The following is a 57,671-nucleotide window of genomic DNA, read 5'->3' as shown; positions in this document are numbered from 1 at the left end:
GCGGGGCTTCAGATTCTGCAGGACATCAAGAGTCATTTTGGTGTGCCGGTTATATCGGACGTTCATGAGCCTGCCCAGGCCGAACCGGCCGCTCAGGTTTGCGACATCATTCAGCTACCGGCATTTTTAAGTCGGCAAACGGATCTGGTGGTGGCCATGGCGAAAACCGGGGCGGTCATCAATATCAAGAAAGCCCAGTTCCTGGCGCCTCAGGAAATGCAGCACATCATTCGCAAATGTGAAGAGGCCGGTAACGGCAGGATAATCCTGTGTGAACGCGGCAGCAGCTTCGGCTACAACAACCTGGTGGTCGACATGTTGGGCTTTGGCATTATGAAAGCCTTTGGCCATCCGGTGTTTTTCGATGTTACTCACGCTTTGCAAATGCCCGGTGGACGGGCGGATTCAGCGGGCGGGCGCCGTGCGCAGGTTGCGGATCTGGCGCGGGCAGGCATGTCTCAGGGCATTGCCGGACTGTTTCTGGAGGCGCACCCGGATCCGGAGCAGGCGCGTTGTGATGGGCCCTGTGCGCTGCGACTAAGCCAGCTCGAACCGTTTCTCACGCAAGTAAAGGCAGTGGATGATCTGGTGAAAGGATTCGATCCCATTGATACCGCCTGACCAACGTCGGATCCCGGCCCATGGATTTGTTACGTTTCAAAATTGACTGCTTTGGAGACCCGTTTTTATGACTAAGATTGTCGATATTAAAGCGCGAGAAATATTGGACTCTCGCGGTAACCCAACCGTTGAAGCCGATGTCTTCCTCGAAAATGGCGTTATGGGCCGTGCGTGCGCACCGTCGGGCGCTTCAACAGGCTCCCGTGAAGCGCTTGAGCTGCGGGACCAGGACGCGTCTCGCTATCTCGGTAAAGGCGTGACCAAGGCGGTTGGAGCGATCAACGGCAGTATTCGGGACGCATTGCTGGGCAAAAATGCAGCGAACCAGCGCGAGCTTGACTCTGTCATGATTGATCTCGACGGCACCGAAAACAAAGCCAACCTCGGTGCTAATGCGATTCTTGCAGTCTCTTTGGCGTCGGCAAAAGCGGCCGCGTCAGCTTTGGGCAAGCCGCTGTATGAGCACATTGCCGAACTCAACGGCACGGCCGGCCAGTTTTCCATGCCGGTACCCATGATGAACATCCTGAATGGTGGCGAGCACGCCGACAACAACGTCGATATTCAGGAATTTATGATTCAGCCTGTGACCGCAACGTCCTTTGCTGAAGCGCTGCGAATTGGTGCGGAAATTTTCCACTGTCTGAAAAAGGTGCTGAAAGCCCAGGGCCTGAACACCGCCGTCGGCGACGAGGGTGGTTTCGCCCCGGACCTGCCCTCCAACGAGGCTGCGCTTGCCGTCATCAAGGAAGCGGTCGAGAAGGCCGGGTATGTCCTGGGTAAAGACATCACGTTGGCGCTTGATTGCGCGGCCTCCGAATTCTATAAAAATGGCCAGTACGATCTGGCGGGTGAAGGGAAGCAGTATTCCTCGGAAGGTTTTGCCGACTATCTGGCCGGCTTGTCCGAACGTTACCCGATTGTCTCGATTGAAGACGGGATGGACGAGAGTGACTGGGACGGCTGGGCGATTCTTACCGAAAAAATTGGCACCAAGGTGCAATTGGTGGGCGATGACCTTTTCGTAACCAATACAAAGATCCTCAAGCGCGGTATTGATGAGGGAGTGGCCAACTCCATTTTGATCAAGTTCAACCAAATCGGTAGCCTGAGCGAAACGCTGGATGCTATTAAAATGGCCCAGGACGCCGGTTATACGGCGGTTATTTCTCACCGTTCTGGTGAGACCGAAGACACCACCATAGCGGATCTGGCTGTCGCCACGTGCGCAGGCCAGATCAAAACCGGTTCCCTGTGCCGGTCGGATCGGGTGGCGAAATACAACCAGCTGCTTCGAATCGAAGAAGCGTTGGCGGGCAAAGCGGTCTATCGTGGTCTGGCGGAAATTAAGGGCCAGGGCTGACACGGATCGCCAAACGGTTGCTGGTGGGCTAAACTCCCGGGGATATCGCTGAGCTTGCTGCTTTGCGGTATCCTTTTTGGTTTATCGGGTACGCAAGGATAGGTTGGATGAAGTTGGTCTGGTCCGTTATGGTTGTTCTTATTCTCCTGCTGCAGGTACGTCTGTGGGTTGGGGAAGGCAGCTATGCGCAAGTCTGGAGCATGCACAAGACTCTGGGTGAACAACGCGACGAGAACGCGGTGCTGGCGGCCCGAAACGAGCGTTTATATGCCGAAGTCCGGAACTTGCGCAGTGGCCAGGACGCCATAGAAGAGCGCGCCCGAACGAACCTTGGCCTGATCCGCGAGGATGAAACGTTCTTCCTGGTGGTGAAGCCCTGAGTCAATTTTTTTCGTGATCCCATCATGACCGTACCCCGTTATTGGCTTGTCGTTCCTGCTGCCGGCAGTGGTCAGCGCATGCAAGCTGAATGTCCCAAGCAATACCTCCGTATTCACGATCGTTTTGTGATTGATATTGTATTGTCTCGTCTACTGAACTCAGCCACCTTTGAGGGCTGCATGGTCGCCTTGAGTGGCAGTGACCAGTGGTGGCCGTCGACCAACAGTTGTGCCGATTCCCGGGTTACCACCTGCAAGGGCGGGGCGGCGCGCTGTGATTCGGTTTTGGCAGCGCTACAAGCCTTGGGCCATGAGGCTCGCGATGAGGATTGGGTGCTGGTCCATGACGTGGCAAGGCCGTGTCTGGCGCACACGGATTTATCTGCACTCATGACCGGGCTGGCGCAACACCCCGTCGGTGGGCTGTTGGCCACGCCGGTCACTGATACCCTGAAGCAGGCTGGGCCGGAGCGCCAAGTGCTGGCGACCATTGATCGCCGTTTGCTTTGGCGCGCCCTGACACCACAAATGTTTCGTTTTGGCGCACTCAGGCAGGCGCTGATGTCGGCCGCCGGTGCCGGCCTATCAGTCACGGATGAGGCTTCAGCCATGGAACACATGGGGGCGGTTCCAATGCTGGTGGAAGGCCGGCCCGACAACATAAAGATCACACTGCCCGCCGATCTGGCACTGGCGGGCTTCATTCTGAGCCAATTGCCCGATCAACCCGTTCATTAATTGTTGAGGTAGTCGCATGCGTATAGGGCAAGGATTTGATGTCCACGCCTTCGGTGAGGGCGACCATATTGTCTTGGGTGGGGTGCGAATTCCACACCGGCAGGGCCTGAAAGCTCATTCCGATGGTGATGTGCTGCTGCATGCGCTTGCGGATGCGCTCCTCGGAGCGCTCGCGCTGGGTGATATCGGGCATTTTTTCCCGGACAACAGTCCTGAGTTCGCCGGGGCCAACAGCCGGCATTTACTCCGGGAAGTGGTCGAGAAGATTACCTCCGAAGGCTTCCGGGTGGTCAATGTAGACACCACCATCATTGCTCAGGCACCCAAAATGGCCCCCCACATCGAGCGCATGAAACTCAATATTGCCGAAGACTTACGTGTTGGCGCGGACCGTGTGGGCGTGAAAGCAACGACAACCGAAAAGCTTGGGTTTGCCGGACGCGGTGAAGGTATTGCCTGTCAGGCAATTTGCCTGCTTGAGCCGGCGGCCTCATGACAACGACTCAATGGCGGCTGGACTGGCCGGCGTCGCAGGGGCTCAGGCTGGCACACGCCGGATTAAAGGCGGCGCCGGAGGATTTTCAGGTCGATGAGATACTGGGATTTCCGGGTTTTCCTGAGCATGCAGAATCTGACGTTGGCCCGATGGAAGTCTCCGGCGAGGGTGAACATCTGTGTCTCAGGCTGGAAAAGCGTGGAGACAATACCGACTATGTTGCTCGGGCGTTGGCGCGAATGTCGGGGTGTCAACCCCACGATATTGGGCTCTGTGGGCTCAAGGATCGTCATGCCGTTACCCGTCAATGGTTCAGTGTGTATCGACCGGGCAAAATGGACGATGGCGCCTTCCTTGATGAGGTACGGCAGCACTGGACAGTGATTTCCGCCCACCGCTTCGCACGAAAACTCCGCCGCGGCGAACACCAGGCTAACCGGTTCTGCATCACACTGACCGATGTGGAAGGTGATCGTCTCGCCATCAATGCCGGCCTGGGTCGTATTCGCAGGGAGGGCTGTCCGAACTATTTTGGCGCTCAGCGCTTTGGTCATGACGGCAATAACCTCTTTCAGGCAGTCCGGATGAAGCCGGGGCGTCAGCGTGGCAAAAACAGTCGCGATGGCCTGTATTTTTCCGCGGCCCGCTCGTGGTTGTTCAATGAAGTACTGGCGGAACGGTTAGCGCTTGGGAACTGGTCGACGGCACTGGATGGCGAACCCTTGTCTGGCGAGGTTACGGGGCCAATGTGGGGCGACGGTGGCACCACCGCAACGGGTCAACAGGAGACGTTGGAGCGTTCGGTGGTGGAGCGCCATCCGGAGATGGCGGCCGTGTTCTCTCAAACCCGGATGAAGCCAGAGCGACGCTCGTTGGTGCTTCTACCCGTTGAGTTTGAGTGGCAGTGGGCGACACTGGACCGGCTAACCTTGTCATTTGAACTGCGGCCAGGGCAGTTCGCAACGACCGTATTGATGGACCTGTTTGAAACTGCAGACCAATCCAGGCCGTCCGGGCTCGCAGCTGAACAATAAAAAAGGCATATTAATCTTAAGTAACCTCTATCCGGTCTGTTGGGGTGAGGCAATAATAAAGAAGAAAGCCGGCTTTCATGAACGCTGGCAGGTTAGCGGAGAAACGTGTGCGTATTTTGTTATCAAATGATGATGGCGTTCATTCGCCGGGGCTAAAAGCCTTATACGAAGGCCTCCAGGGGCTGGGAGAGCTGAGTGTGGTGGCGCCTGACCGTGATCATAGCGGTGCGAGCAATTCCCTCACACTCAATCGTCCCTTGACGGTCGAAGATCACCCCAATGGGTTCCGGTCGGTTGACGGTACCCCCAGCGATTGTGTGCATCTGGCGGTGAATGGCTTGTATGAGCAAGGTTTTGACCGGGTGGTGTCAGGTATTAACACTCATGCCAACCTCGGGGATGACGTGATCTATTCCGGTACGGTCGCCGCCGCCACGGAAGGCCGCCATCTCGGGTTGCCGGCCATTGCGGTGTCGCTGGCCAATGAGGGTCGCTTTCACTATGAAACGGCTGCCCGCGTGGCGAGTATGCTCTTGCAGCACCAAGGGCCCGTTCCACTGGGCGCCCGGTGTATTCTCAATGTCAATGTGCCGGATGTCGCCTGGGACGAACTGGCCGGTTTTCGGATGACCCGCTTGGGGCATCGCGGCCGTGCCGAGGGCGCGGTGCCGATGACCTGTCCGAGAGGCAAGGCCCGCTTCTGGATTGGGGCTGCTGGGGAGGGCAGCGATGCCGGCGAAGGTACTGATTTTCATGCCGTACATCATCGCTACGTATCGATCACGCCGGTTCAGGTGGATATGACCCGTCATGAGGCACTGCCAGCTCTTCGTGAGTGGCTGGAGGGGCTGAACTGATGGTTGCAGAGCATCAGGGTATTGGCATGACATCCCGACGCACTCGGATGCGTCTGATTCAGCGCTTGCGCGAGTCCGGGATTTCGGACACTCACGTCCTGAATGCCATGGAAGAAATACCGCGTCATATATTTTTGGACGAAGCATTGTCGCACCGGGCGTATGAAGACACCGCGTTGCCGATCGGTTATAGCCAGACGCTTTCCCAACCCTATATCGTCGCCCGCATGACCGAAGTTTTGATGAGTCATCAGCCCGCCAGAGTGCTGGAGTTGGGCACAGGGTCGGGCTACCAGACGGCGATTCTGGCGAAATTATGCAAGGACGTTTACAGCGTTGAACGCATCAAAGCACTGCAAGACCGTGCCCGGGACCGGCTGCGGACGCTGGGGCTCAGGAACGTCATGCTGCGGCTTGCGGACAGAGGCATGGGATGGCCGGATAAGGGCCCATTCGATGGCATTATTGTCACCGCAGCGCCCAAAGAGTTGCCAGAGGAACTGATGATGCAGCTGGCCGAAGGCGGCGTGATGGTAATCCCAGTCGGTGAGGCGTCGCAAATGCTCACGCAGGTGGTTCGACGCGGAGAGGCGTTTGAGATAACCGACATCGAACCCGTTCGGTTTGTGCCTTTATTGGCGGGTGTCGTGCGATGAGTCACGGCGGCGCGGATAACGCCCCTGAGCCTGTTCGTCACCACCCTGTGGGGGTGTTGCTGAGGGGCATTGCGATGGGGGCGGCCGATATTGTGCCGGGCGTGTCGGGGGGCACGATTGCGTTTATCACCGGCATTTATTTTCGCTTGCTTGGCGCTATTGATTCGGTGCCATCGGCGTTTGCACGGGAGTTATGCCGAGGTCGCGTAAAGGCCTTTTGGCAAGCATCAGACGCCGGATTTTTGGTGACGCTGCTGGCGGGCGTTCTCCTCAGTGTGGTCACCCTGGCGTCAGTCATTAGCCATGCGCTAATTCAGTATCCGATTGTTTTATGGAGTTTCTTTTTTGGTTTGATTGTCGCATCCGTTTGGCATGTCGGTCGTGAGATACGGCAATTGCGGTTGCCGCTGCTGGCGCCATTGATCGTGGGTATTGCGGTGGCCTGGTGGATAACGACTTTGTCGTCCGGCCAGTTGTCGCCCTCGGTCCTGACAATATTTGGGGCCGGTGCGTTAGCGATCTGCGCGATGATACTGCCCGGCATCTCGGGGAGTTTCATATTGGTTCTCTTGGGCATGTACTCGTTTATTCTGGAGGCCATCAACGCTGCCGACCTGTCGACAATCGCGTTGTTTGGTGCGGGTTGTGTGACCGGGTTGTTATCCATTGCACGCCTGCTGACCTGGGCCATTCATCGGTTTCATGATGGCATGCTGGCCCTGTTGACGGGGTTTATGATCGGGGCGCTGAACAAGGTCTGGCCCTGGAAGCAAACGCTGGACTGGCGCCTCAACAGTGCGGGTGAGCAGGTGCCACTTGATCAAGTCAGTGTGAGCCCTAGCCAATATGCCGAGTTGACCGGAGCGGCACCGGAATTGCTGTTTGCCATATTGGCGGCGCTGCTGGGATTGGTGTTGGTGTTAGGCATTGAATGGGCGTCATCGTTGTTCGCAGCCAGGCAGCGGGTTTCTCAGAACTGAGTGAGTGCCACATCACACCTGAACTGCGACGCAGTGTTACTTTTTTGTCACGAATGATGTTCCTGGCGGTAACACTGATGGTGCAAAGGTAACTTGGAAATGCACACAAAATGTGCAATAAATTAGCAAGTTATCGTGACTATCTTAGAAAGCGCACCATTTTTAATATGAATTCGACATAAAAAAGGCGATACATATACCCGTGTTTTTGGTCAGCCAGGTGGATTTACAGGGTTTGCCCATGGCTCCGTTGTCGAAGGCGAGGGCCAAGTGTCCAATACGGCCATCGGGAATCACAAAGCGCCTTGGCCGGCTCAGTTTCGTTTTTCTTCTGATGTTGTTCGTCGCCGGCTGCAATACGACTGAAATTTTTCAGGATGACGGCTACAATCCACCCGTGTATTGGGGGCGCCATGTGGTCAAATCAGGCGAGACCCTGTACAGCATAGCCTGGCGGTACGGCCGTGATTACCGTGAACTTGGCAATGCCAATGGCATCAAGCCGCCCTATCAGGTAAAAGCAGGGCGGGTACTGCGTCTTGATCTGCGCGGCTCCGAACCGTCCGGTCGCTCCCCCTATGTTGCGTCGCAACCCTCCCAGCCCATTGCCAAGCCCACAAGAAAAGTAACGCCCGCTCGAGCCCCACGCGTAGAGAAAGCGCCGGTCCGAAGTCAGCCGCTACCCGAACAGCGTCAGACGGTATCCGGGATAGAGTGGCGCTGGCCTCACGTTGGCACCGTACTTGCAGGATTTTCGACATCGGGCAAAGTCAACAAGGGTGTTGATATTGCCGGGAATTCGGGTGATCCCATTCGAGCTGCCGCATCCGGTAATGTGGTGTATGCAGGGAATGGGTTGCTTGGTTACGGTAATCTGATCATAGTGAACCATAACGAGAATTTTCTGAGCGCTTACGCACACAATCGGAAAATTCTTGTGAATGAGGGGGAGAGTGTAAAAGCCGGTCAAACGATTGCAGAGCTTGGTAGCAGTGGGACGGATCGAAGCAAGCTACACTTTGAAATTCGACGGGATGGTAATCCTGTGGATCCGATGCCTTATCTGCCTCCGCGATAGGTTACCGGCACTGAAGCAATGAGTGACTTGGACAGCAAAACTAATAATAACAAGTCAGTCGTGAGACGACTGGCCCGAAAAACGTCCTGATAAAAGAAATTCGACATAAGAACCAGCAGGCGCTCACGATAATAAAAACCAGTGGGCTGAAAATAAAGGGTCATTGCAAGGCGGGGCTAGGAATATGTCAGCAGAAAATGAAGAGCTCATTATAGATCGTGTTTCAGACACCGAAGATTCAGACGATGACGTTGTAACGGCCGAAGCCGAGGAGAAGGACACTCCGGTTGCCGATGGTGGAGTGGAAAAACCCGAATTTCCCTCCCGTAGTGCCACCGGGCGCTATTTTGGCGCTCAAAAGCAGTTAGATGCCACTCAGCTTTACCTCAATGAAATTGGCTTCTCGCCACTCCTCACACCAGAAGAAGAAGTCTATTTTGCCCGCCTCGCCCGCAAGGGAGAGGATTCCGGCCGCAAACGCATGATTGAGAGTAACCTGCGGTTGGTGGTTAAAATTGCGCGCCGCTATGTTAACCGAGGGTTAACCCTGCTCGACCTGATTGAAGAGGGTAACCTGGGTCTGATTCGTGCGGTGGAAAAGTTCGATCCGGAACGTGGCTTCCGGTTCTCGACCTACGCTACCTGGTGGATCCGTCAGACTATTGAGCGGGCCATAATGAATCAGACCCGTACCATCCGGCTGCCGATTCATGTGGTCAAAGAATTAAATCTGTACTTGCGCGCAGCGCGGGAACTGACCCAGAAACTTGACCATGAACCGTCAGCGGAAGAGATTGCGCAGATGGTTGACAAGCCGGTCTCGGATGTAAAACGCATGCTTGGCTTGAACGAGCGGGTGGCATCGGTTGATACGCCGATCGGCGGCGGTGGTGAAAAATCTTTACTGGATACAGTGGCCGATGAAGCGGCGCAAGACCCTGCGGATCAGTTGCAGGATAACAATATGCGGAGCTGTATTGAAAACTGGATTGACCAGCTCAGTGACAAGCAGCAGGAAGTACTGTCCAGACGTTTTGGTTTGCGAGGGTACCAGACCAGTACGTTGGAAGAAGTCGGGCAGGAAATCGGCTTGACTCGCGAGCGAGTTCGTCAGATTCAAGTGGAAGCGTTACGCCGCCTGCGCGAGATTCTGGAGAAGGAAGGGCTGTCCGGAAGTATGCTTTTTAAATAATCCTGTCGCTCCTCAAAAAAACCGGTCAGTTTTGCTGACCGGTTTTTTTGTGCTTTGCCAAATGAGAACCAGGTTATATTGAGTGACTGAGTGGGCTGATAAAATCGGGTCGCTAACGTGGAACAAGGTGTCGACCGTTAGTGCAGTAAACACAACGTAATAATAACGAATCAAAAGGAATGGACGATGAACAAGGCCCTATCAACACTGTCAGCCTGCTTATTAACGGCAGCCCTCTGCGCACCTGCGTATGCTCTTACGATTGAAGGCGTCGATGTACCGGACACCCTGTCAGCCGATAGCTCAGAGCTGACGTTAAAAGGTGCGGGCACGCGCTCGAAATGGTTTATGGACCTGTATGTTGGCGGTTTGTATGTGTCCAACACCAGCGGTGACGCTCAGAAAATTATTGAAGCCGATGAGCCCCAGGCGATCACTCTGCACATTATCTCAGGCATGATCACCAGTGAGCGTATGGTCTCGGCGACCATGGAAGGCTTCGAAAACTCGACCGGCGGCAATACCGCGCCGATCAAAGCTGAAATTGACACTTTCATGAAGGTTTTCGAAGAAGAAATAAAAGAGGGTGACGTATTTGACCTGGTCTACGTCCCGGCTGCGGGCGTCAAGGTCATGAAAAATGGCAACAAACGAGGCCAGATTGCTGGCCTTGAGTTTAAAAAAGCGCTGTTCGGTATTTGGTTGTCGGAGCAGCCAGCCCAGAAGGATCTGAAAGAGAAAATGCTCGGCCAGCGTTAAGCCGGGTAAGGCTGCAGGTCTTGTCCGGCCTGCAGCCTTTACGTTGAATGCCGAGTTATTCCAGGTAGTCCCGTTTGTGCTTGAATTCACAAAGATCTTCAATGATACACGCCCCGCAGCGGGGCTTTCTGGCGGTGCAGGTGTATCGACCGTGCAAAATAAGCCAGTGATGGGCGTCCAGTAGAAATTCTTTGGGCACCAAACGCATCAGTCGCTTTTCCACTTCAAGTACATTCTTGCCGGGAGCAATGCCCGTGCGATTGGCGACTCGAAATATATGAGTGTCCACCGCCATCGCCGGTTGACCGAATGCGGTGTTCAACACCACATTAGCGGTCTTGCGCCCGACACCCGGCAAGGCTTCCAAAGCCTCCCGGGTATCCGGAACCTGGCTGCCATGATGTTCAATCAGCGCGCGACAGGTCTTGATGACATTTTCAGCCTTGCTGTTAAACAGGCCAATGGTCTTGATGTAGTCTTTCAGGCCGTCTACGCCCAACGCCAAAATGCTCTCTGGTGTGTTGGCGACTGGGTACAGCTTGGCGGTGGCTTTGTTGACGCCCACATCGGTGGCCTGAGCCGAGAGAATGACCGAAATCAGTAATTCAAATATCGAGTTGTAGGCCAGTTCTGTCGTTGGCGTTGGGTTCGCCGCGCGTAACCGTTCAAAAATTTCTATTCGTTTCTGTTTGTTCATGTCTTTACCGTCATTACGACACGTTTCCTGTTACCCGAACTCGTTTGGATCCAGTCGGCCCGGCTACGTCGGCGCGGGCCAGTTGCCGTGTTTTTATACGCTGGTCGATGCCATTCTTGATCGCAATGAGCAGGCCGAGCCCGACAAATGCGCCTGGCGGTAACACCATGAACAGCATGTCTGGATATTCCGCAATGGGCCTGACGACCCAGTCGGCGGCCGCAGGCCCCAGCAGCAGGTCCATGCCGGCGAACAGGGTGCCTTGGCCCAGCAGTTCGCGCATTGCCCCAAGCACCATCAGTACCAGCAAAAAACCAACGCCCATCATGATGCCGTCCAGAATGGCAGGTCCGGGAGCGTTCTTGGAGGCAAACGCATCGGCGCGGCCAAGGATGGCGCAATTGGTGACGATCAGCGGGATAAAAATACCGAGAATCTGGTACAGCTCGTAGGTGTAGGCTTGCATCAGCAATTCAGCGCAGGTGACATAGGAGGCAATAATCATCACAAAGGCGGGTAGCCGCACCGATTCCGACACGAAATTCCGGATCAGCGATACCGCCAGGTTGGAGCCCACCAGCACCATCAACGTAGCAAGCCCAAGGCCAATCGCATTCACCACCGTGCTGGTGACCGCCAACAAGGGGCAAAGTCCCAGTACCTGCACCAGGGCGGGATTATTGGTCCAAAGACCGTCCTTGATGATCTCAGCGTTCGTTTTTGTAGCCATTGCGTGAGGTCCGGTTATTGGTTGCTCGTATCAGACAGGAGCGTACCTTGATGGTTATCAAAATAGATCAGAGCTTTTTTGACGGCCTTGACCACCGCCCGAGGCGTAATGGTCGCTCCGGTAAATTGATCAAAGGCGCCGCCATTTTTGGCAACGGTCCATTGTTCGGGGGCGGGATCGCCCAATGAGCGGCCATCGAAAGTGCGCACCCAGCTGGATTTTCGGAGCTCGATTTTATCGCCAAGTCCGGGCGTCTCGCGATGGCTCGTCACTCGCACACCCAGTACCTGGGTGTCGTGCCCAATGCCCACTAACAAGCGAATGTTGCCAGAGTATCCGTCTGGGGCCATGACCGGCAGGATAACACCTACCGGTTGGTCATTCTGGCGAGCGACCCAGCCGTGGCCAATATCACCGGTGCCCAATAGTGGCGACGGTGGCAAGGTCACGGTATCAGAGAGCAGGTCATTGTCGTGTTGCCGCTCAGGAATGATGTCGAACAATGCTGCCGCTTCCGCTTTGCGGGTCTGTTCGGCGATTCGCTCGGCTGTTACCGCCTGAGTCACGGCAATGATGCCCGCAGTGATAATTGCAAACAGCCCCAGTCCCAGAGCGTTTCGAATGATTGAGCGTTTAATAGCCACCGTGATTACCCCGACGCCTTGGTTGCAATCCCGCGCCGGGCCTTGCGGTGGCCGTAGGTTCGTGGCGGGGTGTAGTGATCGATGAAAGGCACCGCAAAATTCATCAGCAGAACCGCGAAAGCAACGGCGTCCGGGTAACTGCCCCAAGTACGGATGACATAGAGCAGAACGCCGATGCCGGCGCCATAAATCAGCTTGCCCAGAGGGCTGGTCGCCGCCGATACCGGATCGGTGGCGATAAAGAAGGCCCCCAGCATGGTCGCCCCCGCCAACAGATGCAGTGTCAGTGGGGCATGAAGGTCTTCGTTGCTGCCGAAGGCCAGGCTCATGATACCGAGTGCTGCCAGAACACTGGCTGGAATGTGCCAGGTGATGATCCGGAGCGCAATCAGGCCGATACCGCCGGCCAAAAACGCGGCGTTCACCCACTCCCAGCCCTTCGCCACGCCTTCACCAAACGTCGGGTGTTGTCTGACTTCTTCGGCGATCAGGCTGCCTATGTCGTGCTTATAGACGTCCAGAGGCGTCGCCATGGTGTAGGCATCGATGACCGAGTGTTGACCGTGCAGGATAAGGCCCAGCGTTTCGGTAAAACCGGGTGCGCTGTGCCACAGACCGGCCGGTGCCGCCCAGGTGGTCGTCATGGCCACAGGAAACGAGACCAGCACCAGGGCATAGCCCACCATGGCCGGGTTAAAAGGGTTGGAGCCAAGGCCACCATAAAGTTGCTTGGCCATAACAATCGCGGCGAATACCGCTACCAATGACACCCACCAAGGGGTTAACGGGGGCAATGCAAGGCCCAGCAGCAGTCCGGTGACAGCCGCGGTGTTATCCGATAGGCAGAACGCCAGCGGTCGCTGCCTGAGCTTCAGCACTGCAGCCTCGGCGACGATGGCGAGGGCGACACACCAGATCACGTTGATCAGATTGCCCCAGCCAAAAAACACGGTCTGAACGGCAAGGCCGGGGAGGGTGGCCAGTATGACCCAAAGCATGACCCGGGAGGTTGAGCGGGCGGACCGGGTGTGTGGCGAAGATTGCTGTCGTAGGGTCATGGTTGTTCCGTGGTGTCCGTTGCCGGTGGCTGAGCGGCTTTGACTGCGTCCTCAGCCCGTTTGACACGCTCTATATTTTTTGTGACTGCCCGTTCCAGTTTATCGACGTTGTCAGCGTCCGCCGTTCGGGCATCGGCGAGCATCGTTTTCATGGTTGCCAGTTTTTCACGGGCCTGGTCCCGTTGTTGCTCCAGAACCTGCAAGTCGGGCGTTTCGCTGCCATCGACCGTCGCGGCAGGGAACTTGGCTTTGACTTGCTCACTTTTTCGGGCCAGTGCCTGCTGCACCGCGACAGCGCGCGCAGCCCGGTCGTCTGACGGTGCCGATTGCGCCGCCTGTTTTTTCTGAAGCTGGCTTTCGGCAGCCGCACGGGCGCGCTCCTGCCGGCGGGCCTCCTTCTCAGCTTGCTCGCGTTCCAGGCGCGCCTGACGAGCTTCAAATCGCACCCGTGCGCGATCGGCCTTAAGGTGCTCCGCGCGCTGGGTACGAATTTCGCCCTTGGCGAAGCGGTAGTACTGAACCAGAGGGATGCTGCTCGGGCAAACATAGGAGCAGGCACCACATTCAATGCAATCGAACAGATTCTGATGCTCCGCTTTTTCAAATTCTTGCGCTTTGCTGTACCAAAACAGTTGCTGCGGCAGCAACGCCATGGGGCAGGCTTCCGCACAGGCGCCACAGCGTATGCAGGGTTGCTCCGGGGGTGGCTCTGGCAATTCACCCCTGGCCGCGGCGATGATGCAGTTGGTGGTCTTTACGATTGGAATGTCGGTACTTTGCAGGGTGTACCCCATCATCGGCCCGCCCAGCACCAGGCGCTCCAGTCGCTGCGCGTCCACCCCGGCCTGGTCGAGCAGATAGCGCACCGGGGTGCCCAGCCGCACCGCGTAATTCCCTGGATTGCTGACGGCCTCGCCGGTCACCGAGGTGATGCGGGATATCAGCGGCTCGCCGTGAACAACGGCGCGGCAAACGGCCACGGCGGTGCCGACGTTCTGGCACATCACGCCAATATCTGCAGGGATGCCATTGTGGGGCACTTCGAGGCCGGTCAGAATCTGGATCAGCTGTTTTTCACCGCCGGAAGGGTATTTGGTCGGAATCACCACCACATCAATCAATGTGTCTTTGGCGGCCGCCTGAAGCGCCGCTATCGCCTCCGGTTTGTTGTCTTCAACCCCGATGACGCAGCGTTCGGGTTGCAGCAACCAGGCCATGATGTTCAGACCCGATACAACATCGGCTGCGTGCTCGCGCATCAACATATCGTCGGCGGTGATGTAGGGCTCGCACTCCGCGCCGTTCAGGATCAGTGTATCGACTTTGTCCCGACGCGGCGGGCGCAGTTTGATATTGGTTGGGAACCCCGCCCCGCCCAGTCCGACAACGCCGGCGTCACGAATTCTGCCAAGTACGGCGGTGCGCTCGTGGCGGGTATAATTGATTAACGGCAGTCGCTCGCCCCAGCAGTCCTCGCCGTCCGGTTTCAGGGTGATGCACCAGTCCACCATGCCAGAGGGGTGCGGCACAGGATGTTTCGATACCGATTCGATGGTGCCGGACGTGGGCGCGTGCACCGGCACGCCCATGGTGCCGATGGCCCCAGCCAGGCAATCGCCCTTGAGCACCCTGTCGCCCGCCGCCACCTGGGTCTCCGCAGGCGAGCCTATGTGCTGTTGCAGCGGCAGAATGAGGATGTCCGGCAGCCCGGCCGGTTGAATGGGGCGAGTGGTTGATTGATGTTTATGCTCGGGTGGGTGTATACCACCGGAGAAATCCCAAAGCTTGCGCATTACGCATGGGCTCCCTGACGATCGGTGGTTATGATGGACTGACCCGGTGGGCTCCAGGTCCAGTTCCGAATGTCCGGCTCCAGGGTCACCATATCAATGCAATCTACCGGGCAGGGCTCAACACAGAGGTCGCAACCGGTGCACTCGCTTTCGATTACCGTGTGCATATGTTTGGCGGCGCCAAGAATGGCATCGACTGGGCAGGCCTGGATGCATTTGGTGCAACCGATGCACTCGTCTTCGCGAATGACCGCGACCCGCTTGTCCTGCTCCACCCCATGCTCGGCATCCAGTGGCTGGGGTTCAATGTCCAGCAGGTCGGCCAGCGCCTTGATGGTGCCTTCGCCACCCGGTGGGCATTTATTGATGGCATCACCCTGGGCGATGGATTCGGCGTACGGTCGGCAGCCCGGAAAGCCACACTGACCGCATTGGGTTTGTGGCAACAGAGAGTCGATCTGCTCAACCAATGGGTTGCCTTCAACCCGGAATCGCTCGGCGGCATAGCCCAGGATGCCGCCGAAGATGAGCGCCATGGTGAGCAGAACGGCCACCGCAATGAGAATGTTCATCCACATGAGGCTATCACTCCCTTACACGCTGACCAGGCCGGTGAAACCCAGGAACGCGAGTGACATCAACCCCGCGGTAATCAGGCCAATGGAGGCGCCGCGAAACACCACTGGGACGTCGGATACCGCGATGCGCTCCCGCATGGCAGCAAACATCACCAGCACCAGTGAGAAGCCGCCAGCCGCCCCCAGACCATAGAGCACGGACTCCACAAAATTGTTGTGACGGTTGAGATTGAGCAGTGCCACCCCCAGCACCGCGCAGTTGGTTGTAATCAAGGGCAGAAAAATTCCGAGTACCCGATAGAGCAGCGGACTGGTTTTGCGGACCACCATTTCGGTGAACTGAACCACCACCGCTATCACGAGAATAAAGGTAATGGTTTTGAGAAACTCCAGGCCCAAAGGTTCCAGCAGGTAGGTGTAAGCGAGGTAACTGCAAACCGAGGCCAGAGTGAGGACAAACGTGGTCGCGAGCGACATGCCCATGGCAGTCTCCAGTTTCCCGGATACCCCCATGAAGGGGCACAAGCCGAGAAACTGGACCAGCACAAAGTTATTGACCAGGATAGTGCTGACCAGAATAAGCAGGTATTCAGACATAATCGCTCGCTGTTGCCCGCGCTACATAATCCGCATGCCGGGAGTTGCCCCGGAATCTGGCGACAGGATAAAAATGTCCTTGCCGCCGGGACCCGCCGCTAACACCATCCCTTCCGACAGTCCAAACTTCATCTTACGCGGTTTCAGGTTCGCAACCATCACTGTCAGGCGGCCTTGCAATTGCTCCGGCGTGTAAGCGGACTTGATGCCGGCAAAGACATTGCGCTCACCTTCACCAATGTTCAGTGTCAAGCGCAACAGTTTGTCCGCGCCTTCCACATGCTCCGCTTTTACTATTTCGGCGACCCGGAGGTCGACTTTGGCAAAGTCACTAAATTCGATTTCATCGGCAATAGGGTCGGCATGGGTTTCAACGGGCTTGTCACCCACCGCAGCGGGCATCTCGTCCCTGGAGGCCTCGAGCATCTGGTCGATCTGTGGCATCTCGACCCGGCTCATCAACGGGCTGAATTTCTGGATGCTGTGGTTTTCCAATCGAGTGGCGCGATTATTCCAGTCGAGTGATGCGTTCAGAAACGCTTCTGACGCTTCAGCCGTTTTGGGCAGCACCGGTGCCAGGTAGGTCATCAGAAGATGAAACATGTTCAGGGCATTGGTGCAGATCGCCTGGAGCTTGTCGTCCTGGCCTTCCTGCTTGGCGATCACCCAGGGCTGCTCGTCGTTGACATACTGGTTGGCGGTATCCGCCAGCTCCATGATGCGCCGCATGGCACGCCCGAATTCTCGGGTCTCGTAGAGTTCAGCGATCTCATCGCCGGCCGCAACAAAGGTTTTCATCAGTTCGTTTTCGGTGACGTGGCTCAACTGGCCGTCAAAACGTTTGGTGATAAACCCGGCACTGCGGCTCGCAATGTTGACGACCTTGCCGACCAGGTCTGAATTCACGCGAAAGGCGAAATCCTCCAGGTTCAGGTCCATGTCGTCGACGCCGCCGGTGAGCTTGGCCGCAAAGTAGTAGCGCAGATACTCTGGATTCAAATGGTCGAGGTAGGTCCTTGCCATGATGAACGTGCCCCGGGACTTGGACATTTTCTTGCCGTTGACGGTGACAAACCCGTGGGCATAAATGGCACTGGGTGTCCGGTATCCGGCGCTGTGGAGCATGGAGGGCCAGAACAGGGCATGGAAGTTAATGATGTCCTTGCCGATAAAGTGGTAGACCTCGGCAGTGGAATCAGGTTTCCAGAAATGATGAAAGTCGATGCCTTCTCGGTCACACAGATTTTTAAAACTGGCCAGGTACCCGATCGGGGCGTCCAGCCAGACATAAAAGTACTTGCCCGGCGCATCGGGGATTTCGAAACCGAAGTAGGGCGCATCGCGGCTGATATCCCACTCCTGGAGCCCGGCATCGAGCCATTCTGCCAACTTGTTGGCCACCTGGGGCTGCAGGGTGCCGCTGCGTGTCCAGGCTTTCAGGAAGTCGGAAAACTCAGGCAGCCGGAAGAAGTAGTGCTCGGACTCTTTTTCAATCGGGGTCGCACCGGACACAGCCGAGCGGGGGTTGATCAGCTCTGCTGGGGTGTAAGTCGCACCGCAGGCCTCGCAATTGTCACCGTATTGGTCTTCCGTTTTGCACTTGGGGCACGTGCCCTTGATAAAACGATCGGCGAGAAACATATTCTTCTCGGGGTCGAACGCCTGCGTGATCTTGCGGGTCGCAATATGACCGTTTTCCTGCAGCTGCTTATAGATGTAGCTGGAGAACGTGCGGTTTTCTTCGGAATGCGTGGTGTAGTAGTTGTCAAAGCGGATATGAAACCCGCTGAAGTCTTCCTGGTGCTCCTGGTTGATACGGGCAATCAGCTCTTCGGAGGAGATGCCTTCTCGCTCTGCCCGTAGCATAATGGCAGTACCATGAGCATCGTCGGCACACACATAGTGGCAGTTGTGGCCTCGCAGCTTCTGATAACGCACCCAGATGTCGGTCTGAATGTATTCCAGCAGGTGTCCGAGATGAATTGGCCCGTTGGCATAGGGCAGGGCGCTGGTCACCAGGATATCGCGTTGTTTCAGTGAGCTCGCATGCGTCATGTTAATGTCCGAACCTTGATCATGGATGGTTATGGCCAGAAGCGGGCACAGATGATACCTTCCAGACGCATTTTTTTCATCCGGCCAGCCCGATTTTCGTGACCGTAAATGGTTTTTTTACCTGTGTGGAGAGTTCCATGACGCCAATTTCCCAGCAAGCCCTCGAAATGGCGGTACGTCAGTACCGTGATCCCTACCTTGAGCAGGACCTCTATGAGATGGGGGCGGTTAAGTCTCTGGCTTCAGACGGGGAGGGGCGGGTGACGTTGTCGGTTGAGCTGGGATACGCCTCCCAGGGCATTGCCGGCGCGCTCAAGGAACTCGTTCGGAACGCGCTTGAGGATGTGGACGGTGTGACTGACGTAGTCGTTGATGTCCGTCAGCATATTCGTGCCCATCAGGCTCAGAACAATCTGCAATCAATCGCCGGGGTGAAGAATATTATTGCCGTTGCCTCTGGCAAAGGTGGCGTTGGCAAATCGACCACGGCCGTCAACCTGGCGTTGGCGCTGAGTCAGGAAGGGGCCCGTGTGGGCATCCTGGACGCGGATATCTACGGCCCGAGTGTCGGCATGATGTTGGGGATTCCGGAAGGCCAGCGCCCGGATACCCAAGAGGACAAATACTTTATACCCGTACCCGCCCACGGCATTTACGCCATGTCGATGGCGTTTCTGGTGACGGACAAAACCCCCATGGTCTGGCGCGGCCCTATGGTGAGCGGTGCCGTGCAGCAATTGCTGACACAGACTCTCTGGCATGAGCTCGATTATCTGATTGTGGATATGCCACCGGGCACGGGTGATATACAGCTGACGTTGGCGCAAAAAGTGCCTGTCACCGGCGCGGTCATTGTGACCACGCCACAGGACATTGCCTTGCTGGATTGCAAAAAGGGCATAGAAATGTTCCGCAAAGTGGAGATACCGGTGCTGGGCGTGGTCGAAAATATGAGCGTCCACATCTGCAGCCATTGCGGTCATGAGGAACACCTCTTTGGCGAAGGCGGCGGTGGGCGCGTGGCGGAAGCCTACGACACCACGTTGCTGGGCCAGTTGCCCCTGCATATGACGATTCGGGAGCAGACCGACAGTGGAACCCCCTCCGTCGTGGCGGAGCCGGACTCGGAAGTAGCAAGACGCTACCGGGATATTGCCCGACGAGTGGGCGCAACCTTGTCCCAGCGTGCCCGCAATTTCAGTTCCCCCATTCCCAGTGTTTCGATGAGTGACGACTGAGGCAGTCGTGTCCTGATGGTCTGAAAGCCACAGACGGCGCCAGTCTGCGGCCGCTGGCTGGCTGTCAACATGATCCCCGGGCACCGGACGCGAGAGTTAGTAATGACCCGCCTCGCGGGTGCCTGGATTGCGTGCTGTGTGGCAAGCGGGCTAGCTGACCATCGCTGCAGTCTCGGCTCGCTCCACCAGGGATGCCAGCGCGGTGTCCATCAGTTCTGCAAAATGCTCGATGTCGGGCACGCTCTCGTAATTGGCCGTCAGTCCGAAGTCCAGGTTGCCGCAATAGCTCATGAACGTGATGTTAAAAGAAGCGCCATGAAACGGGATGCTGACCGGGTAGTGTGCAAGGACTTTCAGACCACCAAAATACAGCGGCACGGTGGGACCTGGCACATTGGAAATGACGACATTGAACGCTGGCGTGTGGTAGTTCTGAATGGCGAAGTTTTCGTACAGGCGGGCAGCCTGAGCCATTAGGGCCGGAGCCGGTAGCTGGGCCCAGTCGCCCATCAGATTGGCCGGTACCGCGCGCATGCGCTCCTTGGCAATGGCCATTTCCCGGCTGATTTTCTGCAGCCTGACAACGGGGTCCGCCTCGTCGGTGTGCAGCGTTGCCCGTAGAAAGGTCACCTGATTGCCGGCAGCGCCTTTTTGCTCATCGGTGCGTGTTGACATGGGTATGCCCGCAACCAGCGGTTTTTCAGGTAACTCGGCTTTTTCATCCAGATACGTTCTCAAAGCCGCTCCGCATACCGCCATCACGACATCGTTGACGGTGGTGCCGAAGGCATTCTTGACGGTTTTGACCCGATCAAGCGCCAGGGAACCAAATGCAAATGATCGCCGGGCGGAAATCTTACAGTTAAACCGCGTGCGTGGCGCCAATGTAACGAGGTCGGTGAACTTTCCGGACAGTTTGCGTTGCTGCCACAAGGCATGGCCAGAGGAAACAAGGAATGGCCAGGTGTCGCGGATCAGGCGTACGGCTTTTCCAGGCCGCCGGGCTAACGATTTTGTTGTCAGGCCGGCAAGTTTGGCAAGCGAAGGAATAGCATCCGGCCGCCAGCGGGTATCCGGTTCTGTGACAGAGGCGGGTTGGGGCTTCAGGTCGAGTAAATTTCCGAGAATTTCGGCGCCGGAAATGCCATCAATGGCGGCGTGGTGCATCTTGGTAATGACGGCAACCCGGCCATCCTGAAGGCCTTCAACGAAGTTTATTTGCCACAATGGCAGATTTCTATCCAGCCGGGTACTGGCGAGTTCGCACACCAGGTCGGTGAGTTTGCCATTGTCGCCCGGACTTGGCAGGGCACGATGCTTGATATGGTGCACCAGATCGAAATCCGGGTCTTCGATCCAGTAGGGGTGGTCCAGACCCAGTGGTGAACTGACCAGTCGTCGTCTCAGTGGGGGGATCAGGTCAAGGCGGCTTTCAATATGTCTGAATATCTGCCCAAAACCACCGTCTTCCGGTTTGGGGGTAGGTGGCTCCAAAATGACCAGTCCACCCACGTGCATGGGGCACGCATTGCTTTCAATATTCAGGAATGTTGTGTCAAGACCGCTCAGTTGCTGCATCAAACCTGTCCTTCTACTGCGTTGCGGGACTCGCCGTCTCGCCAGGGGTTGCGATAGAGCCAGCGTCGGACCCCACGGGGCGAAAAGGGGGCCCAGCTGTGTTCCGGCTGAGCCAGGCGGTCAGCGATGGCGTAGAGTGATAACGCATTGTGGCCGAGGCCTACGTGGCTGCCCACCACCTCAATGCTCTCAACCTTGGGCCCCGGCTTCTCGGCACAGGATTGCCAGGCCACAATGCCATCGCTGCGGCTGAAGATGGCGGTGGTGGGCACTGGCGGGGTAACCGAAAACCGCGGGTCGGCGTCATCTTGAACCTTGTTGCGACTCAAAATTTCGTAGATGCGCCAAACGTTGGAGGCCTTGGAGGGCCCCTTGAAGGGGCTGCCCAGGGTAACCACACACCGGACATCATGCGGGGCGAGCTTGGCCAGTTCGCGGGCATAGATGCCGCCCAAACTCCAGCCCACCAGGCTCACCGTCGCACCGTGTTTTTGCCGGATCCACGACAACCGGCTTAGCAGTGGGTCCATCAACTCCTCAGAACCATAGTTGCGGCCCTGGTCCCAGCCATAAACTCGGTAGCCCTTATTGGCAAGCACCGTACGCAGAGTGATCGTGGACAAATCGCTCGCCGCCATGCCAGGAAAAACCATCACGGGATGACCGTCGCCCCGTGGGGCCGCCAGTATCAGTGGAAGGCCCAGCGGGAGTAAGCCAAACTCCGTCATCGATCGGCTGGGTTCTGTGATAAACAGGGCTTTGGAAGGTGCTCGTACGTTATTTGGCATCACCATCGGAATCCTTTTAGAAAAAGGCACTGTCTGACTGCTCGGATTGCGACGCCGGCGGATGTTCATCGCCATTGTCGCCCGTAAAAACAGGCGCCTGATGTTGTCAGTCTAGACCAGAACGCCAGAGTCAACGAAACAGGCCTTGCTGGCCGTATTGAAGGAGACTTGCAGTCAGCGGTGTCGGGGTGGGCTGAGTGGAATGTGCACGGCTGTTTTGTGTTCGATGTGCGCTGGCGTTAAGATACGCGTCCCCCATTCGGGACACCTCTTTGAATTCATGATGAGACTGCACAAATGAGCATAAAATCCGACAAGTGGATCCGTCGTATGGCACAGGATCACGCCATGATCGAGCCGTTTGAGAGCGGCCAGGTTCGAGAATCCTCCAAGGGCCGGGTCATATCCTACGGTACGTCCAGCTATGGCTACGATGTACGGTGCAGCAATGAGTTCAAAATTTTCACCAATGTGCATTCCGCCACGGTGGACCCAAAAAATTTCGACGACAACAGCTTCGTCAACATCACCAGCGATGTCTGTATCATTCCCCCGAATTCGTTCGCTCTCGCTCGCACAGTGGAGTATTTTCGAATTCCACGCAGTGTTCTCACGATTTGCCTGGGCAAATCCACTTACGCACGGTGTGGCATCATTGTAAACGTCACGCCGTTGGAGCCGGAGTGGGAAGGTCAGGTCACGTTAGAGTTCTCCAACACCACCAATTTGCCGGCGAAAATATACGCCAATGAAGGCGTAGCGCAGATGTTGTTCTTCGAATCCGATGAAGTCTGTGAGACCAGTTACAAGGATCGGGGTGGAAAATACCTGGGACAGACTGGGGTAACGCTGCCTCGCACATAGTCGTGTACTCGACTTCTGGTTATTCACAGGGCAAGGAGGGTTGGTTTGAACGCCAATCAATTTTTTAAAGCGGTCGAGCAATTGCAGGGCTGGCGAGAGTGTGCCTTCCTGCTGGCACTTGCCGAACGGGCTTTTCCCAATTACGCTCTGTTTTCTGACGCCATTGGAATGAAAAGCGGCGCAAAAATGCGCCACCTTCTGGATTTGGCGTGGGATACTCTGCAAGAGCAAACGACAGAAGCTGCGTTGCCCCAGATGCTGGCAAAACTTGAAAGTTTGTCTCCGGATGTGGATGAATACGACATGTACGGCGTGTACCCGGCGTTCGATTTTTGCCGTCTGTTGGAGCAGGCGTTGCTGAACCGCCTCAACCCCGATCGCCACCGCGCGTCCGAGGCTTCTCAATGGGCCATGGGCACGGTGATGAACTTTATTGAAGTCACTGAAGGTGAAGAGCTGGAAGACGATGAGTTGGTCAAGTTGCTGGATCAGCACGAATTGATGAAAATCGACAAGGCTTTTCAACGGGATATGTTGCTGTCCATGAAGCGTCAACGAACCCCGACGGAACAGTTTGTCGCCAATATGAAGGCACGAGCGGGCAACGAGGGTATCAGCAACCTGGGCATATCGCTCAATGACTGATTCCGACTAAACTGATAGTCATCCATCAAATTTGCGGCTGTAGCTCAGCTGGATAGAGCACCTGGCTTCGAACCAGGTGGTCGGAGGTTCGAATCCTTCCAGCCGCGCCATTTTGACTAAGCACGACCTTATTGAGACATAAGGCTGCGGTTAGAGCCAGGTCCGACAGCGCTGAAGCCGAAAGAGGCTCGACCGAAGCGGGCGCTGGGCCGGAGCACAAAGCTGGCCGAGGTGCACCGTGTGCTGGGGGACGTCGGAACGGCGTGTTCCGGTCACTCTGTGACCTGGTAACTACGTGATCCGGTAACTCCGTAATAAGGGCTCGGCCGCGCTTTCAATCGCGATGCAGTCAAACAACAATGGTTAACCCATGAAACTTTCCGCTTTTGGCCACAAGTTTACCGCTGAATCCGGTATCACTTCGTTGATGGACGATCTCGGCAACGCCCTGTCTTCCGGCAACGACATGATCATGATGGGCGGCGGCAATCCCGGACATATCCCGGAAGTTCAGGCGCGACTGCAAACCATATTGGGCAACATTAGCCGTGATGCTGACGCGACCCGTCGTCTGGTTGGTATCTACGATCCCCCGCAAGGTGAAAAGCAGTTTATCGCTTCCCTGGTTGAACTGCTCAATGCGGAATACGATTGGGGTCTGACGCCCGAGAACGTGGCGTTGACGAATGGCAGCCAAGCGGCGTTTTTTATGTTGTTCAATATGTTCGGCGGGGACTATGGGCAAGGCGACCACAAGCACATTCTCCTTCCGTTGGCGCCCGAGTATATTGGCTATGCCGATGCTGGCCTGAGCGCGGACCTGTTTCGGGCGGTGCGGCCGGATATATCCTTTACCGGCGCCCATGAGTTTAAATATCGAGTCGATTTCGATGCACTCGAGGTAACCGGTGAGACAGGGGCTATTTGTGTGTCACGCCCAACCAACCCCACGGGCAATGTCGTGACAGATGAAGAAATGGCGCGCCTGGAGGCATTGGCCCGGTCTCACGATATTCCATTGATTGTCGACGGTGCCTATGGCACTCCGTTTCCCAGCCTGTTGTTTGTCGACGCAGAGCCGCACTGGAACCAACAGATCATTTTGTGCCTGAGCCTGTCCAAGCTGGGGTTGCCTGCCGCACGCACGGGCATCGTGATCGCCGACGCGCCTATCATTAAAGCGTTGTCCAGCATTAATGCGATCATGAACCTGGCCACCGGCAGCTTCGGGGCGATGCTGGCCCAACCTCTGGTTCAAAGCGGTGACATACTCTCGCTCAGTCGGGACGTCGTGTGTCCGTTTTACAAAGCCAAGATGGAACGGGCCGTGTCGGTGTTCACCGAGGCCATGGGGGATCGATGTCGCTGGTATGCGCATAAGCCGGAAGGCGCCATGTTTTTATGGCTCTGGTTTCCGGACCTGCCGATCACCAGCCTGGCGCTCTATCAGAGATTAAAAGCGCGTGGAGTGTTGGTGGTCTCCGGTCACTATTTCTTTCCGGGCCTGCCAGACGATGACTGGCAGCACCGTCACGAGTGTCTCAGGATCACCTATTCGCAGGACGACGACCGTGTGGCAGAAGGCCTGAGGATTATTGCGGACGAAGTCGGCCGGGTCTGGGACGAGGCCAAACCCTGATGGTTTGACAAACCTGTATGGGGGATCTGGGCTTACCTAACGAATATCGGCATCTCTGACGTTAATTTCATAACGGGTGCCATCGGTTTCCGTCTGCACCAATCGGACCAGTAGGTAATCCAGTTCCGGCGCAAACCACAGTAGAGTTGTCCGCTTGCTGTCCGGATCTCGGACTTTTTCCGCTTTAATTGTCCGCTGTTGGCCCAGTCTGGTGGTCAGCACTTCCTCTCCGAGAACGGCAAATCGGTCTTCGTCATAGCTTCCTTTGTCGGTCACGCTGTAGTGGACGCTGGTTTTGCCCGCCTTGATGTCCTGCATGAGCTGCAGTTGATAACCCAAAGGGTCGAGCGCCCCTGGTTTGAGGTCCATTTTAAATGCCTTACCACGATAATGACCGCTGGCGGTCATAGTGTTCCAGTCATAGTTTATGGCCCGCTCCCGATCTTTAATCATGAAACCCGACAGCTTGTACCGATACTTCAGCGGAATCACCCGGTTGTCCTGCCAGCGAAACCGAACTGACTCGTCAATATCTGCAATGAAAGAGTCGACTTTGAACTGATACAGCCAGGTTCCATCCGGTTGCGGCTGCAAGATGCGCTTTGCACTGCCGTTGATGGCGAGCCCTTTGTCAATGGCGGCGCTGTAGGAGGATTGAGCGGAATGCAGGGTGATGGTGGCAGTATTATCTGGCGTGGCAGGAGCGCGCTCTGCCGCCGCCTCCGTTAAGGCCGGTAATGGCAGCGCTTTCTGGCTTTCAGTCCCGTCCCGCCCGGAGTCGGAATCTGTGTGGGCCCGGATCAGGGTGGGCGCCCATGCCAGGGTCAGTAACATGGAGGCGCATAGCCACCGGTGTGATTTCGGGCGTGCCGTCATGTAGCTTCCTCGTCGCAAGTGACCTTGGGTGCCATTATCGCTAGTGAGTGTAGCCTGCCGATGCATGTATCGGCATGACGCTTCGGTAATGCGAGACGGGGGCCTCCAAGTGCGTTGGTCAGTCCTTCAGGTAAAACGGCCGGGGCATTGGCTCGCCGTCAAACTGCACCGTGTCGCCCGACAGCTGCAGGCGGCCTTCACAGAACCACCGCACAACAATGGGGTAAAGGAGATGTTCTTTCTCACGCACCTTGTCTGCCAACGAGTCTGCTGTATCCCCCGGGGCCACCAGTACCTCCGCCTGGGCTATCACGGGGCCACCGTCAAGGTCTTCCGTGACGAAATGTATCGACACGCCGTGTATGTCATCGCCAGCATCAAGTGCTCGCTGATGCGTGTTCAACCCCGGGTATTTCGGTAGCAAAGACGGGTGTATGTTGAGCATGATGCCGTGATAAGTGCGCACAAACTCCGTGGTCAGAATGCGCATGAATCCGGCCAGGACCAACAGATTGGGCGTGTGGCGGTCAATCTCCGCTCGCAAGGCTGTATCAAATTCAGCCCGTGAGTCGAATTGGGTGTGGTCCACCACAAACGTTTCTATTCCCGCCTGGGCTGCGCGCTCCAGAGCAAAGGCGTGGGGGCGGTTGCAGCCAACCGCAACAACGCTGCCCGGGAACTCCGGCCTTCGGGTGGCTTCAATCAGGGTTTGAAGATTGCTGCCATTACCCGAGGCCAGAACGACAATGCGCGGCGCTGTAATGTCCTGACTCAGCATGCCTTGATCAGTCCCGGCGCATAGCGCACCTCTGCATCCGCCGTTTGATCCGGCAGGCTCTCAATGGCGCCAACGAGCCAGGCGTTTTCGTTTAATGCGTTGAGCGTATCAAGGGCAAGGGATACTTGCTCCTCAGGCACACAGACGACCATGCCAATGCCGCAATTGAAGGTGCGGTACATTTCAGTATCGGCAACGCCGCCAGCTTGTTTCAGCCATTCAAAAACGTCGGGCAGTTTCCAGCTTAGAGTATCGATCGCCGCACAGGAGCCCTTGGGCAGCACCCGGGGAATGTTCTCCGGCAGGCCGCCGCCAGTGATGTGAGAGAGCGCGCGAACATCCACTGTTTTAATCAGTTGGAGAATGTTTTTGACATAGATTCTCGTCGGTTCCAGCAATGCCTCGGCCAGCGTGGCATCACCAATCGGCTGATCAAGGTCAGCTTGGCTGACGTCAAGAATCTTACGGATCAGTGAGTAGCCGTTCGAGTGGGGGCCAGACGAGCCAATAGCGATCAATGCGTCGCCGGATTGCACGCGGTTGCCATCGATTATGTTGCTGCGTTCAGCCACGCCAACGCAAAAACCTGCAAGATCGTAATCATCGCCTTCGTACATGCCGGGCATTTCAGCGGTCTCACCGCCCACCAATGCGCAGCCAGACAGCTCACAGCCAGTGCCGATGCCATCCACAACTTTCGCGGCGATATCAACATTCAACTTACCCGTGGCGTAATAGTCGAGGAAGAACAGCGGCTCAGCTCCGCCCACAATCAGGTCGTTGACACACATGGCGACCAAATCAATGCCAATGGTGTCGTGCTTGCCGAGTTGCATGGCAAGTCGGAGTTTGGTGCCCACCCCGTCGGTGCCGGAGACCAACACCGGCTCTTTGTAGCCAGTGGGAATGGATACCATAGCGCCAAATCCCCCCAGGCCGCCCAACACCTCAGGGCGTCGCGTTCGGGCTGCGGTGGTCTTAATTCGATTCACGAGTTCGTTGCCAGCATCGATATCGACACCCGCATCGCGATACGTGAGGGAGGGTTTCTGTTCGCTCATGGTATGGTTAACCGCCTTGGCCAAGTAGATAAGCGCAGGATTTTAACAGGTGCGGAAGGGCGCTCCAAATGCAATTGGCGGTTCCCATAGTCGTGGCCATTGGCGGAGCTTACCAAACTGTCATTATGCGATGCCCAATCGGCCGGTCGGCTACTCAGCGTCAGGGCCTTGGTGTATCCTATGCGCCATTCCAGCGAATTGCAGGGTGGTCCAAGTTAATGACAGCTCGACTGAAACGAAAAATAGCTCTGGTGGTGTTTGTAGTCCTGTCTGGAGCCTGCGCTCCGGCAATGGCCGTAACGGTCGAGGGACTCTATGCCGCGCAGGTTCCTGTTGCCAGTTCGGCACCCGATGACCTGAAGCAAGGTTATGCCAGCGGTCTTCAGCAGGTAATGTTGCGGGTCTCTGGCGACAGTGAGTTGCTGAATCGCGAAGGCGCTCAAGCGCTTCTGGCTGATGCTCAAAGGCTGGTGCTGTCTTATCAGTTTCTGCGGGCGCAGGAAGCTGGGGGCCAGGATCAGTTGGCCATGTCGTTTGGTGCCGTTGGGGTCAATCGTGCCCTGGCGTCGATTGACGCACCTGTGTGGGGTGCGAACCGGCCACTCACGCTGGCCTGGATTGCGGTGGAAGACCGTGGAGGCCGACAGTTAGTGAGTCGTCAGGCGGCTCAGCAGTCCACGGGAGGCACCCGGGACTGGGGTGTGATTTTCGCTCGCGCAGCGGCGGATCGCGGCCTTCCTTTGACCCTGCCGCCGATCAAGGGTGGCAACGATCGCCGCACTTTATCCGAGGTCTGGGGGCAATTTATGGAGCCTGTAAAACAGGCTTCGGCGGACATTGGCCATGACCTGCTGACCGTGGTTAAAATCAGTCGGCGTGGTGATCAGTGGGAGGCGGCTTGGCGGCTTGAGGGTAACGGTTTTAGCACTGGCGATGAAACGGTTTCAGCCACCAGTCAGGAACAGTTGGCTCGGGCTATTGTGGGTGCCTGGGCGGATATGCTGGCAGGCCGGTATGCTGTCGCGGCGGGCCAAGTGGCAGACTCCGCGACGGTGGAGATCCTGGTCGACGAAGTACAATCCCTGCAAGATTACGCCGAGGTTAAGGCTGCCCTGACTAAAATGACTCCGGTATTGGGAGCGTTCCCGGTGCGCGTGACCGCCAATCAGATGATGGTTCAGGTGGCGTTTTCAGGCGAGCTATCACAGGTCGAGCAATACATCGCACTGGATCAGCGCTTTGTGGAAGTGGCTGCGTCAACAGAACCAACAAAACCAAATGATCCCGGTAACGGTTCGGAGGGCACCCAGTCAGCCATTCAACCGGCCGCAGGCTCGGTTGCGGCAACGCCGAGCGGCATGCCGGATGGTGAAGTATCCGAGGCGCCAGCAACCAACGAAGGCACCTTGTTCGAATATCGACCTCTTGATATTGAACAAGACCAAGAGCTGGCGGAGCAAACCTTCGAATCTCTCTATCCGACCTTGAAATATCGGTGGCAAGGCAGCTCGGTTATCCAAACGGGTGCACCCTCAAATTAATTTGCTGGCGACTGGAGCGGAGTTATAAGCATGGCAGAGCAATGGCGCTGGATTCCCAATGCACTGACCTTTTTGAGGGTGCTGCTGATTATTCCGTTCGCCATGGCCTTGCTGGAAGCTCAGTATCGCTTAGCATTGCTGGTATTTTTTGCCGCTGCCCTTACCGACGGCTTTGATGGCTTCCTGGCGCGCCAGTTCAATTGGCGGTCACGGTTGGGAGCCATTGCCGATCCGTTGGCGGATAAGGCGTTACTGATAACCGCTTACCTGATGCTGACCTGGACGGGTGTCCTCCCTGGCTGGCTTTTCCTCGTGGTGTTGGGGCGGGACCTTCTGATTGTTGTGGGTGGGCTGGCCTTCCATTACGGTGTCGGTCGCTTTGAACTGCAACCCAGCCTGCTGGGTAAGTTGAACACACTGATTCAGATTGTCGTGGTGCTGGCAATCGTGATGTTACTTGCAGGGCTGCCGATGAAACCTTGGGTGTTGCCGTTGGGCATTGACCTGGTGGCCGTTTCAGCCATTGTCAGCGGGTTGCATTATGTGATCACTTGGACGGGACGAGCATGGCGCTCAAAGCAGGGATGACCAGCCCGCAGCTAACCCTGGGCGTACGTCTGAGTGACGACGCCCAATTTGATAACTTTCACGGCGACCGGAATGCGACCGCAGCCATCCGGCTGGCTGAATTGTGTCGCACTCGGGTGCAGCCCGTGGTGCTGCTGTGTGGGGATGAAGATACCGGCAAAAGCCACCTGCTCCAGGCAGCTTGCCATCAGGTCGAGCATCAAGGCGATGTTGCTGTTTGCTTGAGCTTGGAGGAGTTGCTGCGCTTCGGCCCCGATTCGCTCGACGGTCTCGAATACCCCTCACTGGTCGGCCTGGACGATCTCGATCTTATTGCAGGTCGGCCAGACTGGGAAGAAGCCGTATTCCATCTGTACAATCGTGTACTGGACCGTGGGCACTCGTTGATCATCAGTCTTCGGGAGACGCCTGGGTCGTGTAGTCTGGAACTTGAAGATCTGGTGTCGCGGTTGCAGCATGGCATGCTGCTTCAACTGGGAATTTATCGTGACGATGACCGGCTGAAAATATTGCGTGCGCGGGCCGAGAAGCGGGGCTTGTTGGTGAGTGATGATGTAGCGACATTCATTATGAGGCGAGCGCCTCGAAAGCTGGGCGCACTGTTGGCCATACTCGACAGGCTGGATGAGAACTCGTTACGGGAACAACGAAAACTAACCATTCCGTTCGTGAAGTCGGTAATGGCCTGGTAATGCGTCCTTGGCGACAATTCGCATGGGTGCGTGCAAGATATTTTCAGGACTGGAAAGCCAGAGGGCGATATGAGACGAGTGGTATTCAATCAGAAAGGCGGTGTTGGAAAATCCAGCATCACGTGCAATCTGGCCGCAATCAGCGCGGCTCGTGGTAACCGGACCCTTGTCGTTGATCTTGATCCACAAGGTAATTCTACCCACTACTTGTTGGGCAAGCCTGCCAGTGCGTTGCGTGACACGGTTGCTGACCTGTTGGAACAAACCGTGGCGTTCACCGTGTTCAATCGTCGACCAGACGAATTTGTGCATGCCTCACCCTTCGATAATTTGTTTGTGTTGCCTTCCAGCCCGGAGCTGGACTTCCTTGAGCGTAAGCTTGAGGCGAAGCACAAGATTTACAAATTGCGTGAAGCGCTTAAGAAACTGGGTGAGAATTTCGATGAAATTTATATCGATACCGCACCGGCGCTCAACTTTTACACTCGTTCTGCGCTTATCGCTGCCGAACGCTGCCTGATTCCCTTCGATTGTGACGACTTTTCCAGACAGGCGCTGTATAGCCTGTTGAACGAAATTCGCGACTTGCAGGAAGACCACAACGAGAACCTGGCGGTAGAAGGGATCATCGCGAACCAGTTTCAGGCCCGCGCATCGCTGCCTCGCCAGTTGGTGCTTGAGTTGATTGAAGAAGGCTTGCCGGTATTGCCTGTGCGTTTGTCGAGTTCCGTCAAAATGAAGGAGTCCCACCAGGCGGGCCAGCCATTGATTCACTTTGCGCCTAAACACACGCTGACACAGCAGTATGTTGACCTATTCCGTCACCTTCAGGGGGAAACCGTGCAGTTGGCGCCACTGGTCTGAACTCTGTGGGAATGTTATTGGAACGGAGACATGCCATGCAGAATGTCGATGAAGTCGCTGACAGTTTGCTTCGTATCGAGGCCGAATTGAGGCGTTTATCGGTCTGGGCCACGGAGACCCCGATGCCCTCGGCATTGCAGAGCGATAAGCCGTTCTGTGTCGATACACTGGAATTCACCGAATGGCTTCAGTTCATTTTTCTGCCCAAGATGAAGGTGCTGGTTGAACAGGGTCGTACACTGCCTCAGGTGTCTGGTATGGCACCGATGGCCGAAGAGTATTTTCAGGCACGGAGGCACTCTGGTGGGGCCCTGGTGCAGGAGCTTAAGCTTATGGATCGCCTGCTGTCAGGCAAGTAGGGCCGGACTCAACGCCCTTGTGTGTCTTGGGCTCATGACAGGACTCAGGCGTCGTGGCCGAAAGACGCGTCACCCGGTAGGGGCAAAGTATACTGGTCCGCCGGCAGCAATGAGTGGCCACCCTTAAGTCGATGGAACAGACTTGCGAGTTCCTCACTGGATACCGCGGGGCAGAAGCGGTGACCTTGTGCCAAGTGGCAGCCGGCCTTTCTCAGGAACGAATCCTGATCAGCCGTTTCTATGCCTGCCGCCACAACGGTCAGTGACAATTGTCTGGCCAGGTTGATCAGGGTGTGAACGATGGCGCCGGTATTTTCCTCATAAGGTGCGTGGTGCAGTAAATGCTGATCAATCTTGACCTGGTCGAACGGCAGGTCCCGGAGTAGCCTTAGTGAGGATAGGCCGCTGCCAAATCGGTCCAGTACCAGCCCCAACCCTAGCTGTTTGAGTCGTTGTAAGGTTTTGGCGGTTTCATCCAGACGGTCGGAGAGTGTGCGCTCGTCGATTTCAATCAGCAGCAGCGCCGGGTCGATTCGGGTCTCATTAATGATCCGATCGAGTTGGTCGGCCAGTCTGGGGTGATTGTATTGGCGAGAGGATAGATTGATGTTGATCGTGATCGGGGAGCCGCTCATGGTCTGGATCGCGCGAGCCTGAAGGCAGGCGTTGTGGCATACCCACTCGCCAAGAGTCTGGAGATGGCCGGTTTGTTCTGCGACGTCGATGAAGTCCTGGGGCGACAGCAGGCCTTTGGTGGGATGGTTCCAGCGCAGGAGCGCTTCGAGCCCAGAGATGCGTCCGGTTTTCACGCAGAGAATGGGTTGGTAGTGCAGTTCCATCTGACCCATTTTGATGCCTTCCCGTAACTCGCGCTCGAGCGTCATTTGGCGCTGCATCTCAATATTCATATCGCTGGAGAAGAATTGGATGTTGTTGCGGCCCGCTTTTTTGGCTCGATACATGGCCATATCGGCATTCTTCAGCAGATCCTCGTAAGTGTTGCCATCTTCCGGCGCCAACGTTATGCCAATACTGGATGTGATCACCAGCTCGCCGCCCGGCACCTCGATCGGTTGGGTTATGGCATCCAGTAATGCCCGCGCGACCTTATCGCAGCCTTCGGCTCCGTTAACCTGATTCAACAGTACCGCGAATTCGTCACCGCCCAGGCGGGCGATGGTATCTTCTTCCCGTAAGCTGTTCCTGAGTCGGCGGGCCAGTTCCTGAAGCAGTCGGTCGCCAGCGTCGTGACCAAGGGTGTCGTTGACCCGTTTAAAGTGATCAATATCCAGTCCAATCAGGGCGCAATGGTGACCATGCCGCAGTGAACTGGTGATGGCACGGCGGCAACGATCCTCGAACAGACGACGATTGGCGGTATCCGTCAGGACATCGTAATGCGCCAAGTAATGCAACTGGTCTTGGGTGCGTCTGATTTCCGATATGTCCTGGCCGATCAAAATCATCTGAGCCCGACCGTCATCTTCGTCTTCATGGAGCCGGTTCAGGTTCCAGAGAATAATGTGGGTGCTGCCACTGTAGTCGCGGATTTCTGTCTCAATGGTATCTTGGGTCAGACCTGTGTTGAGCACCTTGAGAATTTTCCAGGTCAGTTCATCCTTTTGTGTTGAAGGAATAAACGTGTCGGTTAAGCTGCGGCCAACGGCTTCGTCACGGCTATAGCCGAATAAAGCCTCGGCTGCACCGTTCCACTGACGGACCTTGATCTTATCGTCAATAACAATGATTGGATTGCCGGCTGTTTCGAACAGAGCCCGGTAGTGGCGAGAGGAGCGGCGGAATGACTTCTCGGCCTGCTGGCGGACAAATATTTCGTCCTTTAATTCGTAATTCGTGAGCTGCAATTCGCGGGTTCGTTCCTCCACCTCGGCTTCCAGCCCATTTTCAATCCGCTCACGGTCCTCCAGTAACACGCGGACATAACAGGACGCTGCCACCATCATCGCGATCAGGGTTTCTGACAGCAGGTAGCGGCTATCGGCGTCACCCGCGGGTAATGACATGATCGAGCAGATCAGTCCACTCAGGCCGGCAACACCGATGGCCAACATGGCGCCTGGCAGCGAAAAGCGGGTGGCGGCCCAGGTCATCAGGGGCAGTAGTAAGAAGAGTGTTTGGGTGGGTTGATGGGCTGCCATGGCGACCACAAAGGCGAGTCCACACACCCAGGCAAGCCACTCCAGAGGGCGCCAAAATAGTTGCCTTGGCGACGGTTTTCTTGCCAGAGCCAACACCGTCGGGGCGATAATCAGGCTGCCAAGAAAAGCGCCAAAGGCGCCTTGAAGCAACAGCGTGTCGGACGCTGCAGCAGACGCCGGTCCCAGGAATGCGGCCAGTAACAGGGGCAGTGTTGCCAGTACAGACGCCAGAATCAGTGTCCCTAGCAGCCAGAGGAACGCCACATAGCTGACCAAAGGCAATGAGTGCCTGGATGCCTTGTGATAAGTCCACCAGGTTATCAGGGGTGTGATAATGCCGTAGGCAAAAAGTGCCAACAGCGATAATAGGCCAGTTGGGTTCGCAGCAGCAGGAATTAGTACGACCTGGGCAATCACTGCCAACAGTGTCCCAATAATGGTCGTGACCATTGCCTGAGGGCCCGCGTGCAGTAGCAGCGCCAGGCCATAACCGGATGCCAACCATAAGGCCGGTATATTGGATCCGGGCGTAACAAACAATGCGCTTAGGGTGCCAAGCGCGATAAATACCGCCCAATGGCCGATTGTCGCGAACCAAGACAAAGGAGATCGCTGATGCTCAGTGGTTTTCACGGGTATCCTTGCCTGTCATGCGGTGTTGCCTCTGTTCCATAACGAACACGTGGTTTTCTGAGCGCGGCCGGAATGCCGGGCTTACCATTGCGGGGAGCTTAGACAAGTTCGCTCAGTCGCATGGACAAGTCGATCGCTGTCAAATCTTTGGTCAAAGTGCCAATCGAAATATAATCAACACCGGTTTCCGCGACAGCAACCAGTGTTTTTTCATTGATACCACCGGACGCTTCCAGTTTAGACACGCCTTTAGCCAGCACAACGGCGGTCCGCATGTCACTCAAAGAAAATTCGTCGAGCATTATTATGTCGGCTTGGGCCGCCAGCGCCTGATTCAGTTCGTCAAGATTCTCGGTCTCCACTTCTACCGGACGTCCGGGCGCCAGCTTTCTGGCTGCCGCCACGGCAAGAGCAATGGAGCCGCAGGCTGCAATGTGGTTTTCCTTGATCAGAAAGGCATCGTAGAGCCCGAGGCGGTGATTGTAACAGCCGCCACATGTGACGGCGTATTTCTGCGCAAGCCTCAATCCTGGCAGTGTCTTGCGGGTATCAAGCAGTTTAACCGACGTGTGCTCAACCAGGTGGGCGTACTGCGAGCAACGGGTTGCCACGCCGGATAGCGTTTGCAGCCAGTTCAGAGCGGCTCGTTCCGAGGTGAGCAGGCTGCGGGCCTTGCCTTTGCATGTGAACAGCACTTGATTCGGCTGAGCGGACTCGCCATCCGCTACCTTCCAGTTCAGCGTCACCGTTGGGTCAACCTGTCGAAAAACTTCATCTACCCAGGCTTTGCCAGCGATCACGGCGGGCTGACGGGTAATGACCTGTCCGGTTGTTTCTTTACCTGCAGGTATTAGTGCTGCCGTAATATCGCCGTCGCCAATGTCCTCTCTCAAACTCAGGGCGACACTTTCTATCCGCGCCTGTCGTAATGGTTCTGCAAGGGGTTTAATCATAACTGTGTGCTCTGGCTGACGGCTGAAAAAGGACACCGATTCTATAGCCTCAAACGGACCAGAGCCAACCCAATCCGGTGTCAGGCACTTGTTTGTAACAAAACTGACGCTGAGCGTCGGGTTTTCGCTTCGATGACTGGCTTTGTGGGTTGTTAATCCGCTTCATCGTCCATAATGACGAGGGCTTGACGGTATAAATGTGAACGGGTTCCGGGTATCACAAAAGGTGACAATTCCTGACACAAGATGACGTGTCGAGCGCCTATGATGAAGCAACAACGCGCGAATCAACGCAAAACCGGAGAAAGCCTTTATGGCTCAGGACAACAAAGTCGTCAATCTCACCAGCAAGCAGGGCCATGACCGGTTCAATATGCCTGCTTCTCTGGTTCGATTGCGAGACGTATCCAGTCAGTCACTCAAAAAGCTCCTTACCGAGTTTTTCGATGGCTCGGATGACGCTTTGTTCAAAATGGCCGACCGTGCGGATTCGAATAAGGAGCAAACCGCCTATTTCGACGCAATGAGAGAACTCCGGTTACGACGCAAACACATGTCGCTCTCCGTATTGCAGGGGGTGAGTCGCGCGTTCAACGAGCTTGGCCGATTTGACCCACAGCCCGGCAGTCAGGCCCTGGAGGATATCGACCAGGACTCGCTGACATTGGTGGGCCACGCTGACCTGGAACAAAAAGTGGCCATCGACAATTTGATGACCAAGCTGCGCGGTTTGCATGTGGACTCAATTGCCTTGTTGTTTGCGCGGGTATCTCACTTGGTACCTGGTATCCGGCTGAGTGACCGGCAGATGCCATTGAGTCCAGAAGTGATTTGCACGGCATTGGCGGAAGCCAGCGGTGACCTTGACGTGGATATCCGCGCCAAGTTGGTGGTACTTAAACTGTTTGACAAGCTGCTGGTTGGCAGTCTCGAAGTTCTTTATGACGATGCCAACAAGTTATTGATCTCTGAGGGCGTTTTGCCAGACCTTACGCATACTCAGGCGACGCGCGGCGCCAGCGGCCAGCGAGCCGGGAACAAGGCATCTCGCCGGGCGGTACCACCGAGGGTCGATTCGGGAGCAGACTCCGAGAATGGCTACGGTTATGACGGGAATCCGGTGACCGGCGGCGACGCGACCTTTTCTGAGCTGAGCGCGCTGTTGCACCAAGACGCCTCTGACGGAGTTCTCCGCACGCAAGGCGCCGGTGGACGGCTGCTCGACACCCGCAGCCTGATGGCAAGACTGGGGCAGATTCAGGCGCCGGGCGCAAATACGGGCGGGGCAGGTATTGTGTCCTTGTCGGCCCAATTGCGTCTGGTTTTAAAGCCGGATTCTGGCGAGGTTTACTCAGTCCAGCAGATCGACAACGATGTTATCAATCTGGTCACTATGCTGTTTGATTTCATTCTGGAGGACCGGCAGCTTCCGGCGACGATGAAGGCATTGATCGGACGGCTGCAAATCCCGGTGCTCAAGGTCGCGCTGTGTGATCGTAGCTTTTTTAACCGCGGAGGGCATCCGGCCCGAAAACTGCTCAATGAACTTGCGATGGCCGGAATAGGCTGGAATGAGAAGCCGGAGGGTCAGCGGGACCCACTACGAGAAAAAATCGAATCTGTCGTGGATCGCCTGCTGACGGAGTTTACTGACAACGTCGAGCTGTTTGCCGAGTTGCTGAAAGATTTCAGTCACTTTATGGACCTGGATCGCCGACGTCGAGAATTGGTCGAACAGCGCCTTCGCGACGCCGAAGAGGGCAGGGCGCGCCAGGACGGCGCCCGCGAATCCGTTGATGCCATGCTGACCGGAGTGATGGCAGATTATCAGGTGCCCGCGCCGGTAGCCGCGATGCTGCGGGAACCCTGGCGTAAATATTTACAGTGGGTTTTGTTGCGCGAAGGCGCGGAAAGTGCGCTTTGGTCACAGGTAACCGAATTCACTAGACGCTTGGTTTGGAGTGTCGATCCGCGGCCGACAACCGATCAGACACGGGGCGAATTGCTGCGGGCGATTCCGAATATTGTTGATACCCTTCGCAGCTCGCTGCAGAGCATTGCATGGGATCCGTTTGCAATAGATTCGGTGGTTCGGGATCTGGAGCTCGCTCATGTGGACGTGATGCAGCAGCTGGTTTCATACCGGAAAGAAGCGCCTCAGCCATCAACTCCCTCTGCACAGGGCGCCATCTCCGCTGCACCGCAAACCTCCTCTAACAATGGTGGGCAGGATGATCTGACAGGTAAAGCAAGGCAACCTGAGCCTGCGGTACCTGTCCAGCCAGAAGGGCAAGCCCCGGTCAACGACACCGTGTCCGGGACATTGCCCTCGTCGGCTGGCTCCGAACATTCGGCGCCCGGCGTCGAGCCGCAATGGCTTGAGCTGGCAGATAAAATGCGAGTGGGGTCATGGATTGAATTGATGACCGGCGACCAGAAGGTCCGATGCAAACTGGCGGCATTCATCAAAGCCACGGGCAAGTATATCTTCGTCAATCGTAACGGTGCCAAAGTCGCCGAATATCAGCGGGAAACAGTGGCAAAAGCGTTAGCGACGGGCGAGTTAAGCATGCTGGATGACGGCCTCATCTTCGATCGGGCGCTTGAATCCATTATTGATAATCTTCGGCTCAGTCGAAAAGATTAATCGGAGATAAACTCCGGCTGCGACAGCCTTGGCATTGGGTCCTGGGCTAGCGTGGGCGGGGTCTTTGTGCTTCAATCACAGGCAAAATATAATAAGGAACCGGCCGATAATGGCCGCGTTTGCACTCTCAACCTGCTAACACTGAGGTTGCCCGGGCCTTGTGGATCCACATTGAACACGACCAAACCCTCATCGAAAGCTTTCTCTGACTACCTTGAGCACACCGGAAGGTTTGCTGACGCCCGGTGGTGTCCGTCGCCCAATTTCGGCGTGCGCCCGGATGACGCTGGCATTTCTTTGCTGGTCATTCACAACATCAGCCTGCCGCCTGGGCGTTATGGAGGGCGGGCAATTGAAGATTTTTTCTGCAATCGTCTCAATCCCGGCGACCACCCCTACTTTGAAACCATTGCGACCATGCAGGTGTCTTCCCACGTGTTGATTACGCGTGATGGTCAGGCTGTCCAGTTTGTGAATCTGAAGGACAGAGCGTGGCACGCTGGGCGTTCGTGGTTTGACGGGCGTGCTGAATGCAATGATTTTTCCATTGGTATTGAGCTGGAGGGCACCGATGATGATCCATACACCGAGGCTCAGTATGACACTCTGGCGACATTGGCTGCGGCAATTATGGCGGCATGGCCAGCGATAACCCAGGACCGGATTACCGGGCACAGTGACATCGCTCCGGGCCGGAAGACCGATCCTGGTCCGGCCTTTGACTGGCCATATTTTCGTCGGCTCCTTGCTGAGCGAACGCAATCGGGCACGGATATCGAGGTGTTTCGTCGCACTGCCCCCCCCGGTCCCGATGACCAGGAGCCTTGTTGATGCCGTTTTTTATTTTATTGCTGGCGTATGCGTGTCGGCGCAGCCTTGACGGCGCCAACCGGTTGGAGATGGATTCGGTCTGGCGGCATGGGTTCAAGTGGGGCGCACGGGCGCCGTCGGGTCGCGAGTCGCAATCGTGGTTGGGGGTGTTGATTATCACCCTGCCTGCGCTGGTATTGGTCGGACTGGACTTTACGTTGCGGGCGGCGTCCTTGACGCTGCTCTCGTTTGCGGCGGACTTTTTGATGCTGTTGCTGTTGATGGGGGTGCCAGGCTGGAAAGGGCATTTGACCGCCTACACCGAGGCTTGGCGCAGGGGTGACATGCAAGCGGCCTGGCATCATGTAAAAGATTGCCTGAGCTTCCATGACCGCGGTGCGGCGGCAGAACCCGAAGCGCTTCACCTGTCGTTATCCAGACGTTTTATGATGGCGGTGTTTGAGCGTTACTTTTTGATTATGTTCTGGTATCTGGTTGGCGGCATTGCCGTTGCCTTCCTGGTGCGGGGCGTTTTGGCATTGCGGGATCAATGGCCGCAAGCCGCAGCTCGGCCGGGCTTTGCCTCCGCTGCCAGTCTGCTGGCTTGGGTGCCGGTCCGTTTGTTGTCATTTACCTTTGGGCTCGCGGGTGACCTGTCTGGCTGGCTTAAAGGTGGGCGCCGGTCAATGTCGGCCTCAGTGGCGCCAGAGGACGTACTTCTAAACGGCGCCAACAGCGCGCTGACCGGGTACGCGTTGGATCCTGGACGCTTTGCCAGCGTTCACCCGGATCAGTGGCCGGCATTTGGCGCCCGCAGCTTTGCTGCAATCCGGGACTTGCTCAATCGCAGCATGCTTGTATGGATCTGTGTCCTCGCGTTGCTGGTCATTGCCGGTATTATTCGTTGAGCGGTTCCGCATTGTGGGGATTGCGCCGAATTCAGCGCCGATAATTACAAATAAATACCAAACTATCCTCAAGTTTTGAGTGAAATGTGCGACAACTACTGTATAAAAACACGGTTTCAAAATCGGTGGTCGTACTCGCTTGGGGGTTTTTGTGAAATACCTTATCTATCCGGCTGTTGCTTTGATGAATCGGCTGCCAATGTTCTACAAATTCAGCCTCATCAGCATCTTGTTTCTGCTTCCCATCGTTGCTTTGTCTTCTCTTGTGATCACTGATTTGAATCACTCGGTCGCAACGATTACGAAAGGTGTTGAAGGACTTGACCGGCTTAAAAAGGTCAACCATCTGCTTGATGCCTCCTACCGTTACCGAGACTACCGCGCACCGGGCAAGCTCAAAGAGGAAAGTGCTGCGTTAGCCAAAGCCGCCAAGGCCAGTGACACCATCGACAGTATTCTGACCACACTGTTGGACGAGCCAGCAGAATTTGATGTCAATGGCCATTGGAGCAATCAGGTCGAAGCATTGCGTGACGACTGGGAAACGTTGAAGTCCGAAGACATCTATCAGCAAACCATGGGGCCACAGTTCAAGTACTATCAGGAATTTGTGCAGAAGGTCCGGGCCTTGCTCTCCGCGACAATACAGATTTCCGGACTTGCGCAGGATGCGTCTCGCGAAAATCAGTTGTTGCTGGAACTGGCGGCCGTCACTCTACCGGACACATACAGCAGTGTCGGTCAGGCACGCTCATTCGGTGTATTTGCTCTATTGGACGGCCAGCTTGGCTATGCGCTGGGGGACACGTTGAATGAAATTTTCGATCGACTGATTAACCTCGACACACTGCTGCAGCCAGCGCTGAAGGTTACCGCCAGTGGCTCACCGGCGTTTTCAGAACAAGCCGAAGGCGCTATCGAAGAGGCCTCTGGCAGTCTGGCAAGGGTGAGAAGCGCATTGGAGATGAACGTTATTACGCCTATGCGTCTCGACATGCCCTGGGTGAAATATGACGGCATTATGTTGGCGGAGCTGCACCACATAGATGTCATGGAAAAAGCTATTTTTGACGTCATCGGTACAAATCTGGATCGCCGTTTAGCCGCTGAAATTAACCAGCGCCGCCTGATTTTCTTGGCGTTGTTCACGGTGCTGATAATTGTTGTCTATCTGTATGTTGGTTTCTTCATGTCGGTTCGAACGGCGATTTCATCTTTCAGCAAAGCCGCAAGAGAGGTGGCTGCCGGTGACATGACGGTTCAGATAAACCTCGACAACCGCGACGAGCTGGGCGAGTTGACGGTCGAATTCAACAGCATGACGTCCAAGATCGCTGAGCTGATTCGCTCCGTTACCAGAACCGCCAGCGATGTAGACCAGCAGGCAACCCGCGTTAATGAAACGGCAACGTCAAACAGCAATGCTGTCGCCCGCCAAATGGAAGAAACTCACCAGATTAACGATGCCATGCACCAGATGGTGGAAACGGTCCAGGAAGTGGCGGAAAGCGCCCTGCGGGCATCCGATTCCGCCGGTCAGGCTGAAAAGGATGCGGATCGAGGGCGAGAGGTGGTGGCGGAAACGGTGGCGACCATAAATCGACTCTCATCGGAAATTAACGGCGCAGTGGAGGTGATCCATCGGGTCAGTGCCGACAGCGCCAGCATCAGCCAGGGATTGGTCGAGATCAAAGCGATTGCTGAGCAAACCAACCTGTTGGCATTGAATGCCGCTATTGAGGCTGCACGGGCCGGCGACCAAGGGCGAGGCTTCGCTGTGGTGGCGGACGAGGTGCGTTCACTGTCTCAGCGCACCCACAAATCCACTGAAGAAATCGAAGGTATGATTTCCCGCTTACAGAGCGGTGTGAAGGATGCCGTTTCGGCGATGACAAACAGTCACGAGGTGACGGAAGCCACGGTCAGGAAATCCAGCGACGTCAGTGAAGCGCTGGACCGGATTGTCACCGGCATATCAACCATCGTGGATATGAGTCATCAGATTGCACAGGCGGCTGAGGAGCAGTCCGCTGTGGCCAAGAACGTAAACGCCAACGTCGAACAGATCAGTGTGCTTGGTCGTGAAACGGCCGGCAACGCTGACGAAACGCTCGGCGCCTCGCGACAAATGTCCGATCTCACCGCGTCCCTGCAGCGGCTGGTTGAGGCGTTTAGGGTTTCCTAGCAAGAGCACTCTCTGTCCGTCAGGTGTTCTGTTCCCAGAGCACCTCTTGGGCGCCTTCCCGGCGCGCTAACACCCGAGCGAATACAAATAGCAGGTCGGACAGCCGGTTCAGGTACTGCCGGCCGCTGCTGTTAATGGAGTCCTCGTGACTCAGCGCCACAACAACCCGCTCTGCCCGTCGGCACACGGCGCGTGCCATATGGCAATGCGCTGCGGTCATGGAACCCCCCGGCAAAATAAAGTTTTTCAGCGGTGGCAAAGCTTCGTTGTAAGCATCGAGCGTCTGTTCCAGCCATTGAATGTGTGTATCGTCGATGACGCTGGTACCGGGTATGGCAAACTCACCTCCCAGGTCGAACAGGTGATGCTGGATGCGTCGCAAAATAGGCACCAGTTCATCTTTGCTATCCAAATGTTCGATCAACACTCCGATTTGGCAGTTTAACTCGTCAGCCGAGCCCATGGCGTCAACCCGCTGGGCACTCTTGGCAATTCGGCTGCCATCCGCCAGCCCGGTTGAGCCATCGTCACCGGTTTTGGTGTAAATTTTTGAAAGTCGGTGCCCCATGGGGTGATCCTCATTGTGAAGGGTTTGCGAGGGATTGTACTCGCTCTGTGAGCATTCGGTTCACTGGCGCAGGCAGGTTCAGTTCTTCACAGCGCCGGGCGACATACCCGTTGATAAAGTCGATTTCCGTGCCCCGGCCCAGTTGCACGTCCCGTCGCATAGACGAAGTATTGCCGGCAGTGGCTCGAGCGACATCCTCAATGATTGACCGCAGCTCGGACGATGCCGTCGACTGACCTTCGGCGGTCATCCATGCGGCCAGTTCAGTGCAAAGCTCGTCAATATGACACTGATAAAATGGGTTCGTGAGAATTTCGCCGTTGGTGCAGTCGAGTAATGCAGTAAAGGCGTTGATTCCGGCGTTGACGGCAAGTTTGTGCCGAAGTCGCTGTTCAATGTTGTCCTCGGCCCGGACATCGAGCCGCGATTGACTGAGCAGGGCGACCACATCGGCGTGTGCGTGTTGCCCGGTTACGTTCAACGGCCCCACCCAGGTGGTGCCATGGCCAGCGTGTACGAGTTCATCGGCCACGGGTCGGTTGGCGCCTTCGGTGGTGCTTGCGGCTAGTACGGGACGACGTGGGTATGCGCGTGCAACGGCCTGCTGGATGCCCATTCCATTTTGGAACAGCACGACCGGTGTCGAATCCGGGATCCATTGCAGGGCGGTACTCAAGGCCGCCAGCGTATCCGGGGCCTTGGTGGTGACTAGTAAAGCAGTAACAGGACCTGGCAAGGGCAGGTGTTGCCAGGGTATTGACTGTGGGCGGCGGGCCCCGTCTGACGACACCAACCGGTAGTCGCAAGTGACCCCGCTCTGGTCAGGCTTGGCAACAAAGGCGACCGAGCCGTGAGGCATCAGGGCCGCCCACAACCGGCCGAGTGCGCCGGCGCCAAGTATCAGGCATTCCATGGGATTACATGGCCTCGATGGCGGTCCGCTGATCACCGAGTCGTTTCAGACTGCCTTCGACATCGCGGAGCTTGTCCTGCTCCTTTTCCACCACTTCGGCGGGCGCTTTGGCCGTGAACTTCTCATTGCCGAGTTTGCCCTTGATCCGGCCGATCTCTTTGGTGAGCCGTTCAAGTTCTTTGTCCAGGCGAGCGATTTCAGCCGTCTTGTCGATCAGCCCGGCCATGGGCACCAGCACTTCCATCTCACCGACCAGTTGCGTGGCCGACATGGGAGCATCGCCACCGTCCAGCCACTCAAGGCTCTCGAGTTTGGCCAGGGAGCTTAGGAATTGACGATTTTCTGTCATCCGGCGCAGATCGTCCTGGTCGTGACCCCGGAGCATTACTGGAATCCGGCGGGCCGGTGATATGTTCATTTCGCCCCGTATATTCCGTACGGCAACAATCACACCCTTCAGCCACTCAATGTCGGCACTGGCCTTGTCGTCCTGGCGACTGGCATCCGGAACCGGATAGGGTTGCAGCATGATGCTGTCGCCCTGTTTACCCGCCAGCGGCGCAATTCGTTGCCATATTTCTTCGGTAATAAATGGCATGATCGGATGAGCCAGACGCAGAATGCTCTCCAGTACCCGAACCAGTGTCCGGCGTGTTCCGCGCTTGGCTTCGACGCTGGCATTATCATCGCTCAGAGAGGGTTTGGAGAGCTCCAGATACCAGTCGCAGTATTCGTTCCAGATAAACTCGTACAGGGCGTAGGCGGCGAGATCAAATCGGTATTGGTCCAGATGCCGGATGACATCCTGCTCGCAGTGCTGCAGTTCGCTGATGATCCAACGATCGGCCAGGGACAGCGTTACGTCCTTTTGCTCAACGCCGCAATCTTCGCCTTCGGTGTTCATCAACACATACCGGGCAGCATTCCACAGTTTGTTGCAGAAGTTGCGGTAACCTTCGAGGCGTTTCATGTCCCAGTTAATGTCGCGGCCAGTCGATGCCAGAGCCGTCAGGGTGAAGCGCAGAGCGTCCGTACCATGGGGCGCGATGCCTTCGGGGAATTCCTTTTGGGTGCGCTTGCCAATTTTCTCGGCCAGTTTCGGCTGCATCAGGTTGCCGGTTCGCTTCTCCATCAGCTCGTCGAGGGTGATACCGTCAATCATGTCCAGTGGGTCCAGGACATTGCCCTTGGACTTGGACATCTTCTGACCTTGCTCGTCGCGAATCAGACCCGTCACGTAGACAGTTTTGAATGGCACCTGTGGCGTGCCGTCATCGTCCTTCATGAAATGCATGGTCATCATGATCATTCTGGCGACCCAGAAGAAGATGATATCAAACCCGGTGACCAGCACATCCGTGGGGTGGAAGGTTTTAAGGCGTTCGGTTATCTCGGGCCAGCCGAGAGTGCCAAAGGTCCACAACGCCGAACTGAACCAGGTGTCAAGGACGTCGTCGTCCTGTTTTAGAGCAATACCGTCGGCCAACTGATACTTGGCTCGCACGGCGGCTTCGTCGTGGCCGACGTATATGTTGCCATCGGCGTCGTACCAGGCCGGAATCCGGTGACCCCACCAGAGTTGGCGCGAAATACACCAATCCTGAATATCGCGCATCCAGGAGAAGTACATGTTCTCGTATTGCTTGGGGACAAATTGGATTCGGCCGTCTTCCACCGCTTCAATGGCCGGTTTGGCCAAGGTTTTGGCATCGGCGAACCATTGGTCCGTCAACATGGGCTCGATGATCAGGCCGGAGCGGTCGCCCCGGGGCACACTCAGAACATGATCTTCGACCCGATCAAGCAACCCGGCTGCATCCATGTCGGCCGCAATCTGCTTTCTGGCGTCTTCCCGGGTCAGGCCTGCATAGGCACTGGGGAGCGTTGCGTCGAATTCGGTATTGAGGGTGCCGTCACTGTTGAAGACTTCCGCGCAGGCGCGGATGGTGGCGTCCTGGGTCAGAACATTCATCATTGGCAATTGATTGCGTTTGCCAACGGCGTAGTCGTTGAAGTCGTGTGCCGGGGTGATCTTGACGCAACCACTGCCTTTTTCCGGGTCGGCGTGTTCGTCGGCAATAATCGGAATATCGCGGCCAACCAGCGGCAGTCGCACGGTTTTGCCGATCAAATGCTGGTAGCGCTCGTCCGTCGGATGCACCGCTACCGCCGTATCGCCCAGCATGGTTTCGGGGCGAGTGGTGGCCACCACCAGGTAGTCTTTGCCGTCTTGGGTCTGGGCGCCGTCCGCCAGCGGGTAGCGCAAATGCCAAAAATGGCCTTTTTCTTCTTTATTCTCGACCTCAAGGTCCGAAATTGCCGTGTGGAGTTTGGGGTCCCAGTTGACCAGGCGCTTGCCCCGGTAAACCAGGCCTTCATCAAAGAGCCGGATGAACACTTCCTGAACTGCTTTGTAGAAGCCGTCGTCCATAGTGAAGCGCTCGTGCTCCCAGTCCACTGAATTGCCGAGTCTGCGCATTTGACGGGTAATGGTACCGCCGGACTCCTGCTTCCAGTCCCAGATTCGTTTGATGAACTCTTCACGCCCGAGATCATGCCGGGTCTTGCCTTCTTCCACACCCAGTTTGCGTTCGACCACCATTTGCGTTGCGATGCCCGCATGGTCTGTGCCCACCTGCCACAAGGTATTGTGACCCTGCATGCGTTTGTAGCGGGTAAGGGTGTCCATGATGGTGTGCTGGAACGCATGGCCCATGTGCAGGCTGCCGGTGACATTGGGTGGCGGAATCATCTGACTGAAGGACTCACCCTGACCGGATGGGCGGAAATAGCCCTTGCTTTCCCAGTTCTGGTACCACTGACGCTCGATGTTTTCTGGCTGGTAGGTCTTTTCCATGGAGTTTCTGCTAATGACCGTTTGATGAAAATAATGACGAATTTTGGGAGCCGTAATTATACATGGTCATGGTTGTCGCGGCGAACCATGGTCTTTTCTGGCGCGAAGGCACCAGAGGGGGCGTTCAGTCACGGCGGGCTGTTAGGATTTCTGTCTCTGGTCGTGTACCCGGGGCGTGATTCCCATTGCTCTGAGCTGTTTGAAGTGAGCTCGTGCCTGATGGAGGACATCGGGATCGTTGTGTGCGACCAGAGCCAACCGTTTAAAGAGGTTGGCCTGGGCAGGTAGTGTGGTGGCAAGCATTATCACCGTATCCCAGTCGGTGGCCTCAGGCGCACACGTCAGAATGCCAACCGGGTCGGAGCAGGGCGCCGACGGGTCGGAAACCACGCTGTGGGGAATGAACGCATCGGGGTTGAACTGCCACAGCAGGTCGTCCAGTTCCTCGGCGTGAGCCGCGCTATCACACACAATTGCCACCCGGTCCCCTTGCTGCCAGGCCTTGTCCACCAGCCGCACCGCATGAAGGTTACGGGCAGCTGGGGTGGCCTGGGACAGTATGTGGAACCAGTAGGACGGGTCCCCAGGGGGCGCTTTACTTGCCGACATGGGATAGCAGGTAGTCGACCAGCAAGGGCACTGGGCGCCCGGTGGAGCCTTTGGCTTTACCCGAATTCCAGGCGGTGCCCGCAATGTCCAGATGAGCCCAGCGGTAGTCTTTGGTAAAGCGAGACAGGAAGCAGGCGGCCGTGACCGAGCCCGCCGGTCGGCCACCAATATTTTGCATATCGGCGAAGTTACTGTCGAGCTGACTCTGATAGTCGTCCCACAGTGGCAGGCGCCAAACCCGGTCGCAGGCACGCTCGCCGGCTGCCGTCAATTGTGCGGCAAGCGCCTCGTCGTTGCTGAACAACCCAGTGGCATGACTGCCAAGTGCGACGATGACGGCGCCAGTCAGGGTTGCCAGATCCACGACGGTGGCGGGGTCGAAGCGTTTGGCGTACGTGAGGGCATCGCACAGCACCAGGCGACCCTCGGCATCGGTATTGAGAATCTCAATGGTTTGCCCGGACATGGAGGTCACAATGTCTCCTGGCCGGGTCGCTGTGCCGCTCGGCATGTTTTCGGCTGCGGCAATGACCGCGACGACATTGATGGCGGGCTTGGTTTCGGCGATTGTTTGCATGGCGCCAAAGACACCGGCGGCACCACCCATGTCATATTTCATTTCGTCCATGCCTTCGCCCGGCTTCAGGCTGATGCCTCCGGTGTCAAAGGTGATGCCCTTGCCGACCAGTACATGGGGCTTGTCCTTGGCCTTTCCACCCCGATATTCCATCACGATCAACCGCGCCGGCTGGGCACTGCCGGCCGACACCGACAGTAACGAGTGCATGCCCAGCTTCTTCATCTGCTTCTCATCAAGGATCTCGGTCTTGATCACCTCATGATCCTTGGCAAGTTGTTCAGCCTGCTCGGCCAACCAGCTCGGATGGCAGACGTTCGGTGGCGTGTTACCAAGATCCTTGGTCAGGTTCATGCCGCGACCGGTGGCAAGTCCCAGATCAAAGGCGTCTTTTAATGCCTTGCCCGTGCCCGTGGCTGACACCGTGACCTTGGTCAGTTTAAGTGCCGGCGCCTTTTCGCTTTTAAAACCGCTGAAGCGGTACAACTGGTCCTCCAGTGTGCGGCCAATCAAGCTTAGGCGAGCAGCCTCACTGGTCTCGTCATCACCACCGGTAATGGGAGTGTCAGTCAGTGCCAGGTGCACCTGCTTCGAGGGACCCTCTTTCAATTGCCCGACCGCTGCGGTCAGGGCTTTTCTGAAGTTGGCGGCCGAACGGTCGGAATCGGCGCCGGTCCCAACCACCAAAAGCCGGGGCCAGGATTGCTTGGTCAGCGGCACGGACAATGTGGATGCGTTCTTGCCGGTTACATCACCGGACTTGATGAGTTCACCCAAAAAGCCACCCAGTGCTTCGTCCGCCTGCCGGGTTGATTCAGGCCAGTCGCCTTTTTCTGGCACGGCAACGACCAGGCAATCGGCCTTGGCGGTAGCGAGTGGTTTGTTGCTGAGGGTAAAGTTCATAATCTCTCCGGGCTGTTTACGAAAACGTGGGTAAGCAATACCGTCTACAGTCCTCCACACAAGCAATTTACTCGTTGTTTCGTCAGGGCGGGACTGTATTTTATCAAGCGTACCAGAAAGTTGATGGCAGGCTCGGTCTGTCATTCGGCGATCAGGTTACATAGAATAGCGAGGTCGCCACCGGCCTGCCACTCATTGGCGGCCCTTATCCACCGAATCGACCAGACAGAGAGTGCTTTGGCCATCATTTTCCGATACCTGACACGACAAGTGATGATCAGCATGCTGGCGGTGTCCGGTGTTCTGCTGATGGTATTCATGAGTGGTCGTTTCATAAAATATCTGGCGGATGCCGCTGCCGGAAAAATTTCCGCCGATGTGCTGTTCCAGATCATGGGGTATCGGTTTCCGGGGTTTCTTGAGCTCATTTTGCCGCTCGGATTCTTTATCGGAATTTTGTTGGCCTACGGGCGCATGTACCTCGAAAGTGAAATGACGGTGCTGTTCGCCTGTGGAGTCAGCGATCGTCAACTGCTGGCCAAGACACTGGTCGGCAGTGTGTTCGTGATGCTGGTGGTCGGTGCAATGAGCTTGTACCTCTCGCCCTGGGGAATGAAACAGGTTGAGAACATTTTGAATGAGCAGCGCCAGGCCACCGAATTTGAAATGCTTGCTCCTGGCCGTTTTCAGAATTTGGCGAGCGGTGGTCGGGTGACGTACACCGAATCGCTCAGTGGCGACAAGCGTGAGTTGCGAGGCGTTTTCATTGCGCAGTTCTCGCCCTCGGAAGAGAGCCTCACGTTGATATCGGCGGATACCGGCTCGCAATTTATCGACGAACGGACCGGGAGTCGGTTTTTGGTCCTGGAGGGCGGCAAGCGATTCGAAGGGATGCCCGGAAAGTTGAACTACGCGGTGACCGATTTCGACGCCTACGGGCTGCGTATCGAAAGTGCCAATGGCCGTGAAAAGGTCCTGGAGGAGGCCGTCAGTACCCGACAGTTGATGGACTCTGATGATCTTAAGGCCAGAGCATTGCTACATTGGCGGTTTTCGTTACCACTGATTGTACCTATTGTAACCTTGCTGGCGGTTCGGCTTTGCCGGGTAAATCCGCGCCAGGGACGGTTTTTCCATCTGTTGCCGGCCATGCTGCTCTACATTCTCTACCTCGGTTTGCTCATCGTGGCTCGAGACGCTTTGGCGACCGGTAAGGTGCCAGAGTGGGTCGGTCTGTTGTGGGTTCACGGCGTTTTTCTGGCGTTGGGCCTGTGGATGAACTTCGGTTCCGATTGGCTAAGAAAACGGCGCTTGCAACGTGAGGTTGAGCACCATGCGTAAGCTTGACAACTACGTTATTCGCACCGTTGGCGGCGCCATGTTCTTGGTCATGGTGGTGGTACTGTCGCTGGATTTCATCTTTGGTTTTATCGCCGAGCTTGATGACACCAAAAACGATTACCAGACGCTGCAAGCGTTGATGTACGTGTTGTTAACATTGCCGCGACGAATATACGACTACTTGCCCCTCGGCGCATTCATGGGGTGCCTGGTGGGGTTGGGCACCATGGCCAGTTCGTCGGAGCTTACCGTTATCCGGGCGGCGGGTGTGTCGATTCGACGGATTGTGTGGTCAGCAATGAAGCCGACGCTGATCATTGTGGTTCTGGGCTTATTGATTGGTGAGTACTTAGCGCCCCCGCTCGAACGGGTGGCCCAGAGCGAGAAAGCCGTGGCGCAGGGAGCCGGCCAGAATATCGCGTCCGCCACCGGGATTTGGCACCGGGAAGGCGACACCTTTATCCATTTAAATGCGGTACAGCCAAACGGCGTCTTGCACGGCGTATCATTGTTCGAGTTTGCCGAGGATCGCTGGATGGCCTCGGCCACGTTTGCGAAGCGCGCGATTTATCAGGGGGACTATTGGCTCCTGGAAGAGGTCACGACCACCAACCTTTCCGAGGAAGGCACCACTCAAGATAGCAGGCGCCGGGTTCGCTGGGATACCGGCCTGTCGCCCGAAGTTTTGAGTGTGTTGATTGTGAAGCCTGAAAACCTGTCGATATCCGGACTGTTCACCTATGCGTCCTACTTGAGTGAGCAGGATCTCAACGCCACGTCTTATTGGCTGGCATTCTGGAAGAAGGCGTTGATGCCCCTGGGTACGGCGGTGATGGTGCTGGTGGCGATTTCGTTTGTGTTTGGTCCGCTGCGCTCCGTCACCATGGGTTTCCGGGTGTTTACCGGGCTGATTGTGGGCCTGCTCTTTAAGTATATGCAGGACCTGCTGGGCCCTATGAGCCTGGTATTCGGCTTCAACCCGGTGCTGGCGATCCTGGTGCCCATCGCCATCAACGCCGCTGTCGGGTTTATGCTGATGCGGCGAGTGGGGTAGCGCTTCAGTCGGTTTTTTTGTTGGCTATGCTCACCACTCGGCTTTCCGAGAACCGGTCCGTCCAGGTTGCCTTATTGCCATCCCAGAGCATCCAGAAGTACCCCAGGCCGGCGGTTAGCCAACTGGCCCAGCCCATCATGTAACGGAGCAGCGCCTGGATCCAGCTGATGGATGTACCATTGCTGTTTTCCACGCGTATGCGCCAAACCTGCATGCCAAGTGTCTGGCCGTTGCGAGTCCAGAAATAGGCAAAGAAAAGGTAAAGAATCACGAATAAAAATGAGGACAGCAGAGGGTCGGTGTTCAGCGCACCAGCCTCCGCGAGCTCCATGTAATGATCAAATCCTACCGCCCAGGCGGCCAGTAATGTGTAACCCCAAGTGGCCACCAACAACACCGCGATGCAGATCAGGCCGTCATACAACATGGCCAACAAGCGTTTGACCAACGAAGCGGGCGGCAGCTGTTCATCCGGGGCATGAAAACGGCGGGGCATAGTGACTCCTCATGCAGCGAATCTTGATGGCCGATTCGCAAGTAAATAACAAGGGTGATTGAATGGGCCGCGAGTATAGCCTATTTGTCCTAAAGATTGCGTGCTGATTGCCGATAACAAAGGCAGTTCAGGGCAACCTGAAGCGCGGATATCATTCTTCAGGAGTTTGCCATGGTTTCGCCACTGAGCCCCTTCGTTTCCGGCACGAAATTGGTTGCTGCCGATGCGCCCAATGCGCCAGCCCGCGAATCGAAAACGCAAGAGAGCGATACCGGTCACCGGTCTCGTGTGTTGACGGCGGACGATGGCATCGCTGTTCTCCGCGAGCGCCTGGGGCAGCGGATGCGTTTGTTTGGAGTGGGGCCGGCTGAGCGTCCGGAAACGGGTCGGTTTGAACCCCCCACAGCCGCTCAGGTGGCCAATAGAATCCTTGGATTTGTCGAAGCAAAATTGGCCAGGGAGCAAGCCAGTGGCGCCAGTGTGGAAAGGCTCGCCAGTCTTTTAGAGGCGGCCCGCGAGGGCGTGGAAAAGGGTTTCTCGGAGGCGCGTGAACAAATTGACGCGCTTGGCCTGCTAAATGATGACTTGGCACGCGATATCGACGCCAGCTTTAAGCGGGTGGGTGCGGGCCTTGAAAATCTCAGTGACCGATTTCTGAGGGGTGAGCCGGCAGCTTTGGCGGCCACCACCTCCACCACGATTCAAGCTACCTCGCGCCAGCAGCTGTCTTTCGAGATTGTTACACGGGATGGTGATCGGGTATCGGTCACCATGGATGAGCGGCGATACGACAGCAAGGCGGCCGTCGTCGTGCCCTCGGCTGATGGTTCTGGTGCTACAGGTTTTGAGCAGCAGACCTTTGTCGGCCGGTATGAGGTCAGGGTGACAGGCGAGCTGGATCAGGGGGAGCAGCAGGCGCTGGTGAGCTTGTTTGAAGGGGCACAATCCGTGAGCGAGCGGTTTTTCAGCGGTGACGTTCTCGGTGCATTCAAAGAAGTGCAGTCGCTGGGCCTTGGGGGCGACGAATTGGCCAGCTACAGCCTCAATCTCAGCTACGCCCGCGCCAGTCGTGTGGCTTCCTATGCGAGTGTTGCACCTCAATCAGGGGCCAGACTGACGCCCATGGCGGCGCTGGCCGATGGCCTGCGTGACGTGTCGAATCGGGCGGATCGGGTGAGCGTGCCGGAGGCATCCTTGGGACAATTGCTGGAGCGTATGATGGTAGATGCCAAGGAGAGGATGGGTGTATCTTTACCGCTGGCCACCGAAAACCTTATGGCGGATTTCTGGCAGGCAATGCTGGGTCAGTTCGCAGAATCCCGTGGTGAAGACCCGGTTTCGTAACCTCAAGTGTTTCGTGTCATTAGGCTGTAATCGATATTTTGTTGATTTTCATTGGCTGATTCACGGTCAGGGCCGCCTTTCTCGTTTTTCCTCTTCCAGGCCTATGCTAGAGTAGCGGCTTTGTGCGGCGCTGTCGGCAGCTTTAAAACCAAGTCAAACCGACGTCGCAACCTCTATTCGAAAGACTGATCGATTAATCAGGGCAGGGTTATGAAAACCGCAGAATTGCGACAGGCGTTTCTGGATTACTTCCAACAACAGGGTCATACCATCGTTCCCAGCAGCTCGCTGGTGCCAGCTGATGACCCAACCCTGCTGTTTACCAATGCAGGTATGAATCAGTTCAAGGACGTTTTTCTCGGTCGAGAGAAAAGAGACTACAGCCGTGCCACCACGTCGCAAAAGTGCGTGCGGGCCGGTGGTAAGCACAACGACCTTGAAAATGTCGGCTATACCGCGCGTCACCATACGTTTTTTGAAATGTTGGGTAACTTCAGTTTTGGTGACTATTTCAAGCGTGAGGCGATTCAATTTGCCTGGACGTTCCTGACCAGCGATGCCTGGCTCGGGTTGCCCGCCGAGAAGCTCTGGATCACCGTCTACGCCTCCGATGACGAGGCGTTTGATATCTGGAATAGGGAAATGGGTGTGCCTGCCGACCGCATTATCCGCATCGGCGATAATGGCGGGGCGCCCTACGCCTCGGACAATTTTTGGCAGATGGGCGATACCGGTCCGTGCGGTCCGTGCAGCGAGATATTTTTCGACCATGGTCCTGACGTGGCGGGTGGCCCGCCGGGAAGCCCCGAAGAAGACGGCGACCGTTACATCGAAATCTGGAACGTCGTGTTTATGCAGTTCAACCGCACGGCGGATGGCGAAATGCAGCCGCTGCCAAAGCCGTCGGTGGATACCGGAATGGGGCTCGAACGTATCACCGCTGTGCTGCAGGGCGTTCACAGCAACTACGAAATCGATCTGTTTCAGGACCTGTTAGCGGCCGCTTCAGACATTCTTGGCGGTGTCGAGACCACCGAGGCTTCACTGCGAGTGGTGGCGGATCACATTCGGTCCTGCGCATTCCTGATCGCCGATGGCGTTATGCCGTCCAATGAAGGGCGGGGCTTTGTGTTGCGGCGGATTATTCGCCGTGCGTCCCGTCACGGCAACAAGCTTGGCGCCAAAGGCACCTTTTTTCACAAGTTGACCGGTGCGTTGGTTGAGCTGATGGGCGATGCCTATCCCCAGTTGGTCCGCAGTAAGGCGCAAATTGAAAAGGTGCTGCTGCAGGAAGAAGAGCAGTTTGCAAAAACACTGGAGCATGGGCTCCGGTTACTGGAGCAGGACATTGCCAAACTCAAGGGAACGGTGATTCCGGGAGACACCATCTTTACACTTTACGACACCTATGGGTTCCCCGTTGATTTGACCAACGATATTGCCCGCGAGCGAGGCCTGACGCTGGATTACGACGGCTACGAGCAGGCAATGAATCAGCAGCGTGAAAGGGCTCGGGCGGCAAGTAAATTTGGCATTGATTACAACGCCGGGCTAACGCTGGATGGGCAGACGGAGTTCACCGGTTATGAGCACATCGACGGCCATGAAACCATCCGCACGGTGATTGTGGCGGGTGAAGAGAAGAACGCTCAGGCCGGCGATGAGGCGGTGGTTGTGTTGGAGCGCACGCCGTTTTACGCCGAGTCGGGCGGTCAGGTTGGTGACGTTGGGTTATTGACCTGGAGCGGTGGCCGCTTCCAGGTCACGGACACACGAAAGGAAGGGCTGCACCATCTTCACATTGGCACCGTAATTGAGGGTGAGTTGTTTGCCGGCCTGGAAGTAGATGCCCGAATTGACCATGCCCGCCGTCAGGCAACAGCGCTAAACCATTCCGCCACGCATTTGTTGCATGCCGCATTGCGCAGGCAACTGGGAGATCATGTCACCCAGAAGGGCTCGTTGGTGGATCCGGATAAGCTGCGTTTTGATTTCTCGCATTTTGAAGCATTGACGCCGGAAGAGCTTCGTGAGATTGAGCATCAGGTCAACGAGCAAATCCGCGCCAACACACCGGTTGCGACTGAGCTGACCGATATGGAACAAGCTCAGGCAAAAGGTGCCATGGCTCTGTTCGGTGAGAAATACGGTGATACCGTTCGTGTACTCAGCATGGGTACCGACGATTATTCGGTGGAGCTGTGCGGGGGCACGCACGTGTCTCGGACCGGCGACATCGGTCTGTTGAAAATTACCTCTGAAAGCGGCATTTCGTCAGGGGTTCGACGAATCGAAGCGGTCACCGGTGAAGGCGCTTTGCGTTGGATTGATGAAACCGAGCAATCGCTTCGAGACGTGGCGCGGCTGGTAAAAGGGTCAAGGGATACTGTCACTGAAAAAGTACAGGCGACACTGGACCGCACGCGACTGCTTGAAAAGGAGCTTGAGCAACTGAAGTCCAGGCTGGCGAGCTCGGCTGGGTCCGACCTGGCAAGTTCCGCAGTGGATGTGAATGGCCTCAAAGTCGTCGCGGCTGTGATGGACGGTGCTGACAGAAAGGCACTCATGGAAACCGCCGATCAGTTGAAAAACAAGTTGGGCGAGGGCGTTGTGGTGCTTGCCAGTGTGGAGGACGGTAAAGTCACCTTGGTGGCGGGTGTCACGAAATCGGCGACAAACCGCGTCAAAGCCGGTGATTTGATGAAACACCTCGCCAGTCTGGTGGGTGGTAAAGGTGGTGGTCGGCCAGACATGGCCCAAGGCGGTGGTACTGATCCGTCCAAGCTGGCTGATGCACTTGGCGGTGTACCAGAGTGGGTCGCCCAGGCGACCTCCTGAGCGTCTGTTTTAAAATGAGCCGCCGGTTTATACTCCGGCGGTTGTGAAGCGCTGGCACAGTGTGTCGTTGAACAATCCCTGATTGGATATTGGGAAGCACATGGCTCTCTTGGTTCAAAAATTTGGTGGTACATCGGTTGGCACAACTGACCGAATAGAAGCGGTTGCAGAAAAGGTCTGCCGGTTTCGCAAGGAAGGGCATGATATTGTTGTCGTAGTGTCTGCGATGAGCGGCGAGACCAATCGGTTGATCGGGTTGGCCAATGCTATTATGGAAGACCCGGTTCCCCGTGAAATGGATGTGTTGGTATCGACGGGTGAACAGGTCACCATTGCATTACTGGCAATGGCCCTTAAAAAGCATGGCTGCGAAGCAAGATCCTACACCGGCTCCCAGGTCCGGATACTGACGGACAGTGCCCACACCAAAGCCCGCATTCGTCAGATTGATGAGCAGCGCATGCGCGAAGACTTGTCGGCGGGACGTGTGGTCGTGGTTGCCGGTTTTCAGGGTATTGACGAGCTTGGCAATATAACAACACTGGGGCGCGGTGGGTCCGATACCACGGCTGTTGCCCTGGCGGCGGCGCTCAAAGCCGATGAGTGCCAGATTTATACCGATGTGGATGGTGTCTATACCACCGACCCGCGCGTTGTCGACAGCGCGCGAAGGCTGGACCGGATCACATTTGAAGAAATGATCGAAATGGCGAGTCTGGGTTCAAAAGTGCTCCAGATCCGTGCGGTAGAATTTGCGGGTAAATACAATGTCCCCCTCAGGGTGTTGTCGAGCTTCCAGGAAGGCGACGGCACACTGATTACTCTTGAGGATGAAAGTGTCATGGAACAACCGGTTGTTTCCGGCATAGCGTTTAATCGGGATGAAGCTAAGCTAACTATATCTGGCGTGCCTGATACGCCGGGAAGTGCGCTTCGTATATTAAAGCCTATCAGCAGTGCTAATATCGAAGTGGATATGATTGTGCAAAATGTGGGCGCTGACAATCGCACGGACTTTACCTTTACCGTGCACAGGAATGATTTCAGACGCGCCAAGGAAGTGCTGCAGCAGGTCGCAGATGACTTGGGTGCCCGCGAGGTCAGCGGTGACAGCAAGATCGCCAAAGTCAGTATCGTTGGTGTGGGGATGCGCTCTCATGCCGGGGTCGCGACCCAGATGTTTGAAGCGCTGTCCAATGAAGGCATTAATATTCAGATGATCTCCACATCCGAAATCAAAATTTCGGTGGTGATCAATGAGAAGTATCTTGAGCTGGCCGTTCGGGCGCTGCACAGCGCGTTTGAACTGCATAAGCCCGAGGTCGAGGTTTGATCCGACGGAGCAACAGGTCGATCCGTCCAGACCTTGTACATTAAAAGGGAGCCATTCCCTGGTGCTGGCACCTGAGCAATGACCGTAAAGGATTGTTCGTCTGTTAGCCGGTGCGCGGCCCCAATATAAATAACAGTAGTGTTTTTTCAAAGTCGGAACAGGTAGCTCTGGATATAGGGAGTAAAGGACATGCTAATTTTGACTCGCCGTGTTGGCGAAACCCTTATGGTTGGTGACGAAGTAACGGTCACTGTTCTTGGGGTCAAGGGAAATCAGGTGCGTATTGGTGTTAACGCACCGAAAGAAGTGGCCGTTCACCGGGAAGAGATTTATCAGCGTATTCAGAGTGAGAAAGGCGACTCTGAAGGTCCTGAGCCCGGCAATAGCTAGAGTAGAGAGAACCGCTCAGGATCATCTGGGCGGCTTTTTTTGGGTGCTGGTTTTTCCAGACGAAAATTCGAAAAGAAAAACCGGAGTCAACCCTATGAAAACAGAAAAATTATGGTAGTATACGCCCCGTTCTCAAGGAGAGGTGGGTGAGTGGCTGAAACCAGCTCCCTGCTAAGGAGCCATACGCATTGCGCGTATCGAGGGTTCGAATCCCTCCCTCTCCGCCATTCTCATCGTAGTGAGATAATGAGAGCACGGTAGGCAATTGCAGTAGTTTTTGAAGCGCGGCTGTAGCTCAGCTGGATAGAGTACTCGGCTACGAACCGAGCGGTCGGA

52 protein-coding genes and 2 tRNA genes (1 of these 54 running past the window's edge) are annotated in these 57,671 nt (G+C 56.2%); 33 read left to right on the top strand and 21 right to left on the bottom strand.

The genetic code is table 11. From position 1 onward, the window contains the following. The 12 genes from kdsA to GRX64_RS06535 all read left to right on the top strand — a co-directional run. On the top strand, positions 1–621 hold the 3' portion of the coding sequence (kdsA, locus tag GRX64_RS06590) for a 3-deoxy-8-phosphooctulonate synthase (RefSeq protein ID WP_166264970.1). Its footprint begins 225 nt before the window's first position; only the last 621 of its 846 coding nucleotides appear in the window; its start codon lies off the left edge, out of view; it ends in the stop codon at positions 619–621. Positions 622–688: 67 nt separating this feature from the next. Then, positions 689–1,984 (top strand): phosphopyruvate hydratase, encoded by a 1,296-nt coding sequence (eno, locus tag GRX64_RS06585; protein ID WP_166264967.1) that lies wholly within the window; start codon positions 689–691, stop codon positions 1,982–1,984. 107 nt (positions 1,985–2,091) lie between these two features. After that, positions 2,092–2,364 (top strand): cell division protein FtsB, encoded by a 273-nt coding sequence (gene ftsB, locus GRX64_RS06580; RefSeq protein WP_166264964.1) that lies wholly within the window; start codon positions 2,092–2,094, stop codon positions 2,362–2,364. A 24-nt stretch (positions 2,365–2,388) separates the two neighbouring features. Beyond that, complete coding sequence (ispD, locus tag GRX64_RS06575) at positions 2,389–3,102, top strand: 2-C-methyl-D-erythritol 4-phosphate cytidylyltransferase (protein ID WP_166264961.1); 714 nt, start codon at positions 2,389–2,391, stop codon at positions 3,100–3,102. 16 nt (positions 3,103–3,118) lie between these two features. After that, positions 3,119–3,598: a 2-C-methyl-D-erythritol 2,4-cyclodiphosphate synthase gene (gene ispF, locus GRX64_RS06570; protein WP_166264958.1), complete on the top strand. Its 480-nt coding sequence runs from the start codon at positions 3,119–3,121 to the stop codon at positions 3,596–3,598. Beyond that, positions 3,595–4,632, top strand: a complete 1,038-nt coding sequence (truD, locus tag GRX64_RS06565; RefSeq protein ID WP_166264955.1) for a tRNA pseudouridine(13) synthase TruD — start codon at positions 3,595–3,597, stop codon at positions 4,630–4,632. The genes ispF and truD overlap by 4 nt, the downstream gene beginning before the upstream one ends. A gap of 107 nt (positions 4,633–4,739) precedes the next feature. Further along, on the top strand, positions 4,740–5,489 hold the full coding sequence (surE, locus tag GRX64_RS06560) for a 5'/3'-nucleotidase SurE (protein ID WP_166264952.1): 750 nt from the start codon (positions 4,740–4,742) through the stop codon (positions 5,487–5,489). Next, positions 5,489–6,145 carry a protein-L-isoaspartate(D-aspartate) O-methyltransferase gene (locus tag GRX64_RS06555; RefSeq protein ID WP_166264949.1) on the top strand — a complete coding sequence of 219 codons (657 nt, stop codon included), beginning with the start codon at positions 5,489–5,491 and terminating at the stop codon, positions 6,143–6,145. The genes surE and GRX64_RS06555 overlap by 1 nt, the downstream gene beginning before the upstream one ends. Positions 6,146–6,219: 74 nt before the next feature. Further along, a complete protein-coding gene (locus GRX64_RS06550; protein WP_166265046.1) occupies positions 6,220–7,125 on the top strand; it encodes a DUF368 domain-containing protein in 906 nt (301 codons plus the stop codon). 334 nt (positions 7,126–7,459) lie between these two features. Further along, a complete protein-coding gene (locus tag GRX64_RS06545; protein ID WP_427901647.1) occupies positions 7,460–8,203 on the top strand; it encodes a peptidoglycan DD-metalloendopeptidase family protein in 744 nt (247 codons plus the stop codon). 184 nt (positions 8,204–8,387) lie between these two features. Next, positions 8,388–9,395, top strand: coding sequence for an RNA polymerase sigma factor RpoS (rpoS, locus tag GRX64_RS06540; protein WP_166264943.1), 1,008 nt, complete (start codon positions 8,388–8,390; stop codon positions 9,393–9,395). Positions 9,396–9,581: 186 nt separating this feature from the next. Next, positions 9,582–10,154 carry a chalcone isomerase family protein gene (locus GRX64_RS06535; RefSeq protein WP_166264940.1) on the top strand — a complete coding sequence of 191 codons (573 nt, stop codon included), beginning with the start codon at positions 9,582–9,584 and terminating at the stop codon, positions 10,152–10,154. A 55-nt stretch (positions 10,155–10,209) separates the two neighbouring features. Here GRX64_RS06535 and nth read toward each other — a convergent pair whose 3' ends face one another. The 8 genes from nth to metG are packed head-to-tail and all read right to left on the bottom strand — an operon-like array spanning position 10,210 to position 18,306. Further along, positions 10,210–10,851: an endonuclease III gene (gene nth, locus GRX64_RS06530; protein WP_166264937.1), complete on the bottom strand. Its 642-nt coding sequence runs from the start codon at positions 10,849–10,851 to the stop codon at positions 10,210–10,212. Positions 10,852–10,864: 13 nt separating this feature from the next. Beyond that, positions 10,865–11,581, bottom strand: a complete 717-nt coding sequence (locus GRX64_RS06525; protein ID WP_166264934.1) for an electron transport complex subunit E — start codon at positions 11,579–11,581, stop codon at positions 10,865–10,867. A 14-nt stretch (positions 11,582–11,595) separates the two neighbouring features. After that, a complete protein-coding gene (rsxG, locus tag GRX64_RS06520) occupies positions 11,596–12,225 on the bottom strand; it encodes an electron transport complex subunit RsxG (RefSeq protein WP_166264931.1) in 630 nt (209 codons plus the stop codon). A gap of 5 nt (positions 12,226–12,230) precedes the next feature. Continuing rightward, positions 12,231–13,283 (bottom strand): electron transport complex subunit RsxD, encoded by a 1,053-nt coding sequence (rsxD, locus tag GRX64_RS06515; RefSeq protein ID WP_166264928.1) that lies wholly within the window; start codon positions 13,281–13,283, stop codon positions 12,231–12,233. After that, complete coding sequence (gene rsxC / locus GRX64_RS06510; protein WP_166264925.1) at positions 13,280–15,076, bottom strand: electron transport complex subunit RsxC; 1,797 nt, start codon at positions 15,074–15,076, stop codon at positions 13,280–13,282. The genes rsxD and rsxC overlap by 4 nt, the downstream gene beginning before the upstream one ends. Next, positions 15,076–15,654, bottom strand: coding sequence for an electron transport complex subunit RsxB (rsxB, locus tag GRX64_RS06505; RefSeq protein WP_166264923.1), 579 nt, complete (start codon positions 15,652–15,654; stop codon positions 15,076–15,078). The genes rsxC and rsxB overlap by 1 nt, the downstream gene beginning before the upstream one ends. A 15-nt stretch (positions 15,655–15,669) precedes the next feature. Then, positions 15,670–16,251 carry an electron transport complex subunit RsxA gene (gene rsxA / locus GRX64_RS06500; protein WP_166264920.1) on the bottom strand — a complete coding sequence of 194 codons (582 nt, stop codon included), beginning with the start codon at positions 16,249–16,251 and terminating at the stop codon, positions 15,670–15,672. A 21-nt stretch (positions 16,252–16,272) separates the two neighbouring features. After that, a complete protein-coding gene (gene metG / locus GRX64_RS06495) occupies positions 16,273–18,306 on the bottom strand; it encodes a methionine--tRNA ligase (protein WP_166264917.1) in 2,034 nt (677 codons plus the stop codon). Positions 18,307–18,443: 137 nt separating this feature from the next. On the opposite strand from metG, the gene apbC reads away from it, so the two are divergent. Further along, positions 18,444–19,544 (top strand): iron-sulfur cluster carrier protein ApbC, encoded by a 1,101-nt coding sequence (gene apbC, locus GRX64_RS06490; RefSeq protein WP_166264914.1) that lies wholly within the window; start codon positions 18,444–18,446, stop codon positions 19,542–19,544. Positions 19,545–19,694: 150 nt separating this feature from the next. Here the strand turns inward: apbC and GRX64_RS06485 are convergent, their stop codons facing one another. Together GRX64_RS06485 and GRX64_RS06480 are read right to left on the bottom strand one after the other, a co-directional pair. Next, positions 19,695–21,122 carry a WS/DGAT/MGAT family O-acyltransferase gene (locus tag GRX64_RS06485; RefSeq protein ID WP_166264911.1) on the bottom strand — a complete coding sequence of 476 codons (1,428 nt, stop codon included), beginning with the start codon at positions 21,120–21,122 and terminating at the stop codon, positions 19,695–19,697. Continuing rightward, positions 21,122–21,910 carry an esterase/lipase family protein gene (locus tag GRX64_RS06480; RefSeq protein WP_235937545.1) on the bottom strand — a complete coding sequence of 263 codons (789 nt, stop codon included), beginning with the start codon at positions 21,908–21,910 and terminating at the stop codon, positions 21,122–21,124. The genes GRX64_RS06485 and GRX64_RS06480 overlap by 1 nt, the downstream gene beginning before the upstream one ends. 297 nt (positions 21,911–22,207) lie before the next feature. On the opposite strand from GRX64_RS06480, the gene dcd reads away from it, so the two are divergent. The 4 genes from dcd to GRX64_RS06460 all read left to right on the top strand — a co-directional run bounded on the left by dcd (position 22,208) and on the right by GRX64_RS06460 (position 25,058). Next, positions 22,208–22,774, top strand: a complete 567-nt coding sequence (dcd, locus tag GRX64_RS06475; RefSeq protein WP_166264905.1) for a dCTP deaminase — start codon at positions 22,208–22,210, stop codon at positions 22,772–22,774. A 45-nt stretch (positions 22,775–22,819) separates the two neighbouring features. Beyond that, on the top strand, positions 22,820–23,419 hold the full coding sequence (locus GRX64_RS06470) for a YjaG family protein (RefSeq protein ID WP_166264901.1): 600 nt from the start codon (positions 22,820–22,822) through the stop codon (positions 23,417–23,419). A 33-nt stretch (positions 23,420–23,452) separates the two neighbouring features. Beyond that, positions 23,453–23,529: transfer RNA gene (locus GRX64_RS06465), tRNA-Arg, on the top strand. 260 nt (positions 23,530–23,789) lie between these two features. Next, complete coding sequence (locus GRX64_RS06460) at positions 23,790–25,058, top strand: valine--pyruvate transaminase (RefSeq protein WP_166264897.1); 1,269 nt, start codon at positions 23,790–23,792, stop codon at positions 25,056–25,058. 36 nt (positions 25,059–25,094) lie between these two features. Here the strand turns inward: GRX64_RS06460 and GRX64_RS06455 are convergent, their stop codons facing one another. The 3 genes from GRX64_RS06455 to purM form a co-directional block, all read right to left on the bottom strand. Next, complete coding sequence (locus tag GRX64_RS06455) at positions 25,095–25,934, bottom strand: DUF3108 domain-containing protein (protein ID WP_166264893.1); 840 nt, start codon at positions 25,932–25,934, stop codon at positions 25,095–25,097. 118 nt (positions 25,935–26,052) lie between these two features. Then, complete coding sequence (gene purN / locus GRX64_RS06450; RefSeq protein WP_166264890.1) at positions 26,053–26,712, bottom strand: phosphoribosylglycinamide formyltransferase; 660 nt, start codon at positions 26,710–26,712, stop codon at positions 26,053–26,055. Continuing rightward, the gene (gene purM, locus GRX64_RS06445; RefSeq protein ID WP_166264887.1) at positions 26,706–27,773 is read right to left on the bottom strand and encodes a phosphoribosylformylglycinamidine cyclo-ligase; all 1,068 of its coding nucleotides are present in this window, start codon (positions 27,771–27,773) and stop codon (positions 26,706–26,708) included. The genes purN and purM overlap by 7 nt, the downstream gene beginning before the upstream one ends. Positions 27,774–27,991: 218 nt before the next feature. Here purM and GRX64_RS06440 point away from each other — a divergent pair, with 218 nt between their 5' ends. The 5 genes from GRX64_RS06440 (at position 27,992) to GRX64_RS06420 (ending at position 31,817) form a co-directional block, all read left to right on the top strand. Continuing rightward, positions 27,992–29,314 (top strand): DUF2066 domain-containing protein, encoded by a 1,323-nt coding sequence (locus GRX64_RS06440; RefSeq protein ID WP_235937544.1) that lies wholly within the window; start codon positions 27,992–27,994, stop codon positions 29,312–29,314. Positions 29,315–29,344: 30 nt separating this feature from the next. Next, a complete protein-coding gene (locus GRX64_RS06435) occupies positions 29,345–29,902 on the top strand; it encodes a CDP-alcohol phosphatidyltransferase family protein (protein WP_166264884.1) in 558 nt (185 codons plus the stop codon). Next, a complete protein-coding gene (hda, locus tag GRX64_RS06430; RefSeq protein ID WP_166265042.1) occupies positions 29,899–30,594 on the top strand; it encodes a DnaA regulatory inactivator Hda in 696 nt (231 codons plus the stop codon). Before GRX64_RS06435 ends, hda begins: the two co-directional genes overlap by 4 nt. A 69-nt stretch (positions 30,595–30,663) precedes the next feature. Next, a complete protein-coding gene (locus GRX64_RS06425; RefSeq protein ID WP_166264882.1) occupies positions 30,664–31,458 on the top strand; it encodes a ParA family protein in 795 nt (264 codons plus the stop codon). 35 nt (positions 31,459–31,493) lie between these two features. Next, positions 31,494–31,817: a YqcC family protein gene (locus GRX64_RS06420; protein ID WP_166264880.1), complete on the top strand. Its 324-nt coding sequence runs from the start codon at positions 31,494–31,496 to the stop codon at positions 31,815–31,817. Positions 31,818–31,861: 44 nt separating this feature from the next. Here GRX64_RS06420 and GRX64_RS06415 read toward each other — a convergent pair whose 3' ends face one another. Continuing rightward, the gene (locus GRX64_RS06415; RefSeq protein WP_166264878.1) at positions 31,862–34,609 is read right to left on the bottom strand and encodes a bifunctional diguanylate cyclase/phosphodiesterase; all 2,748 of its coding nucleotides are present in this window, start codon (positions 34,607–34,609) and stop codon (positions 31,862–31,864) included. Positions 34,610–34,707: 98 nt separating this feature from the next. Further along, positions 34,708–35,562: a carboxylating nicotinate-nucleotide diphosphorylase gene (gene nadC, locus GRX64_RS06410; protein WP_166264876.1), complete on the bottom strand. Its 855-nt coding sequence runs from the start codon at positions 35,560–35,562 to the stop codon at positions 34,708–34,710. A 313-nt stretch (positions 35,563–35,875) separates the two neighbouring features. Between nadC and GRX64_RS06405 the strand changes: the two genes are divergently transcribed. The 4 genes from GRX64_RS06405 to GRX64_RS06390 all read left to right on the top strand — a co-directional run bounded on the left by GRX64_RS06405 (position 35,876) and on the right by GRX64_RS06390 (position 42,112). After that, positions 35,876–38,209 carry a DUF1631 domain-containing protein gene (locus GRX64_RS06405; protein WP_166264874.1) on the top strand — a complete coding sequence of 778 codons (2,334 nt, stop codon included), beginning with the start codon at positions 35,876–35,878 and terminating at the stop codon, positions 38,207–38,209. Between the two features lie 171 nt (positions 38,210–38,380). Beyond that, positions 38,381–39,040, top strand: a complete 660-nt coding sequence (gene ampD, locus GRX64_RS06400; RefSeq protein ID WP_166264872.1) for a 1,6-anhydro-N-acetylmuramyl-L-alanine amidase AmpD — start codon at positions 38,381–38,383, stop codon at positions 39,038–39,040. Beyond that, the gene (ampE, locus tag GRX64_RS06395) at positions 39,040–39,927 is read left to right on the top strand and encodes a regulatory signaling modulator protein AmpE (RefSeq protein WP_166264870.1); all 888 of its coding nucleotides are present in this window, start codon (positions 39,040–39,042) and stop codon (positions 39,925–39,927) included. Before ampD ends, ampE begins: the two co-directional genes overlap by 1 nt. A gap of 151 nt (positions 39,928–40,078) precedes the next feature. Further along, complete coding sequence (locus GRX64_RS06390) at positions 40,079–42,112, top strand: methyl-accepting chemotaxis protein (protein WP_166264867.1); 2,034 nt, start codon at positions 40,079–40,081, stop codon at positions 42,110–42,112. A gap of 19 nt (positions 42,113–42,131) precedes the next feature. On the opposite strand, the gene GRX64_RS06385 is transcribed toward GRX64_RS06390, so the two are convergent. The 5 genes from GRX64_RS06385 to GRX64_RS06365 form a co-directional block, all read right to left on the bottom strand. Continuing rightward, the gene (locus tag GRX64_RS06385) at positions 42,132–42,680 is read right to left on the bottom strand and encodes a cob(I)yrinic acid a,c-diamide adenosyltransferase (RefSeq protein ID WP_166264864.1); all 549 of its coding nucleotides are present in this window, start codon (positions 42,678–42,680) and stop codon (positions 42,132–42,134) included. 10 nt (positions 42,681–42,690) lie between these two features. Beyond that, the gene (locus GRX64_RS06380) at positions 42,691–43,593 is read right to left on the bottom strand and encodes a ketopantoate reductase family protein (protein WP_166264861.1); all 903 of its coding nucleotides are present in this window, start codon (positions 43,591–43,593) and stop codon (positions 42,691–42,693) included. 4 nt (positions 43,594–43,597) lie between these two features. Next, complete coding sequence (locus GRX64_RS06375; RefSeq protein ID WP_166264858.1) at positions 43,598–46,450, bottom strand: valine--tRNA ligase; 2,853 nt, start codon at positions 46,448–46,450, stop codon at positions 43,598–43,600. Between the two features lie 141 nt (positions 46,451–46,591). Then, complete coding sequence (locus tag GRX64_RS06370; protein ID WP_166264855.1) at positions 46,592–47,059, bottom strand: DNA polymerase III subunit chi; 468 nt, start codon at positions 47,057–47,059, stop codon at positions 46,592–46,594. Further along, a complete protein-coding gene (locus tag GRX64_RS06365) occupies positions 47,046–48,539 on the bottom strand; it encodes a leucyl aminopeptidase (RefSeq protein ID WP_166264852.1) in 1,494 nt (497 codons plus the stop codon). Before GRX64_RS06365 ends, GRX64_RS06370 begins: the two co-directional genes overlap by 14 nt. A 237-nt stretch (positions 48,540–48,776) precedes the next feature. On the opposite strand from GRX64_RS06365, the gene lptF reads away from it, so the two are divergent. After that, on the top strand, positions 48,777–49,880 hold the full coding sequence (gene lptF / locus GRX64_RS06360; protein ID WP_235937543.1) for an LPS export ABC transporter permease LptF: 1,104 nt from the start codon (positions 48,777–48,779) through the stop codon (positions 49,878–49,880). After that, the gene (lptG, locus tag GRX64_RS06355; protein ID WP_166264846.1) at positions 49,873–50,934 is read left to right on the top strand and encodes an LPS export ABC transporter permease LptG; all 1,062 of its coding nucleotides are present in this window, start codon (positions 49,873–49,875) and stop codon (positions 50,932–50,934) included. Before lptF ends, lptG begins: the two co-directional genes overlap by 8 nt. A 4-nt stretch (positions 50,935–50,938) precedes the next feature. Here the strand turns inward: lptG and GRX64_RS06350 are convergent, their stop codons facing one another. After that, entirely contained in the window at positions 50,939–51,430 is a 492-nt protein-coding gene (locus tag GRX64_RS06350) for an RDD family protein (protein ID WP_166264843.1), read from the bottom strand. A 171-nt stretch (positions 51,431–51,601) separates the two neighbouring features. On the opposite strand from GRX64_RS06350, the gene GRX64_RS06345 reads away from it, so the two are divergent. The 5 genes from GRX64_RS06345 to GRX64_RS06325 all read left to right on the top strand — a co-directional run bounded on the left by GRX64_RS06345 (position 51,602) and on the right by GRX64_RS06325 (position 57,562). Beyond that, positions 51,602–52,774 carry a DUF5610 domain-containing protein gene (locus tag GRX64_RS06345; protein WP_166264838.1) on the top strand — a complete coding sequence of 391 codons (1,173 nt, stop codon included), beginning with the start codon at positions 51,602–51,604 and terminating at the stop codon, positions 52,772–52,774. A gap of 210 nt (positions 52,775–52,984) precedes the next feature. Continuing rightward, positions 52,985–55,612, top strand: a complete 2,628-nt coding sequence (gene alaS / locus GRX64_RS06340; RefSeq protein WP_166264835.1) for an alanine--tRNA ligase — start codon at positions 52,985–52,987, stop codon at positions 55,610–55,612. 100 nt (positions 55,613–55,712) lie between these two features. Continuing rightward, positions 55,713–56,945, top strand: a complete 1,233-nt coding sequence (locus GRX64_RS06335) for an aspartate kinase (protein WP_166264834.1) — start codon at positions 55,713–55,715, stop codon at positions 56,943–56,945. A gap of 189 nt (positions 56,946–57,134) precedes the next feature. Next, the gene (csrA, locus tag GRX64_RS06330) at positions 57,135–57,335 is read left to right on the top strand and encodes a carbon storage regulator CsrA (RefSeq protein ID WP_166264832.1); all 201 of its coding nucleotides are present in this window, start codon (positions 57,135–57,137) and stop codon (positions 57,333–57,335) included. Between the two features lie 136 nt (positions 57,336–57,471). After that, positions 57,472–57,562 (top strand) — tRNA-Ser (locus GRX64_RS06325). Positions 57,563–57,671 lie beyond the last annotated feature (109 nt).

Source organism: Marinobacter caseinilyticus (assembly GCF_011074955.1).
Lineage (GTDB): Bacteria > Pseudomonadota > Gammaproteobacteria > Pseudomonadales > Oleiphilaceae > Marinobacter > Marinobacter caseinilyticus.
This window is presented reverse-complemented; position numbering and strand designations above follow the sequence as displayed.

Excerpts from the sequence above, each read along its gene's own strand:
- GRX64_RS06375 (WP_166264858.1), bottom strand. The coding sequence starts at position 46,450 with ATGGAAAAGACCTACCAGCCAGAAAACATCGAGCGTCAGTGGTACCAG.
- metG (WP_166264917.1), bottom strand. The coding sequence starts at position 18,306 with ATGACGCATGCGAGCTCACTGAAACAACGCGATATCCTGGTGACCAGC.
- dcd (WP_166264905.1), top strand. The coding sequence starts at position 22,208 with ATGAGCATAAAATCCGACAAGTGGATCCGTCGTATGGCACAGGATCAC.
- rsxC (WP_166264925.1), bottom strand. The coding sequence starts at position 15,076 with ATGCGCAAGCTTTGGGATTTCTCCGGTGGTATACACCCACCCGAGCAT.
- GRX64_RS06455 (WP_166264893.1), bottom strand. The coding sequence starts at position 25,934 with ATGACGGCACGCCCGAAATCACACCGGTGGCTATGCGCCTCCATGTTA.
- csrA (WP_166264832.1), top strand. The coding sequence starts at position 57,135 with ATGCTAATTTTGACTCGCCGTGTTGGCGAAACCCTTATGGTTGGTGAC.
- nth (WP_166264937.1), bottom strand. The coding sequence starts at position 10,851 with ATGAACAAACAGAAACGAATAGAAATTTTTGAACGGTTACGCGCGGCG.
- alaS (WP_166264835.1), top strand. The coding sequence starts at position 52,985 with ATGAAAACCGCAGAATTGCGACAGGCGTTTCTGGATTACTTCCAACAA.
- GRX64_RS06535 (WP_166264940.1), top strand. The coding sequence starts at position 9,582 with ATGAACAAGGCCCTATCAACACTGTCAGCCTGCTTATTAACGGCAGCC.
- GRX64_RS06425 (WP_166264882.1), top strand. The coding sequence starts at position 30,664 with ATGAGACGAGTGGTATTCAATCAGAAAGGCGGTGTTGGAAAATCCAGC.
- rpoS (WP_166264943.1), top strand. The coding sequence starts at position 8,388 with ATGTCAGCAGAAAATGAAGAGCTCATTATAGATCGTGTTTCAGACACC.
- GRX64_RS06405 (WP_166264874.1), top strand. The coding sequence starts at position 35,876 with ATGGCTCAGGACAACAAAGTCGTCAATCTCACCAGCAAGCAGGGCCAT.
- GRX64_RS06335 (WP_166264834.1), top strand. The coding sequence starts at position 55,713 with ATGGCTCTCTTGGTTCAAAAATTTGGTGGTACATCGGTTGGCACAACT.
- GRX64_RS06545 (WP_427901647.1), top strand. The coding sequence starts at position 7,460 with ATGTTGTTCGTCGCCGGCTGCAATACGACTGAAATTTTTCAGGATGAC.
- GRX64_RS06440 (WP_235937544.1), top strand. The coding sequence starts at position 27,992 with ATGACAGCTCGACTGAAACGAAAAATAGCTCTGGTGGTGTTTGTAGTC.
- rsxA (WP_166264920.1), bottom strand. The coding sequence starts at position 16,251 with ATGTCTGAATACCTGCTTATTCTGGTCAGCACTATCCTGGTCAATAAC.
- rsxB (WP_166264923.1), bottom strand. The coding sequence starts at position 15,654 with ATGTGGATGAACATTCTCATTGCGGTGGCCGTTCTGCTCACCATGGCG.
- purM (WP_166264887.1), bottom strand. The coding sequence starts at position 27,773 with ATGAGCGAACAGAAACCCTCCCTCACGTATCGCGATGCGGGTGTCGAT.
- GRX64_RS06485 (WP_166264911.1), bottom strand. The coding sequence starts at position 21,122 with ATGCAGCAACTGAGCGGTCTTGACACAACATTCCTGAATATTGAAAGC.
- ispF (WP_166264958.1), top strand. The coding sequence starts at position 3,119 with ATGCGTATAGGGCAAGGATTTGATGTCCACGCCTTCGGTGAGGGCGAC.
- GRX64_RS06365 (WP_166264852.1), bottom strand. The coding sequence starts at position 48,539 with ATGAACTTTACCCTCAGCAACAAACCACTCGCTACCGCCAAGGCCGAT.
- ampE (WP_166264870.1), top strand. The coding sequence starts at position 39,040 with ATGCCGTTTTTTATTTTATTGCTGGCGTATGCGTGTCGGCGCAGCCTT.
- GRX64_RS06525 (WP_166264934.1), bottom strand. The coding sequence starts at position 11,581 with ATGGCTACAAAAACGAACGCTGAGATCATCAAGGACGGTCTTTGGACC.
- hda (WP_166265042.1), top strand. The coding sequence starts at position 29,899 with ATGACCAGCCCGCAGCTAACCCTGGGCGTACGTCTGAGTGACGACGCC.
- GRX64_RS06480 (WP_235937545.1), bottom strand. The coding sequence starts at position 21,910 with ATGCCAAATAACGTACGAGCACCTTCCAAAGCCCTGTTTATCACAGAA.
- GRX64_RS06460 (WP_166264897.1), top strand. The coding sequence starts at position 23,790 with ATGAAACTTTCCGCTTTTGGCCACAAGTTTACCGCTGAATCCGGTATC.
- lptG (WP_166264846.1), top strand. The coding sequence starts at position 49,873 with ATGCGTAAGCTTGACAACTACGTTATTCGCACCGTTGGCGGCGCCATG.
- GRX64_RS06370 (WP_166264855.1), bottom strand. The coding sequence starts at position 47,059 with ATGTCGGCAAGTAAAGCGCCCCCTGGGGACCCGTCCTACTGGTTCCAC.
- GRX64_RS06550 (WP_166265046.1), top strand. The coding sequence starts at position 6,220 with ATGGGGGCGGCCGATATTGTGCCGGGCGTGTCGGGGGGCACGATTGCG.
- apbC (WP_166264914.1), top strand. The coding sequence starts at position 18,444 with ATGACGCCAATTTCCCAGCAAGCCCTCGAAATGGCGGTACGTCAGTAC.
- GRX64_RS06555 (WP_166264949.1), top strand. The coding sequence starts at position 5,489 with ATGGTTGCAGAGCATCAGGGTATTGGCATGACATCCCGACGCACTCGG.
- GRX64_RS06385 (WP_166264864.1), bottom strand. The coding sequence starts at position 42,680 with ATGGGGCACCGACTTTCAAAAATTTACACCAAAACCGGTGACGATGGC.
- GRX64_RS06435 (WP_166264884.1), top strand. The coding sequence starts at position 29,345 with ATGGCAGAGCAATGGCGCTGGATTCCCAATGCACTGACCTTTTTGAGG.
- GRX64_RS06350 (WP_166264843.1), bottom strand. The coding sequence starts at position 51,430 with ATGCCCCGCCGTTTTCATGCCCCGGATGAACAGCTGCCGCCCGCTTCG.
- eno (WP_166264967.1), top strand. The coding sequence starts at position 689 with ATGACTAAGATTGTCGATATTAAAGCGCGAGAAATATTGGACTCTCGC.
- purN (WP_166264890.1), bottom strand. The coding sequence starts at position 26,712 with ATGCTGAGTCAGGACATTACAGCGCCGCGCATTGTCGTTCTGGCCTCG.
- rsxD (WP_166264928.1), bottom strand. The coding sequence starts at position 13,283 with ATGACCCTACGACAGCAATCTTCGCCACACACCCGGTCCGCCCGCTCA.
- nadC (WP_166264876.1), bottom strand. The coding sequence starts at position 35,562 with ATGATTAAACCCCTTGCAGAACCATTACGACAGGCGCGGATAGAAAGT.
- GRX64_RS06380 (WP_166264861.1), bottom strand. The coding sequence starts at position 43,593 with ATGGAATGCCTGATACTTGGCGCCGGCGCACTCGGCCGGTTGTGGGCG.
- ftsB (WP_166264964.1), top strand. The coding sequence starts at position 2,092 with ATGAAGTTGGTCTGGTCCGTTATGGTTGTTCTTATTCTCCTGCTGCAG.
- GRX64_RS06420 (WP_166264880.1), top strand. The coding sequence starts at position 31,494 with ATGCAGAATGTCGATGAAGTCGCTGACAGTTTGCTTCGTATCGAGGCC.
- ispD (WP_166264961.1), top strand. The coding sequence starts at position 2,389 with ATGACCGTACCCCGTTATTGGCTTGTCGTTCCTGCTGCCGGCAGTGGT.
- truD (WP_166264955.1), top strand. The coding sequence starts at position 3,595 with ATGACAACGACTCAATGGCGGCTGGACTGGCCGGCGTCGCAGGGGCTC.
- GRX64_RS06345 (WP_166264838.1), top strand. The coding sequence starts at position 51,602 with ATGGTTTCGCCACTGAGCCCCTTCGTTTCCGGCACGAAATTGGTTGCT.